At 61.2% G+C, this 56,434-nt stretch carries 49 protein-coding genes, 2 pseudogenes and 1 riboswitch (2 of these 52 cut by a window edge); of the genes and pseudogenes, 22 read left to right on the forward strand and 29 right to left on the reverse strand.

The window, feature by feature from the left end; genetic code table 11:
* Both ACPDZI_RS04550 and ACPDZI_RS04555 read left to right on the forward strand, forming a co-directional pair.
* A protein-coding gene (locus tag ACPDZI_RS04550) for a TonB-dependent hemoglobin/transferrin/lactoferrin family receptor (protein ID WP_438834092.1) crosses the window boundary here: on the forward strand, positions 1-504 show its 3' end. The gene continues 1,590 nt to the left of window position 1, outside the view; only the last 504 of its 2,094 coding nucleotides appear in the window; its start codon lies off the left edge, out of view; the stop codon is at positions 502-504.
* Positions 505-792: 288 nt separating this feature from the next.
* Complete coding sequence (locus ACPDZI_RS04555) at positions 793-1,932, forward strand: 3-phenylpropionate MFS transporter (RefSeq protein ID WP_438834093.1); 1,140 nt, start codon at positions 793-795, stop codon at positions 1,930-1,932.
* Positions 1,933-2,016: 84 nt separating this feature from the next.
* On the opposite strand, the gene ACPDZI_RS04560 is transcribed toward ACPDZI_RS04555, so the two are convergent.
* Both ACPDZI_RS04560 and ACPDZI_RS04565 read right to left on the reverse strand, forming a co-directional pair.
* Positions 2,017-2,226 carry a helix-turn-helix domain-containing protein gene (locus ACPDZI_RS04560; protein ID WP_011704909.1) on the reverse strand — a complete coding sequence of 70 codons (210 nt, stop codon included), beginning with the start codon at positions 2,224-2,226 and terminating at the stop codon, positions 2,017-2,019.
* Positions 2,227-2,233: 7 nt separating this feature from the next.
* Positions 2,234-2,845: a DUF2975 domain-containing protein gene (locus tag ACPDZI_RS04565; protein WP_323933373.1), complete on the reverse strand. Its 612-nt coding sequence runs from the start codon at positions 2,843-2,845 to the stop codon at positions 2,234-2,236.
* Between the two features lie 220 nt (positions 2,846-3,065).
* Between ACPDZI_RS04565 and ACPDZI_RS04570 the strand changes: the two are divergent.
* From ACPDZI_RS04570 to ACPDZI_RS04585, 4 genes and pseudogenes are all read left to right on the forward strand, one after another.
* Positions 3,066-6,566: pseudogene (locus ACPDZI_RS04570) on the forward strand (hybrid sensor histidine kinase/response regulator).
* Between the two features lie 174 nt (positions 6,567-6,740).
* Positions 6,741-6,828: riboswitch (cyclic di-GMP riboswitch) on the forward strand.
* Positions 6,829-6,938: 110 nt separating this feature from the next.
* Complete coding sequence (locus ACPDZI_RS04575; RefSeq protein ID WP_438834094.1) at positions 6,939-9,548, forward strand: glycosyl hydrolase family 18 protein; 2,610 nt, start codon at positions 6,939-6,941, stop codon at positions 9,546-9,548.
* Positions 9,549-9,619: 71 nt separating this feature from the next.
* Positions 9,620-11,998 (forward strand): M66 family metalloprotease, encoded by a 2,379-nt coding sequence (locus tag ACPDZI_RS04580; RefSeq protein ID WP_438834095.1) that lies wholly within the window; start codon positions 9,620-9,622, stop codon positions 11,996-11,998.
* Positions 11,999-12,081: 83 nt separating this feature from the next.
* Complete coding sequence (locus ACPDZI_RS04585; RefSeq protein ID WP_438834096.1) at positions 12,082-14,004, forward strand: glycoside hydrolase family 19 protein; 1,923 nt, start codon at positions 12,082-12,084, stop codon at positions 14,002-14,004.
* Positions 14,005-14,061: 57 nt separating this feature from the next.
* Here ACPDZI_RS04585 and ACPDZI_RS04590 read toward each other — a convergent pair whose 3' ends face one another.
* Both ACPDZI_RS04590 and crp read right to left on the reverse strand, forming a co-directional pair.
* Positions 14,062-14,862, reverse strand: a complete 801-nt coding sequence (locus ACPDZI_RS04590; protein WP_438834097.1) for a putative RNA methyltransferase — start codon at positions 14,860-14,862, stop codon at positions 14,062-14,064.
* Between the two features lie 126 nt (positions 14,863-14,988).
* A complete protein-coding gene (gene crp, locus ACPDZI_RS04595) occupies positions 14,989-15,627 on the reverse strand; it encodes a cAMP-activated global transcriptional regulator CRP (protein WP_011704916.1) in 639 nt (212 codons plus the stop codon).
* A gap of 311 nt (positions 15,628-15,938) precedes the next feature.
* Between crp and ACPDZI_RS04600 the strand changes: the two genes are divergently transcribed.
* Entirely contained in the window at positions 15,939-16,343 is a 405-nt protein-coding gene (locus ACPDZI_RS04600) for an OsmC family protein (RefSeq protein WP_016349708.1), read from the forward strand.
* Positions 16,344-16,392: 49 nt separating this feature from the next.
* Complete coding sequence (locus ACPDZI_RS04605) at positions 16,393-16,689, forward strand: MliC family protein (protein ID WP_011704918.1); 297 nt, start codon at positions 16,393-16,395, stop codon at positions 16,687-16,689.
* A gap of 57 nt (positions 16,690-16,746) precedes the next feature.
* Here the strand turns inward: ACPDZI_RS04605 and ACPDZI_RS04610 are convergent, their stop codons facing one another.
* From ACPDZI_RS04610 to arnB, 9 genes and pseudogenes are all read right to left on the reverse strand, one after another.
* The gene (locus ACPDZI_RS04610; protein ID WP_438834554.1) at positions 16,747-17,277 is read right to left on the reverse strand and encodes a DUF4136 domain-containing protein; all 531 of its coding nucleotides are present in this window, start codon (positions 17,275-17,277) and stop codon (positions 16,747-16,749) included.
* A 15-nt stretch (positions 17,278-17,292) separates the two neighbouring features.
* The gene (locus ACPDZI_RS04615) at positions 17,293-18,162 is read right to left on the reverse strand and encodes a phosphoribulokinase (protein WP_011704920.1); all 870 of its coding nucleotides are present in this window, start codon (positions 18,160-18,162) and stop codon (positions 17,293-17,295) included.
* A gap of 175 nt (positions 18,163-18,337) precedes the next feature.
* Positions 18,338-18,784, reverse strand: a complete 447-nt coding sequence (gene arnF / locus ACPDZI_RS04620; RefSeq protein ID WP_438834098.1) for a 4-amino-4-deoxy-L-arabinose-phosphoundecaprenol flippase subunit ArnF — start codon at positions 18,782-18,784, stop codon at positions 18,338-18,340.
* Positions 18,781-19,125 carry an EamA family transporter gene (locus ACPDZI_RS04625; RefSeq protein WP_323967629.1) on the reverse strand — a complete coding sequence of 115 codons (345 nt, stop codon included), beginning with the start codon at positions 19,123-19,125 and terminating at the stop codon, positions 18,781-18,783. The genes arnF and ACPDZI_RS04625 overlap by 4 nt, the downstream gene beginning before the upstream one ends.
* Positions 19,125-20,768, reverse strand: coding sequence for a lipid IV(A) 4-amino-4-deoxy-L-arabinosyltransferase (gene arnT, locus ACPDZI_RS04630; RefSeq protein WP_411637669.1), 1,644 nt, complete (start codon positions 20,766-20,768; stop codon positions 19,125-19,127). Before arnT ends, ACPDZI_RS04625 begins: the two co-directional genes overlap by 1 nt.
* Positions 20,769-20,837: 69 nt before the next feature.
* A pseudogene (arnD, locus tag ACPDZI_RS04635) lies at positions 20,838-21,738 on the reverse strand (4-deoxy-4-formamido-L-arabinose-phosphoundecaprenol deformylase).
* A complete protein-coding gene (arnA, locus tag ACPDZI_RS04640; RefSeq protein WP_438834099.1) occupies positions 21,731-23,722 on the reverse strand; it encodes a bifunctional UDP-4-amino-4-deoxy-L-arabinose formyltransferase/UDP-glucuronic acid oxidase ArnA in 1,992 nt (663 codons plus the stop codon). Before arnA ends, arnD begins: the two are co-directional and overlap by 8 nt.
* Entirely contained in the window at positions 23,719-24,699 is a 981-nt protein-coding gene (gene arnC / locus ACPDZI_RS04645) for an undecaprenyl-phosphate 4-deoxy-4-formamido-L-arabinose transferase (RefSeq protein ID WP_146062080.1), read from the reverse strand. Before arnC ends, arnA begins: the two co-directional genes overlap by 4 nt.
* A gap of 6 nt (positions 24,700-24,705) precedes the next feature.
* Complete coding sequence (gene arnB, locus ACPDZI_RS04650; RefSeq protein ID WP_263675441.1) at positions 24,706-25,842, reverse strand: UDP-4-amino-4-deoxy-L-arabinose aminotransferase; 1,137 nt, start codon at positions 25,840-25,842, stop codon at positions 24,706-24,708.
* A gap of 220 nt (positions 25,843-26,062) precedes the next feature.
* Between arnB and ACPDZI_RS04655 the strand changes: the two genes are divergently transcribed.
* Entirely contained in the window at positions 26,063-27,409 is a 1,347-nt protein-coding gene (locus ACPDZI_RS04655) for a UDP-glucose dehydrogenase family protein (protein WP_045790506.1), read from the forward strand.
* Positions 27,410-27,835: 426 nt separating this feature from the next.
* On the opposite strand, the gene ACPDZI_RS04660 is transcribed toward ACPDZI_RS04655, so the two are convergent.
* Positions 27,836-28,078: a YheU family protein gene (locus tag ACPDZI_RS04660; protein ID WP_024944378.1), complete on the reverse strand. Its 243-nt coding sequence runs from the start codon at positions 28,076-28,078 to the stop codon at positions 27,836-27,838.
* Between the two features lie 83 nt (positions 28,079-28,161).
* On the opposite strand from ACPDZI_RS04660, the gene ACPDZI_RS04665 reads away from it, so the two are divergent.
* Entirely contained in the window at positions 28,162-29,322 is a 1,161-nt protein-coding gene (locus tag ACPDZI_RS04665; protein WP_263675446.1) for a sensor domain-containing diguanylate cyclase, read from the forward strand.
* Here ACPDZI_RS04665 and ACPDZI_RS04670 read toward each other — a convergent pair.
* The 3 genes from ACPDZI_RS04670 to ACPDZI_RS04680 all read right to left on the reverse strand — a co-directional run bounded on the left by ACPDZI_RS04670 (position 29,304) and on the right by ACPDZI_RS04680 (position 32,122).
* Positions 29,304-30,287, reverse strand: coding sequence for a hydrolase (locus ACPDZI_RS04670; RefSeq protein WP_438834100.1), 984 nt, complete (start codon positions 30,285-30,287; stop codon positions 29,304-29,306). The two genes, ACPDZI_RS04665 and ACPDZI_RS04670, sit on opposite strands and share 19 nt — an antisense overlap.
* Positions 30,288-30,354: 67 nt before the next feature.
* On the reverse strand, positions 30,355-31,254 hold the full coding sequence (locus tag ACPDZI_RS04675) for a chemotaxis protein (protein ID WP_113994663.1): 900 nt from the start codon (positions 31,252-31,254) through the stop codon (positions 30,355-30,357).
* 181 nt (positions 31,255-31,435) lie between these two features.
* Positions 31,436-32,122, reverse strand: a complete 687-nt coding sequence (locus ACPDZI_RS04680; RefSeq protein ID WP_438378231.1) for a hypothetical protein — start codon at positions 32,120-32,122, stop codon at positions 31,436-31,438.
* Between the two features lie 39 nt (positions 32,123-32,161).
* Here ACPDZI_RS04680 and ACPDZI_RS04685 point away from each other — a divergent pair, with 39 nt between their 5' ends.
* On the forward strand, positions 32,162-32,368 hold the full coding sequence (locus ACPDZI_RS04685) for a YheV family putative zinc ribbon protein (RefSeq protein WP_011704934.1): 207 nt from the start codon (positions 32,162-32,164) through the stop codon (positions 32,366-32,368).
* Positions 32,369-32,513: 145 nt separating this feature from the next.
* A complete protein-coding gene (locus ACPDZI_RS04690; protein ID WP_011704935.1) occupies positions 32,514-33,152 on the forward strand; it encodes an FKBP-type peptidyl-prolyl cis-trans isomerase in 639 nt (212 codons plus the stop codon).
* Between the two features lie 64 nt (positions 33,153-33,216).
* Here the strand turns inward: ACPDZI_RS04690 and ACPDZI_RS04695 are convergent, their stop codons facing one another.
* Both ACPDZI_RS04695 and ACPDZI_RS04700 read right to left on the reverse strand, forming a co-directional pair.
* The gene (locus ACPDZI_RS04695) at positions 33,217-33,432 is read right to left on the reverse strand and encodes a SlyX family protein (RefSeq protein WP_029301671.1); all 216 of its coding nucleotides are present in this window, start codon (positions 33,430-33,432) and stop codon (positions 33,217-33,219) included.
* 14 nt (positions 33,433-33,446) lie between these two features.
* Entirely contained in the window at positions 33,447-34,415 is a 969-nt protein-coding gene (locus ACPDZI_RS04700; RefSeq protein WP_438834101.1) for a WD40 repeat domain-containing protein, read from the reverse strand.
* A gap of 119 nt (positions 34,416-34,534) precedes the next feature.
* Here ACPDZI_RS04700 and fkpA point away from each other — a divergent pair, with 119 nt between their 5' ends.
* Both fkpA and ACPDZI_RS04710 read left to right on the forward strand, forming a co-directional pair.
* Positions 34,535-35,341, forward strand: a complete 807-nt coding sequence (gene fkpA, locus ACPDZI_RS04705; protein ID WP_011704938.1) for an FKBP-type peptidyl-prolyl cis-trans isomerase — start codon at positions 34,535-34,537, stop codon at positions 35,339-35,341.
* Positions 35,342-35,492: 151 nt separating this feature from the next.
* Positions 35,493-36,899 (forward strand): sigma-54-dependent transcriptional regulator, encoded by a 1,407-nt coding sequence (locus tag ACPDZI_RS04710; protein ID WP_076362264.1) that lies wholly within the window; start codon positions 35,493-35,495, stop codon positions 36,897-36,899.
* 87 nt (positions 36,900-36,986) lie between these two features.
* Here ACPDZI_RS04710 and ACPDZI_RS04715 read toward each other — a convergent pair whose 3' ends face one another.
* The 6 genes from ACPDZI_RS04715 to ACPDZI_RS04740 form a co-directional block, all read right to left on the reverse strand.
* Positions 36,987-37,856, reverse strand: coding sequence for a tetratricopeptide repeat protein (locus tag ACPDZI_RS04715; RefSeq protein WP_438834102.1), 870 nt, complete (start codon positions 37,854-37,856; stop codon positions 36,987-36,989).
* 113 nt (positions 37,857-37,969) lie between these two features.
* Positions 37,970-38,305, reverse strand: coding sequence for a hypothetical protein (locus ACPDZI_RS04720; protein WP_005303968.1), 336 nt, complete (start codon positions 38,303-38,305; stop codon positions 37,970-37,972).
* Between the two features lie 126 nt (positions 38,306-38,431).
* Positions 38,432-38,773 (reverse strand): DUF2956 domain-containing protein, encoded by a 342-nt coding sequence (locus ACPDZI_RS04725; protein WP_146062087.1) that lies wholly within the window; start codon positions 38,771-38,773, stop codon positions 38,432-38,434.
* Positions 38,774-38,859: 86 nt separating this feature from the next.
* Positions 38,860-40,698, reverse strand: a complete 1,839-nt coding sequence (locus tag ACPDZI_RS04730; RefSeq protein WP_146062088.1) for a bifunctional metallophosphatase/5'-nucleotidase — start codon at positions 40,696-40,698, stop codon at positions 38,860-38,862.
* A 232-nt stretch (positions 40,699-40,930) separates the two neighbouring features.
* Positions 40,931-42,472, reverse strand: a complete 1,542-nt coding sequence (locus ACPDZI_RS04735) for an EAL domain-containing protein (protein WP_102989328.1) — start codon at positions 42,470-42,472, stop codon at positions 40,931-40,933.
* Positions 42,473-42,650: 178 nt separating this feature from the next.
* Positions 42,651-43,505: a Tim44 domain-containing protein gene (locus ACPDZI_RS04740; protein ID WP_011704944.1), complete on the reverse strand. Its 855-nt coding sequence runs from the start codon at positions 43,503-43,505 to the stop codon at positions 42,651-42,653.
* A 432-nt stretch (positions 43,506-43,937) separates the two neighbouring features.
* On the opposite strand from ACPDZI_RS04740, the gene dnaB reads away from it, so the two are divergent.
* Together dnaB and alr are read left to right on the forward strand one after the other, a co-directional pair.
* The gene (gene dnaB / locus ACPDZI_RS04745) at positions 43,938-45,332 is read left to right on the forward strand and encodes a replicative DNA helicase (protein WP_049047755.1); all 1,395 of its coding nucleotides are present in this window, start codon (positions 43,938-43,940) and stop codon (positions 45,330-45,332) included.
* 150 nt (positions 45,333-45,482) lie between these two features.
* Positions 45,483-46,556, forward strand: coding sequence for an alanine racemase (gene alr, locus ACPDZI_RS04750; protein ID WP_073349091.1), 1,074 nt, complete (start codon positions 45,483-45,485; stop codon positions 46,554-46,556).
* Between the two features lie 83 nt (positions 46,557-46,639).
* Here the strand turns inward: alr and ACPDZI_RS04755 are convergent, their stop codons facing one another.
* The 3 genes from ACPDZI_RS04755 to ACPDZI_RS04765 all read right to left on the reverse strand — a co-directional run bounded on the left by ACPDZI_RS04755 (position 46,640) and on the right by ACPDZI_RS04765 (position 49,221).
* Complete coding sequence (locus tag ACPDZI_RS04755; protein ID WP_005334896.1) at positions 46,640-46,888, reverse strand: YfhL family 4Fe-4S dicluster ferredoxin; 249 nt, start codon at positions 46,886-46,888, stop codon at positions 46,640-46,642.
* A gap of 1 nt (position 46,889) precedes the next feature.
* Positions 46,890-48,251, reverse strand: a complete 1,362-nt coding sequence (gene yegQ / locus ACPDZI_RS04760; protein WP_017408769.1) for a prephenate-dependent tRNA uridine(34) hydroxylase TrhP — start codon at positions 48,249-48,251, stop codon at positions 46,890-46,892.
* 232 nt (positions 48,252-48,483) lie between these two features.
* Positions 48,484-49,221: an EAL domain-containing protein gene (locus tag ACPDZI_RS04765; protein ID WP_146062091.1), complete on the reverse strand. Its 738-nt coding sequence runs from the start codon at positions 49,219-49,221 to the stop codon at positions 48,484-48,486.
* A 251-nt stretch (positions 49,222-49,472) separates the two neighbouring features.
* Here ACPDZI_RS04765 and ACPDZI_RS04770 point away from each other — a divergent pair, with 251 nt between their 5' ends.
* From ACPDZI_RS04770 to ACPDZI_RS04790, 5 genes are all read left to right on the forward strand, one after another.
* Positions 49,473-50,195 carry a hypothetical protein gene (locus ACPDZI_RS04770; protein ID WP_438834103.1) on the forward strand — a complete coding sequence of 241 codons (723 nt, stop codon included), beginning with the start codon at positions 49,473-49,475 and terminating at the stop codon, positions 50,193-50,195.
* A 29-nt stretch (positions 50,196-50,224) separates the two neighbouring features.
* The gene (locus ACPDZI_RS04775; protein WP_146062093.1) at positions 50,225-50,716 is read left to right on the forward strand and encodes a CS1 type fimbrial major subunit; all 492 of its coding nucleotides are present in this window, start codon (positions 50,225-50,227) and stop codon (positions 50,714-50,716) included.
* Positions 50,717-50,783: 67 nt separating this feature from the next.
* Positions 50,784-52,952: a TcfC E-set like domain-containing protein gene (locus ACPDZI_RS04780; RefSeq protein WP_438834104.1), complete on the forward strand. Its 2,169-nt coding sequence runs from the start codon at positions 50,784-50,786 to the stop codon at positions 52,950-52,952.
* Positions 52,949-53,236 (forward strand): CS1-pili formation C-terminal domain-containing protein, encoded by a 288-nt coding sequence (locus ACPDZI_RS04785; protein WP_438834105.1) that lies wholly within the window; start codon positions 52,949-52,951, stop codon positions 53,234-53,236. Before ACPDZI_RS04780 ends, ACPDZI_RS04785 begins: the two co-directional genes overlap by 4 nt.
* A gap of 34 nt (positions 53,237-53,270) precedes the next feature.
* Complete coding sequence (locus ACPDZI_RS04790; protein ID WP_438834106.1) at positions 53,271-54,383, forward strand: hypothetical protein; 1,113 nt, start codon at positions 53,271-53,273, stop codon at positions 54,381-54,383.
* Between the two features lie 4 nt (positions 54,384-54,387).
* Here the strand turns inward: ACPDZI_RS04790 and ACPDZI_RS04795 are convergent, their stop codons facing one another.
* Positions 54,388-55,026, reverse strand: coding sequence for a response regulator (locus tag ACPDZI_RS04795; protein ID WP_187268585.1), 639 nt, complete (start codon positions 55,024-55,026; stop codon positions 54,388-54,390).
* A 138-nt stretch (positions 55,027-55,164) separates the two neighbouring features.
* Between ACPDZI_RS04795 and ACPDZI_RS04800 the strand changes: the two genes are divergently transcribed.
* Positions 55,165-56,434: the start of a transporter substrate-binding domain-containing protein gene (locus tag ACPDZI_RS04800; protein WP_438834107.1), read on the forward strand. It continues 2,147 nt past the right edge of the window; 1,270 of the gene's 3,417 nt are visible here — the first part of the coding sequence; its start codon is at positions 55,165-55,167; its stop codon lies off the right edge, out of view.

Genomic DNA, 56,434 nt, shown 5'->3' on the forward strand with positions numbered 1-56,434 from the left:
GCCGGGGTCGGCACCGAGGGCCGCACCGCGCTGTATCAGTATCAGAACCTGGACAAGGCGACCACCAAGGGGGCCGAGGCCAAGGCGGACTACTGGCTGAACGGTCTGGTCAACGTCTGGGGCAACCTCTCCTACATCGAGGGCAAGGATGGCGACGGCAATTACATCAACAGCCTGAGCCCGCTCAAGGGGACCCTGGGTGTTCGACTGGAGCAGGCCAACTGGAACATCAACACCGCCCTGCGCTTTGCCGACGACATGAGCAAGGTGGGCAAGGATGCCAAGGGCAACGACAACATCAAGAGCGCGGGCTGGGGCGTAGTGGACATCTATGCCCAGTTCAAGCCGGTGCAGGATCTGCAGTTCAACGTGGGTGTCTTCAACTTGTTCGACAAGGAGTACGTCAACTACGAGAGCATCACCGGTCAGAGCGCCAGTGCCAGCACCAGCCGCCAGACCGAGCCGGGTCGCAACCTGAGTGCACGGGTCAAGTACGTGTTCTGATGAGTGCACACCACGACAAGGGGCCTGCGGGCCCCTTTTTCATGGCTGGAACCGGGCCCCCGATGGCGGACAAAAAGGCGGCCAAAAAGAAACCCGCCGAAGGCGGGTGGAAGGATTGCAACACTAACCAGGAGGAGGTGTTACTCAATAGACACCAGCCTTGCGCCAATAGTTCAATTCTATTGATGTTTTTCATTATTATCTGTGCGGCGTCCCACCCGGGATCGCAGGATCCCCACCGACAAATCGGTTATCATTTGTGCCCCCGTTTCTCAGTGTCGAGGATCTATGCCCGCCTTCTCTTGGTTAGCCCTGTTTTTTGGCGCTTTCTACTTCGTCTATGGTGCCTATCTGCCGTTCTGGTCGCTCTGGCTGGAGGGGATCGGGGTCAGCGCCGAGATGATCGGCCTGCTGCTCGGCGCGGGCATGGCGATCCGCTTTGCCGGCAATCTGATGGTGATGGGGCAGATCAAGGGGGCGGGGCACCTGCTGCCGGTCACCCGCCTGCTCTGCCTGCTCAGTCTGCTGGCCTTCCTCGGCTTCTACCTCAGCCACAACCTCTGGTGGCTGGTGGGGCTGACCCTGGTAGCGAACTTCATCTACCCGACCCTGATGCCGGTGGGGGAGGCGCTGGCCACCCGCATGGTGGTGCAGGCGCACCTCGACTACGGCAAGGTGCGCCTGTGCGGCTCGTTCGCCTTCATCGTCGCCTCGACCCTGGTGGGGGCGCTGGTGGGGAATTTTGGCAGCGACTGGATACTGCACACCATGGTGGCCGGGCTGCTGCTGATGCTGATGCTGAGCTGGCTGCCGCTGCACCCGGCGCCGCAGGACATTCAGGGCGAGCGGGCCAAGGCCTCCCTGCTCGATACCCTCAAGTCCCCCCAGGTGCGCCGTTTTCTGCTGATCTCGGCTCTGCTGCAGGGCAGCCACGCCGCCTATTACGGCTTCAGTGCCATGCACTGGAAGGCGGCGGGTTACAGCGGCACCACCATCGGTTATCTGTGGGCGCTGGGGGTGGTGGCGGAGATCGGCATGTTTGCCGCCGACAAGCGCTTCCTCAATCGCTTCGGCGCCCAGACCCTGTTTCTGGTGGGGGCGCTGGGCTGCGTGGTGCGCTGGATCCTGCTCGGTGCCTCCACCGAGCTGCTGGTGCTGGTGGCGGGGCAACTATTGCATGCGGTCACCTTCTGCATCAGCCACCTCGGCGCCGTGCGCTTCATGACCCGTCAGCTGCCGGCCGAACAGCTGATCCCGACCCAGGCGCTCTATGCGGCGCTGGGGCTCGGCATGACGGTGGCCGCCCTGATGACCCTGTGCGGCCTGCTGTTCGAACCGCTGGGGGGCGGCATCTTCTTCCTGATGGTGCTGGTGGTGCTGCCGGTGTTCGTGCTGCGCCTGCGGGAGGGTGAGCTGAAGGCCGGCTGAGTCGCCTTATCCGGTCAGCAACCACATTGATCAGCAACGAAAAAGGGGAGCTTCGGCTCCCCTTGTTGCATGGTGACGGCTGGCTCAGGACTCCTGCTCAAAGGCCAGCAGATCCCCGGGCTGGCAGCCCAGTTCGCGGCAGATTGCCTCCAGCGTGGAGAAGCGTACCGCCTTGGCATGGCCGTTTTTCAGGATGGAGAGGTTGGCCTCGGTGATGTTGACCCGCAGGGCCAGCTCGCGGGCGGTCATTTTGCGTTCGGCCAGCAGGGCATCGAGTCGGATGATGATGGGCATGGGTTCCTCACACCGTCAGTTGTTGTTCATCGGCCAGCCGCTTGGCCTCGCGCATCACCAGCGCCAGCGCCGACACGATAAGCCCGGCCAGCAGCAACTGGAAGTCCGATGAACCTATGTTGATCTGGCCGTGCAGCTCGGGGCCCGGCAGGGTGAGCACTATGTCCAGCAGCGGGGTGGTGATGATTTTGGTGACGAAACTGACACAGAGCAGCAGGCCGATCAACTGGTAGCGGCGGATCTGGCTGAAGGTGAACAGCATGGCCTGCCGATAGCCGCGAAACAGCTGGAGCAACTGCCACAGCATCAGCATGAACACCAGATCCGGCAGCAGCATCACCAGGGTGCCCAGCAGACGGGTGCCCAGACTGAGGGGGTAGTCGGCAATCGAGGGGGCGGTGCTGGCCAGCGCCGGCTGTGCCATGGTCAGGGGGACATTGTTGAGGGTGGAACTCTCTTGCACCGCCAGTGCCTCGATCAGCTCCTGCTGCAGATAGTCGCTGCCGCCGAGCAGCTGGGACCAGACCCCCATGACCGTCATGATCGGGGTGGCCAGCAGGGCGAACAGCAGGATCCATTCGATCAGGTTGCTCATGCGTTCGAGCTTGTTGTGTTTCATTGCTTACCTCTTGGAGTGAAAGGGTGGGCCACGCGCAGCACCGAATTATTGTTTATCAATAAACACCGCCAGATGTTTATCGTTTTTCGATATTTATTCAACCATTTTTTATTGAGAAACGATAAACTCTCGCTGCAATTAAGAAGATGACATTTTTCGGGCGGCTCTCTAGACTGGCTGCTGCTGCGCTTGAATCTTCAACACGGACAAGAGGTTACAGATGCACCAGGGATGGTTGCTGATCGGATTGTCGCTCTCCTATCTGGGGCTGCTGTTTCTGATCGCCTACGTGGCGGACAAGAACAAACGTCGCCGTTTAAAGGGGCAACCCCTGCTCTACAGCCTGTCGCTGGCGGTCTACTGCACCTCCTGGACCTTCTTCGGCACGGTGGGCCAGGCCAGCGAATCGCCCTGGTCACCTGTGCCCATCTATCTGGGCCCCATGCTGGTTTTCCTGTTTGGCTGGCGCTTGCTGGCCCGCCTCATCCTGGTGGCCAAGCGCGAGCACATCACCTCCATCGCCGACTTCATCGCCGCCCGTTACGGCAAGTCCCAGCGCCTGGCCATGGTGATCGCGCTGATCGCCATCATGGGCATACTGCCGTACCTGGTGTTGCAACTGAAAGCCATCGTCACCGGGCTGGATCTGCTGATGGCCAACTCTGTGTCTGCCGGCCCCACCGGCAATACCGCCGGGCTGGCCCTCGGCGTGGCCCTGCTGCTGGCCCTGTTCAGCATCCTGTTTGGCACCCGCCACCTGGACGCCACCGAGCACCACCGTGGCATGGTGGTGGCCATCGCCTTCGAATCCGTGGTCAAGCTGCTTGCCTTCATGGCGGTGGGGGGCTTTGCGCTCTGGCTTATCCTCAGCAAGCCGAGCCAGGCCCGCACCCTGGTGGCCAGCGACTTTCTCGATGCGGTGGTGGCGGTGACGCCGGGCGGTCTGCTGGAGCTCGCCATCTACACCCTGGTCGCCATGTGCGCCGTCATCTGCCTGCCGCGCCAGTTTCACGTGACCGTGGTGGAGAACAACCAGGGCCAGGATCTGCACTGGGCGCGCTGGCTGTTTCCGCTCTACCTGTTCGTGATGGGGCTCTTCATCTGGCCGCTGGCGCTGGCGGGCAAGCAGTGGGTGGGGGCCGGCATGGCCTCGGACACCTATGTGATCAGCCTCCCCATGTCGCTCGGTTTTGACGGCATGGCGCTGCTGGCGTTTCTTGGCGGCACCTCGGCGGCCACCGGCATGGTGATCGTCTGCACCATCGCGCTGGCCATCATGGTCAGCAACGATCTGGTGCTGCCGGTGCTGCTGCGCCGCTTTTGGCAGCAGGGGCGCGATGAGCGGCTGGTTAGGCTGCTGCTGCAGGTGCGCCGCGGCGCCATCCTGCTGATCCTGCTGGCGGCCTGGGGGCTCTACCTCTGGCTCGGGGATCTCACCAGCCTGTCGCGCATCGGCTACCTGTCGTTCGGTGCCGTGGCGCAGTTTGCGCCGGCGCTGCTGCTCGGCCTCTACTGGCGGCACGGCAATCGCAAGGGGGTCTACCTTGGTCTCGCTCTCGGGGTCAGCCTCTGGTTCGCCACCCTGCTGGCGGAGAGCGGCCTGCTGGCCGGCTCGCCGCTGGCCGCCCTGCTGGCACCGCCGGACTGGCCGGCGTTTCGCGATCTCAGCCTAGGGGCCTGGTGCATCTTTCTGAGCCTGTTGCTCAACCTCATCGGCTATGTGGCGGGCTCCCTGCTGTCGCAGGCGGCGGTGAGCGAGCGGCTGCAGGCGGCCAACTTCGTTGGCAAGCCGAGCCGCGACACCACGGCGCTCTATCAGGCGCGGGTCTCGGTCAAGGAGCTGGAGATGCTGGCGGCCCGCTTCGTCGGCTCTAGCCGGGTCAAGCGCGCCTTCGGCCGTTTCGCCGGCGAGCGGGGCGGCACCCTGGCGCCCCAGATGCAGGCCTCCGCCGAGCTGATTGCCCACACCGAACGGCTGCTGGCCGGGGTGTTCGGCACCTCGTCCGCCCGCCTGGTGCTGGCCTCGGCCCTGCAGGGGCGCAACATGCAGCTCGAAGAGATCGCCACCATAGTGGACGAGGCCTCCGACGTGTTTCGCTTCAACCGTGGCCTGCTGCAGGGGGCCATCGAACACATGGGGCAGGGGATCTCGGTGGTGGATAGGGAGCTGAAACTGGTGGCCTGGAACCGGCGCTACATCGAGCTGTTCCACTATCCGCCCGGCCTCATCCAGGTGGGCCGCCCCATCGAGGAGATCATCCGCTACAACGCCGAACAGGGGCTGTGCGGCCCAGGCGATGTCGAGGCCCACGTGGCGCGGCGGGTGGCCTTCATGCAGCGCGGCAGCCAGCACATTTCGGCGCGGGAGCGCCCCGATGGCCGGGTGATCGAGATGCAGGGCAATCCCATGCCGGCGGGCGGCTTCGTGATGACCTTTACCGACATCACCCCGTTTCGCGACGCCGAGCGGGTGCTGCGCGAGGCCAACGAACACCTGGAGGCGCGGGTGGCCGAGCGCACCCACGAGCTCTCCGAGCTCAACCGCCAGCTGCTGCTGGTGAACCAGCAGGTGGAGCGGGCCAACCACTCCAAGAGCCGTTTCCTGGCGGCGGTGAGCCACGATCTGACCCAGCCGCTCAACGCCGCCAAGCTGTTTACCTCCTCCCTGTTGGAGATGCTGCCGCCGGCGAGACGAGCCGGCCCGCATCGCCCGCCACATCGACGACGCGCTGGGGGCGACCGAGGATCTCATCACCGATCTGCTCGACATCTCGCGGCTCGAAGCGGGCAAGTTCAAGGCCAAGAAACTGGATTTCGCCCTGCGCGACGTGTTCGACAACCTCAAGGCGGAGTTTGGCGTGCTGGCGCAGGCGGGGGGATCCAGTTCTCGGTGGTGGAGAGCGGTGTCGCGGTCTACAGCGACGTGCGCCTGCTGCGGCGGGTGCTGCAAAACTTCCTCACCAACGCCTTTCGCTACAACCCGGGCGGGCGGGTGCTGCTCGGCTGCCGCCGGCTCGGCGACAAGGTGCGCATCGAGGTGTGGGACAACGGCCCCGGCATTCCGGCCGACAAGCAGGAGGCTATCTTCGACGAGTTCTCTCGCCTCGATCACTCCCGCACCGCGCGGGAGCAGGGGCTGGGGCTCGGCCTTGCCATCGCTCGCGGCATTGCCCTGGTGCTCGGCCACAACCTGACCCTGCGTAGCTGGCCGGGGGCGGGCTCGGTGTTTGCCATCACCCTCAACCTGGCGACCCGTCCTGTCGCAACGACGCAGGTGGCGGCCCCCACCCAGCGCGACAGCCAGCTGGAGGGGATCCGGGTACTCTGTATCGACAACGAGAGCGACATCCTGATCGCCATGCACTCCCTGCTGGGGCGCTGGGGCTGTGAGGTGGTCTGCGCCCAGAGCCTGGCCCAGGCGGAGGATCTCATCGCCGGCGGCTTCCTGCCGCAGCTGGTGCTCTCCGATTACCATCTGGACGACGGCAAGACCGGGCTGCAGGCGCTGCACATGCTGCGTCTCGCCCACGGCAACGACATCGGCGGCATCATCATCAGTGCGGATCGCAAGAGCGAGCTGCAGGCGCAGATCCGCGAACACGGCTACGGCTACATCAGCAAACCGGTCAAACCGCTCAAGCTGCGGGCGCTGATGAACAGCATCTTGCGGCCGGCCAAACTTGATGATGATCACGAAACCGGGAATTCGTCCGAATTTTAATCGACGGCCCCCAACCAGCAAGATCGGCACTTTCTGACACAAAAAAGTGCCTTTTCTTCTCGTTTGAGGCTCATTTTCGATAAGAAGTGGTTTATTAATAACCGCTCGGGGGTTTGCCCTCCCTCCTTTGACTCCCTTATAGTCAGGTCGCGATTATTTTTGTCGCAAATCAAGTTGTGCAAAAGGCAAACCGGATGAAAGTCCGGGACGCAAAGCTTCCGGTCTAAGGGTCAGCAGTACCTAAGATAGCGGGGCCACCACAGGTTGTTTCGTCCATGGGCCAAGCCATGGTGCGATGTTGTCTGCGTTACCTGTCAGGTTGCGTTGCCTTTTTCGTTATCTATTCCAAGAACGAAATAAGGATATTCAACTATGTTAAGTCCAAAACCCTCCGTACTGGCGTTGTTGGTCGGGGGTCTGTGTGCCTCCTCCGCCTTCGCTGCCGCCCCCGGCAAACCCATCATCGGCTGGGGCGAAACCAAGTTCGCTATCGTCGAAGTGGATCAAGCCGCCACCTCCTACAACAAGCTGGTCAAGGTGCACGCCGATGGCGCGCCGGTCAGCGTGAGCTGGAACCTCTGGTCCGGTGATGTCGGCCAGACCGCCAAGGTACTGCTCGACGGCAAGGAGGTGTGGTCCGGCGCCGCGTCCGCCTCCGGCACCGCCAACTTCAAGGTCACCAAGGGGGGCCGCTACCAGATGCAGGTGGCGCTGTGCAACGCCGACGGATGCACCCTCTCCGACAAGAAAGAGATCCTGGTGGCCGACACCGACGGCAGCCACCTGCTGCCGCTCAAGGCGCCGCTCAAGGAGAACAACAAGCCTTACGTCAACAAGACCGGCAAGGTGATGGGGGCCTACTACGTGGAGTGGGGAGTCTATGGTCGCAAGTTCACCGTAGACAAGATCCCGGCCCAGAACCTGACCCACATCCTCTACGGCTTCACCCCGATCTGCGGTGGCAACGGCATCAACGACAGCCTGAAAGAGATCTCCGGCAGCTTCGAGGCGCTGCAGCGCTCCTGTGCCGGGCGCGAGGACTTCAAGGTCTCCATCCACGATCCCTGGGCCGCCATCCAGATGGGGCAGGGGAATCTCACCGCCTATGACGAACCCTACAAGGGCAACTTCGGCAACCTGATGGCGCTCAAGAAGGCCTATCCGGACCTGAAGATCCTCCCCTCCATCGGTGGCTGGACCCTCTCCGACCCCTTCTTCTTCTTCGGTGACAAGACCAAGCGCGACACCTTCGTCGCCTCGGTGAAGGAGTATCTGCAGACCTGGAAATTCTTCGACGGGGTGGACATCGACTGGGAATTCCCGGGGGGCCTGGGGGCCAACCCCAACCTCGGCAGCCCCTCCGACGGCGAAACCTATGTGCTCTTGATGAAGGAGCTGCGCGCCATGCTCGACGAGCTGAGTGCAGAGACCGGTCGCACCTATGAGCTCACCTCCGCCATCAGCGCCGGCGGTGACAAGATTGCCAAGGTAGACTATCGCGCCGCCCAGCAATACATGAATCACATCTTCCTGATGAGCTACGACTTCAACGGCGCCTGGACCAACACCGGGCTGGGTCACCAGACCGCGCTCTACGAGTCGAGCTGGGATCCCAACACCAAGTACACCACCGACAAGGGGGTCAAGGCGCTGCTGGGTCAGGGCGTCGAGCCGGGCAAGGTGGTGGTGGGTGCCGCCATGTATGGTCGCGGCTGGACCGGCGTCAGCGGGTATCAGGGCAACAACCCCTTCACCGGCACCGCCACCGGCCCGATTGCGGGGACCGAAGCGGAAGGGATCTGGGAGAAGGGGGTCATCGACTACCGTGGCATCGCCAAGGGCAAGATGGCCGGCGACTGGCAGTACAGCTATGACGAAGTGGCCGAGGCACCGTCCGTGTTCAAGGCTTCCACCGGCGAGCTCATCACCTTCGATGACGAGCGCTCGGTCAAGGCCAAGGGGCAGTACGTGCTGGCCAACCAGCTCGGCGGCCTGTTCGCCTGGGAAATCGACGCCGACAACGGCGACATTCTCAACGCCATGCACGAGGGGCTGGGCCACGGCGATAGCACACCGCCGGTCAACAAGCCGCCGGTGGCCAACGCCGGCACCGATCTCGCGGTGACCGGGCCGGCCCAGCTGGTGCTGGACGGTTCCTCCTCCCGCGATCCGGAAGGGGCGGTGCTGAGCTACAGCTGGGCCCAGATCTCCGGTCCCAAGGCGACCCTGAGCGATGCCACCCAGGCCAAGGCCAAGGTGAGCGTCGATGCGGTGAGCCAGGACGTCAATCTGGTGTTCGAGCTGACCGTGACCGATGACCACAACCTCAGCGCCAAGGATCAGGTGGTGGTGACCAACAAGGCGCCGCAACCCAACCTGCCGCCGGTCGTCACGGTGCAGGACAAGGTCTCGGTGCAGGCCGGCAAGCAGGTGAGCATCACCGCCAGCGCCACCGACCCCAACGGCGACACCCTGAGCTATCAGTGGAGCGTGCCGGCCGGGCTCACCGCCAGCGGTCAGAACAGCAAGACCCTGGTAGTGACGGGCCCCAGCGTCACCGTGGAGACCGGTTATGACCTCACCGTCACCGTGACCGACGGCGCACTGGATGCCCAGGGCAAGACTCGCCTCACCGTGACCCCGGTCAGTGGTGGCGGCGACTGCAACGCCACCGATCCGGATGCCGCCAACTGGCCGGCCTGGAAGGCCTCGACCACCTACAACGGTGGCGAGAAGGTGAGCCACAACCAGCTGGTGTGGCAGGCCAAGTACTGGACCCAGGGCAATGAACCGAGCCGCACCGCCGATCAGTGGAAGCTGATAAGCCAGGTGCAGCTGGGCTGGGATGCCAGCGTCGCCTACAACGCCGGTGACGTGACCAGCCACAACGGTCGCCAGTGGAAGGCCCAGTACTGGACCCGCGGCAACGAGCCCGGCAAGCACGACGTCTGGCAGGACATCGGCGCCGCCAGCTGCAAATAACCTCACTGTAAAATCCATCGGGGCATGCCAGGCATGCCCCTTTTTTCCCCATAACAGCAAAGAGCACCGCCATGACCACATGCACCACACGTCTTGCCTGCCTGATCGGCGCAGCCCTGGCAAGCGGCCCGCTGCTGGCCGCCGTACAGCCACCCACTCCGCTGGTCTTTGACGCCACCCGGCCGCAGAACGATCTGCAGGGATCGCTGCTGGCCGGTGTCCAGTTTGCCCAGAGCCAGATCCTGCCCGCCCACCCGCGGGAGGGGGACAACCAGCCCCGCCTCACCGCCCTGCGCAAAAGCCTGCTGCTGGTGCGCCCGCTGCAGGCCGGTAACCAGACGCCGCTGGCGCTCGAGGCCCGCGACGGCGCCGGCAAGCTGCTCGGCAGTCTCACGCTGGATCCGCCCTCCCGTCTGCCCAAGACCGCCTACTACCTGGAAGGAACGCCGGAGGAGGGGGTCGACTTCACCCCGGGCCCCGGCACCAGTACCGTCATCAACAGCAGCAGCGAGCTGGCCAGGTTGAGCGACCCGAGCGGCGCCTTCCTGCTCGGCAAGTTGCAGCCTCATGCCCTGGTCACCATCCAGACCGCCGACGGCCGCTGGGTGCGCGACATCCACCTGCCGCGCGACGCAAGTCTGGAGGGCAAGATGGTGCGCCTCGCCTCCAATGCCGGCTACAACTCCACCGTCTATTTCAGCGGCCGTCAGGTGACCCTCTCCCGTGGCCAGAGCCAGCAGTTCAAGTTCGTGCGCGGCCAGTGGATCCGCGATGGCGAGCTGGAAAACAACGGCATCACCTATGCCAGCGATGCCTGGAGCGCCGTGCTGCCGGCCGAGTGGATCATGCCCGGCCTCACCCTGCGCCTGAGCCAGGGAGATCTGAGCGGCGAGCTGACCGACCTCAAGGTGGGGGCGCCGGGGGAGCTGCTGATTCACACCATCGACATCGGCATGCTGACCACACCGCGCGACCAGTTCGCCTTTGCCAAAGATAAAGAAGCCCAGCGGGAGTACTTCCAGACCATTCCCGCCAGTCGGCTCATCGTCAGTCAGTATGCGCCGCTGTCGCTGCCGGAGGTGATGCTGCCGGATGGCACCCTGCTCACCGACTTTGATCCGAGCGAGGGGGGCTGGCACGGTGGCACCATGCGCCAGCGTATCGGCAAGGAGCTCATCTCCCTTGGCATCGACAATGCCAACTACGGCATCAACAGCACCGCCGGGGAGGGGGAGAACAGCCATCCCTACGTGGTGGCCCAGCTGGCGGCCCACAACAGCCGCGGCAAGTACGCCAACGGGGTGCAGGTGCATGGCGGCTCCGGCGGGGGCGGCATCGTCACCCTGGACGCCTCCCTTGGCAACGAGTTCAGCCACGAGGTGGGCCACAACTACGGTCTTGGCCACTATGTGGGCGGCTTTGCCGGCTCGGTGCACCGCAGCGCCGATCAGATCAATGCCACCTGGGGCTGGGATGGCGACAAGAATCGCTTCATCCCCAACTTCTTTGCGAGCCGCAGCGGCCAGAGCGCCTGCCTCGACGGTCAGTGCCAGGCGCCGTTTGACGGCCGCAAGTTCGGTTTCGACGCCATGGCCGGCGGCGAGCCGCTCTCCGGCTTCAACCGCTTCACTCTCTACACCCCCAACTCGGCCGCCATCATCCAGCGCTTCCTCGAGAGCAAGGCAGTGTTCGATGCAGCGTCCCCCACCGGCTTCAGCAAGTGGAATGAAAGCCAGGCCAGAATGGAGTCCTACCGCCACCGGGTCGACCTCGCCGAGCAGATCACCGCGCCGGTGAGCGATCTGGGGGAGGTCAAGCTGGCCGCCCTGCTGGCCGAGTACGATCTGGTCAAGGTGGCCATGTGGGATGGCAACTGGACCCGCAACATCCAGCTGCCGGCCGCCTCGGCGGTGAATCGCGGCCGCATCGTCAGCATCGACCACAACGCCGGCTACAACAGCACCCTCTTCATCAACGGCCAGCAGATCACCGTCTCGCGCGGCTTCAAGAAGAGCTACCGCTCCGACGGCAGCCGCTGGAACGAGGGCGCGCCGACGGATCTGGCGGTAGATCGCAAGCCGGCCGCCTTCGGCGTGCCGGTGACCACCCTGGTCGGTTACTACGACCCGCAGGGGCTGCTGCCGAGCTACCTCTATCCGGCCCTGCACGGCGCCTACGGCTTTGCCTATGGCGATGACGGCGAGCGGCTCGGCAACAGTGACTGCCAGCTGCAGGTGGAGACCCGCGACGGCCTGCTGCGCTTCAAGCTGGCCAATCACCGGCTGAGCGCCAGCGTGATGAACAAGTTCCACGTCAACGTGCCGACTGCGAGCGAGCCGCGCAGCGCCAGCGTGCTGTGCCGCAACCAGTCACAGGCCGAGGCCCAGCTTGCTCCGGCCCCGGCCGGGCTTGGCTACACGGTCAACGGCATGCCGCTGGCGGCGCGCTGAGTGTTTTTCTCCTTTCTCCTCGCGCAATGCGAGGTGCCACTGGCGGGGGCCAAGCCCCGCCTTTCATCAAGCAAGAGGTAAATATGATGACAAGAAAGTCCTCTGTGGCCACCCTGCTGGCCGGGCTCTGTCTGAGCGGTCAGCTGTGGGCCGCCAGCGCCTATGACATCAATCAGGGCTATGGCGGCGGCAGCCAGGTCAGTTTCAACGGTCAGATCTACGAGGCCAAGTGGTATGCCAATCCGGGCCAGAGCCCAGGCGTGCAGGTCGCCAACGAGTGGGATTCTCCGTGGGCCCTGCTGGGGGCGGGCGAGGTGACGCCACCGGGTGACGGGGAGGGCATTGCCCCGCCCGCGCAGGGAGGCAGCGGCGCCGCTGACGGCAGCACCGTCTACCTGAGCCAGAGTGAGCTGGATGCCAAGGAGCATGCGCTCACCGACTTCCCGGCCATGATGGCGGTCAAGGCTTCCATCGCCACCCGCGACAACGCCGTGGTCGAGGCGGTGGCCCCCGGCCTGCCGCTCAACCCTGCCAACGTCAAGCTGGTGGAAGGGCTGCTCAGCGAGTCGCAGTTCAACTTCCTGTTCCCGCTGCGGGCGCCGGAGTACACCTATCGCGGTTTCCTGCAGGCGGTGGCCAAGTTCCCGGCCTTCTGCGGCGACTACAGCGACGGGCGCAACGCCGAGGCCATCTGCCGCAAGTCGCTGGCCACCATGTTTGCCCACTTCGCCCAGGAGACCGGCGGCCACGAGAGCTGGCGCCCCGAGCCCGAGTGGCGCCAGGGGCTGGTGTGGGTGCGGGAGATGGGCTGGACCGAGCAGATGCGCGGCGGCTACAACGCCGAGTGCCGGCCGGATGTGTGGCAGGGTCAGCAGTGGCCGTGCGGCAAGTTCGACAACGGCGAGTTCAAGAGCTACTTCGGTCGTGGCGCCAAGCAGCTGTCGTACAACTACAACTACGGCCCCTTCTCCGAGGCAATGTTCGGCACTGTGCGCACCCTGCTGGACAACCCGGAGAAAGTGGCAGACACCTGGCTCAACCTGGCCAGCGCCGTGTTCTTCTTCGTCTATCCGCAGCCGCCCAAGCCCTCCATGCTGCACGTGATCGACGGCACCTGGCAGCCCAACGCCCACGACCGGCAGAACGGCCTGGTGCCGGGCTTCGGGGTGACCACCCAGATCATCAACGGCGGGGTGGAGTGCGGCGGTGCAGCCGAGCATGCCCAGTCCCAGAACCGGATCACCTACTACCAGGCCCAGGCCCAGTATCTGGGGGTGCCGGTGCCCGCCGACGAGGTGCTCGGTTGCAAGAATATGAAGGTCTTTGACGAGGCCGGCGCCGGCGCCCTGCCCATCTACTGGGAGAACGACTGGAGCTATGTGCCGGGCAACCCCAACGGTGGCAAGAGCTACGCCTGCAAGCTGGTGGGCTACCAGACCCGTTTCAGCGCCTTCAAGGAGCGTGACTACAGCCGCTGCGTGCAGCACTTCTTCCCCGAGGTGGTGATCGAGGACAACGGTGGTGGCACCAACCTGCCGCCGGTGGCCAGCATCAGCGGCCCGAGCGAGGCGCTGGGCGGCGCCACCGTGCTGCTCTCCGGCCAGGGCTCGAGCGATCCGGAAGGCAAGCCCCTCAGCTACGCCTGGACCCTGCCTGCCGGGGCCAGCGCCTCGGATCTGACGCAGTCCACCCTGAGCGCCATCCTGCCGCCGACCCCGACCAGCGACACCCGCTACGGCTTCGTGCTAAAGGTGACCGACGACAAGGGGCTGAGCCGCAGCGCCACCCACGAGATCCTGATCAAGGGCAGCGGCGGTACCACGCCGCCGGATGGCAACCCGCCCTACAAGGAGGGCACTGCTTACAAGGCCGGTGACAAGGTGAGCAACCTGGGCGGCAACTACCAGTGCAAGCCCCATCCCTACACCGGCTGGTGTGCCGGCGCAGCCTGGGCCTATGAGCCCGGCAAGGGCACGGCCTGGAGCGATGCCTGGATCAAGCTGTAACGGCATATCCGCGCAATAAAAAAGGCCCGTCAGGGCCTTTTTTCATGGGGTGAGCGCTCACAGCGGCTTTTGCCACAGGCTCAGCAGCAGATCCTGCTCCAGCTCGTCCGGCCCTTGATGGCTGAAGGCGTGGCGCTGCTCACCGCTGGCGCGCCAGCCGAGGCGGCTGGTCTCCAGGATGAAGCTGCGCAGCCCCTGGTCCATCTGCATGCTGAACTGGCAGCGCAGCTGACTCATGGGGTTGAGGCCGGCCAGGCTCGGCCAGCTCAGCGGGTGCTCCATGCTGACCGGGTTGAGGCTGACCCTCAGCTGCCACTGGTGGCGGGGGCCCGGCTGCAGGTAGAGCAGGTAGCCGCCCGGTGCCAGCCAGCTGACCAGCTGTTCGGTCTTGACCTTGAGATCGTTGACCAGCAGCAGCTGGGCCGTGCCCGGCAGGATCGGCGCGCGGGCCGGATCGGCGATGATGAACTGAGCGTCCGGCTGCGCCTTGTTGGCGGCAAAGATGGTGTTCTTGGCGATGTCGACGCCGGCAAATTGCCAGCCCGGCAGGCGCTCGGCCAGGGTCCGGCAGTAGTAACCCTCGCCACAGCCCAGGTGGATCAGCTCGCGCGGTTCGAGGGGGGCAAGCAGGCTGGCCATCGCCTCGACCAGCGGCAGCTGGTGGCCCTGCTCGAGGAAGTGGCGTTTGGCGCGCATCAGGGCGCGGCTGTCGCTGTCCTTGGGGTTCTTCTTGCCGGGGATGAGATCCAGATAGCCTTCCGGCGCGGGATCAAAGTGGTGCTTGTTGGCGCAGTAGACCCCGCGGGAGGCTTCATGAAGTTGCAGCGGGCTGCGACAGATAGGGCATTGCAGGTGCATAGGATTTCTCTTGGCGAAGGCCATGACGGCAGGGGCGTTCGGGATTATAGGGGAGACGATCAGAAAAGGCTGCCGTGGCAGCCTTTTTTATCCGGCGACCCAGTGCGGGGCCGCCAGTAGCGAGGATCAGCGAGTGCCAAACACCACTATGGTCTTGCCGTGGGCGGAGATCAGCTCCTGCTCTTCGAGCATCTTGAGGATCCGGCCGACGGTTTCACGGGAGCAGCCGACGATCTGGCCTATCTCCTGACGGGTGATCTTGATCTGCATGCCATCCGGGTGGGTCATGGCATCCGGCTGCTTGGCCAGGTTCAGCAGGGTCTGGGCGATCCGGCCGGTCACGTCCAGGAAGGCGAGGTTGCCGACTTTCTGGCTGGTGTGCTGCAGGCGGGCCGCCATCTGGCCGGAGAGGCGCATCAGGATTTCCGGGTTGACCTGGATCAGCTGGCGGAACTTCTTGTAGGAGATCTCGGCCACTTCACAGGAACCTTTGGCACGCACCCAGGCGGAACGCTCCGGGTTTTCGCTCTCCTCGAACATCCCCATCTCGCCCAGGAAGTCGCCCTGGTTCAGATAGGAGAGGATCATCTCCTTGCCTTCATCGTCCTTGATCAAGACGGCCACAGTGCCCTTGACGATGTAGTAGAGGGTTTCCGCTTTCTCACCCGCGTGGATCAGGGTGCTCTTGGCGGGATACTTATGAATGTGGCAGTGCGACAAGAACCATTCCAGGGTGGGATCGCTTTGCGGTTTGCCAATGACCATGAGAATTCCTCTGTAGTGTCTTTTTATGGACTCGTGCGTCCGGGCAAGCTGCCAACCTTGCCATTCCTTGTATTAGTCGCAGTAGGATAAGAGCCTTTGTCTGTGCTGACAAGGCTTTGAGGGCTTTTGCCAGCTCCCCTTGCAACCCCTGCTGCGTTCCGTTCGCCATTGTAGGGAAGATGGGGGCATCAGATGTTGATTTTGATCTAGTTAGTCAGGAAGTTCGTGAAAATGGTGGATATGTGCCGCTGTCGCGTCGTCTGCGGTATGCTATGTCAGTCAGATCTGTCGTCATCAAGAGGAAATGTGAAATGAAAGCCAAGGTCAGCTGGGTGGAAGGCATGCAGTTTGTGGGTGAGAGTGAGTCCGGTCACAAGGTGATCCTGGACGGAGCCAACCCCGGCGAAGGTGCCAGCCCGATGGAGATGATCCTGCTGGCGGTGGGCGGTTGCAGCTCGATCGACGTGGTCTCCATCCTGGAGAAGGCGCGTCAATCCGTGACCGCCTGCCATGTGGAGCTGGCCGGTGAGCGGGCTGACTCGGTGCCGCGGGTATTCGAGAAGATCCACCTCCACTTCGTGGTGACCGGCAAGGGGCTGGCCGAAAAGCAGGTGGCCCGCGCGGTGGATCTGTCGATGGAAAAATATTGTTCAGTTTCCCTGATGTTGGAAAAAGCGGTAGAAATTACCCATAGTTATCAAATTCTTGAAGCCTGATAGCAGTGGCAAAGCCGATCGAATAACACCATGACATAAGGAAAGTGCAATGAAAAAGATGATAGCGTTACTCCCCCTGCTGGGGCTGGCGGCCTGCAGCATGCCGCAACCGACCCAGTACCAGTACAGCCAGTATCAGTGCGGTGAGGAGCTGCTGGCCGTGACCTATGATGCCCAGGCCGACATGGTGCAGTTCCCCTATGCCGGGGTCTATCACAAGCTGGGCCGGGTCGAGGCGGAGTCCGGTGCCAAGTATTCTGACGGAGTGACCACCTTCTGGAATCAGGAGAAGCAGGCCATCCTCAGCCAGAAAGGGGTAACCCTGCTGACTTGCCAGCGCAAGTGATCGTCATGGTGTGATGACAACGGCCTGCTCAATGCAGGCCGTTTTGCATATTGGGGGTCAGTGCGGCAGGGCGTTGAGCATCTTGGCGGCCAGTTGCTGGCTCAGCTGCTGACGCTCCCCTTCGGCGATGGCCACGTCGCTGGCCAGGGAGATGGCGCTGCTCCACACCGCCTGCTGGGTGCGCCGGTCGAGCAGCACGATGGCCAGGGTACCCTTGCGGGCATCGGCCTTGGCCTGCAGCCCCGGCGTCATGCCGAGGCGGGCGAAGATCTCGCCATCGCTCAGATCCTGGCTGCCAGCCACCCCGATGGCGACCCACACATCGGCCTCGTCGAGGGGCACGCTCTGCCACCCCTTGCGCGCCAGCTCCTGATTGACCGTCTGTTGCACCGGCTCCAGCCACCCCTCGGCGCTGTCGCCGGCATACTGGAACTGCTCGGCCAGCGCATAGCGCGGCGTCGCCCCGAAAGGCCAGCTGGTCGCCGGACGCACCACCATGGTGCCCGCTTCCAGGGTCGGCGCGGCCGGGCCGCTGCTGCAGCCACCCAGCAGGGCGGCCAATCCCACAGAGATAAACGCTAACCGCATCATCAGCTCCTTGGCTCAGGTGATCTTGCCGGTTTCAATCAGTTGCTGGATCAACGGGCGCAGGATCAGCTCCATCGCGAAGCCCATCTTGCCGCCCGGCACTACGATGGTGTTCATCCGTGACATGAAGGATCCGTCGATCATCGACAGCAGGTAGGGGAAATCCACCTGCTTGATGCCGCGAAACCGTATCACCAGCATACTCTCGTCCAGACTCGGGATCACCTTGGCACTGAAGGGGTTGGAGGTATCCACGGTCGGCACCCGCTGGAAGTTGATGTGGGTGCGGGAGAACTGGGGGGTGATGAAGTTGATGTAGTCGTCCATGGAGCGAACGATGGAGTCGGTGACCGCCTCGCGGGAATGGCCGCGTTCCGAGGTGTCGCGAATGAGCTTCTGGATCCACTCCAGGTTGACGATGGGCACCACCCCGATGAGGAAGTCCACGTGGCGGGCCACGTTGTGCTCATCGGTGACCACGCCGCCGTGCAGCCCCTCATAGAACAGCAGGTCGGTGTCGCTCGGCAGGTTCTGCCAGGGGGTGAAGGTGCCCGGCATCTGGTTGAAGGGCACCGCCTCGTCGAAGCTGTGCAGGTAGCGGCGATACTGGCCGCTGCCGTTCTGGCCGTACTCCTGAAAGAAGCTCTCCAGCAGGCCGAAGTCGTTGGCCTCGGGGCCGAAATAGCTGATGTGGCGCCCCTGTTCGCGCGCCTTGCGGATCGCCACGTCCATTTCCGGGCGGGTGTAGCGATGAAAACTGTCCCCTTCCACCACGGCCGCCTGATAACCGAGCTGATGAAACATGGAGCGAAAGGCGTTGGTAGAGGTGGAGGTGCCGGCCCCGGACGAACCGGTAACCGCAATGATGGGATGCTTTGCCGACATAGAATTCTCTCTTCCTTGGGAGTTCCGTTATAAAGGCATGTTCCGAGTGCGGTCAAGTGTGCGACCTGACAGTACAACCGCGCAACTGCTTCGCGGGCGTGCCAGCGTGCCTGCACCGGCGGCAGATGCAAAAAAAGGCTGCCGTGGCAGCCCTTGCGATAAACAAAGAGAAAAACTAGCCGGCCTGCTTGTTGCCGGCCGCAGGTTTGATCCCCACCAGCACGGCCCCCAGCAGGATGAACAGCACCCCGAGCGCCTTGCCGGGCTCCAGCGGCTCGGCGAAGAGGGGGATGTTGACCGCCAGCAGGTAGACCAGCGCATAGCTGGTGCTGAGCAGGGGGTAGGCTATGTTGAGCGGGGTGGAGTGCAGCGCCGCCAGCCAGCAGAGCAGCGACAGGGCGTAGCAGCCGACCCCGGCCAGGATCACCAGCAGCGGCAGCGGGTGAGCCAGCATCACGGCAAGATCCATCTGCCAGGTCGGCAGCTGGATCACCCCCCACTTCATGCCAAGCTGGGCCGCCGTCACCAGCAAGATGCTGCTGAGCACGTAGAGATACCCCTTCAGCGCCGATCTTGCAGGGCTGGCCGGTAGTTGGCCCGCCTGCGGATGGTCATCGCTCATAGCAAGCCCCCCAGCAGCAGGGCGCCCACTATGATGGCCCCCACCCCCAGCCAGTTGTGGTAGCTGATCTGCTCGTGAAAGAACAGCCTGGAACCCACCAGCACCAGCACCAGATTGATGCTGAGCATGGGGTAGGCCATGCCGAGCGGCAGCCGCTGCAGCAGGTAGATCCAGAGCAGCATGCCGCAGCCGAGTGCCGCCACGCTGGCGATGAGCCAGGGTGAGCGCAGCTTTTGCCAGTGGTTGCAGGGCCGGTGCTGCCAGCTGACGACCGCCTGCTTTTGCAGCATCTGGCCGCTGCAGGTCAGCAGGCACACCAGCAACAGCAGCAGGATGTCCATCACTGGGCTCCGTGGTAGATGAGCAGGGTCAGCCGGTGGCTGACGATGGTCTCGTCGGCGGGGGGCACGGGCCCGGTGTTGCCGTCGCGATCGGTTTTCATCAGCAGGGCTACCTGACCATTCTTGCGCGCCTGTTCCAGCCAGGCCGGGAAGTCGGCGCGGGCCACGTAGCGCCCCGCCGCATCCGGGTAGCCGAGGCCGTAATGTACCTCGCCCTTGCTGTCGAACAGATTGATCTCGCTGCGTTGGGTTTCCCAGGCGAGGGAGGAGGCCAGTCCGACGTCGTTGGCCAGCAGAGTGCCCGACTTCATCAGCACTGCCTGATTGGCCTCGATGAAGCGCTCCGGCAGCTTGGAGTCGATTAGCGATTGCGGCAGCGCCCAGGGCAGGCCGACAGCCAGCACCATGGGGCAGAGCGCGCTCAGGGTCCAGCGGCGACTGACCTCTTTCAACTGGAGGAAGCCGAGCAGACTCCAGCCGGCGAAGATGACCATGGCCACCGCCAGCGCACCCTGATCCTCCTCGCCATAGACGGCGTGGCTGGGGGCAAACGCCAGCACGGCTAGCACCACCAGGCAGATGAGGCCGAACAGGCCGTTCAGCCAGGCATTGACCTTGAAGGCCCGCTCTTTCCCCTCCTTGAGCAGGTCGACGGCGCTGGCGGCCATCAGCATGGCCAGCGGGGCGAAGCAGGGCAGGATGTAGGTGAGCAGCTTGCCCTTGGCAATGCTGAAGAACAGCAGGGGCAGGATCACCCAGGCCAGCAGGTAGAGGGTTTCCGGGCTCATCTTGCGCTCCTGCCAGCCCTTGCGCAGGGCGCCTGGCAGCAGGCCGAGCCAGGGCAGGGTGCCGAGCAGCCCCATGGGCAGGTAGTACCAGAACGGCGCCTTGTGCTGGGCGTTGTCGGCGGCGAAGCGCTGGATGTGTTCAATCCAGAAGAAGTAGTGCCAGTAGTCCGGTTCGCGCAGGTGCACGGCGATGGCCCAGGGGGCGGCCAGCAGGACCGCACTCAGGATGGCCAGCGGCCCGAAGCGCACCAGTTCGAGCAGGCGGCGCTGATAGATGACGTAGGGCACGATGACCACGACGGGCACCGCCAGGGCGATGAAGCCCTTGGTGAGAAAACCCATGCCGCAGGCGAGGCCGAACAGCAGATAACCACCGACCCGGCTGCCAAGGGAGCCCTCCTTGCGGATGATGTAGAAGCTGACCATGGCGGCGTTGAGCCAGAGGGTCACCATGGCGTCCAGCACGCTGTAGGTGCCGATGCCGTAGACGATCAGCAGCGACAGATAGATGAGCCCGGTCAGGAAGGCCTTGCGCCGGCATTGCCACAACTGCAGGGCAAACCAGCAGATCAGCAGGGCGCTGAGGCCGGTGGCCGCAGCCGAGGCGAAGCGCACGGCGAAGTTGGTGTCACCGAACAGCTGCTGGCTGATGCTGTTGAACCAGTAGCCGGCGATGGGTTTCTCGAAGTAGCGCAAGCCCAGGAAGTGGGGGACGACCCAGTCTCCGGTGCTCACCATCTCCCGGCTGATCTCGGCGTAGCGGTTCTCGTCCGGGCTCCAGAGCGGCCGCTGGTCGAGCGGCAGCAGGTAAAAGAAGAGAAAGAACAGGGGCAGGGCCCACTTGGTCAACGTCATGACATCCTCTGTTGCATGGTGTGATTAGCGCGATGGTTAGTCCTGCCACCCGAGGTGGCGTCATTCATCTCAGGCCTCGGCCTTGCAGCCGAGCCAGCCTTCCCGTCCGGGCAGGGTGCCGCGTACCAGCCGGCCGGTCGGCAGCGTGCTCGGGTCGGATGGTAACAGATCCCCAAGCGGCACGAAGCGGATGCCGCGCGCCCTGGCTTCGCCGAGCAGGGCATCGAACTGATCCGCCATCACGATCCCTTCCACTTCGGCGTGGATGGTGTAGACGTGGGGGCTCTGGGCCGGCGGGGTCGCCAGCTGATCCAGCAGGAAACGGTTGAAACCGTCGACCGTCACCTGATGGCCCACCACTTCGTCGAAGGTGGGCAGGTTGACCGGGATCTGCGGGGTGCCGGGGCTGCCATCCAGCAACAGGGGTCGGAACAGGCCGCTGCCGCGACAGTCGCTGTTGTAGCGAAAGCCGAACTGCTCCTTGGCCTGGGTGGTGAGCGGGTCGGCGCGCCAGCCGGCGGCAGCGGAGCAATCGACTTCGCGCCCCAGGATCTGGTTGAGCGCATCCACCCCGAGCCGGGTCTGACGAGTGAGTTCGGCTTCGTCCCAGCGGGCCGGTGTTGGCTTGCCAGCCGTGGTGATCCCAGGCGTGTAGCCCCACCTCGTGACGGGCGCTGTCGGTGTCGCGCATCAGGGAGCCGAGCTGCTTGCCGATGGACTTGCCGGGCCAGGCGGTGCCGGCCAGCAGGATGTCCAGCCCATAGAGGGATGCTGCGTTGGAGCGCAGCATCTTGAGCAGAAAGCGGGGTTTTAGCAGGCGCCACAAGTGGCGCCCCATGTTGTCCGGTCCGACCGAGAAGAAGAAGCTCCCCTTGACCTGATGCTTGTCGAGCAGTTGCAGCAGGCGGGGCACCCCGTCACGGGTCCCCCTGAAGGTATCGACGTCGATCCGCAGACCTACCTCAGTCATGCTCGACTCCCGTGGTGACCGCCCCTTGCAGGAAGAAGTCCAGGGTGTTGCCGATGGTCTCTTCCATCTCGATGGTCGGTTCCCAGTCCAGCAGGCGGCGGGCATTGGCGATGCTCGGCCGACGGTGGGAGACATCCTGATAGCCGTCACCGTAGAAAGATTTGCTCTCCACCAGTTTGAAGCCGGCAAACGGTGGGAACTGGTCGCGCAGCGGGTGAGCCTCGAACTTGGCGAGCAGGATCTCGGCCATCTGCTGGATGCTGGCCTCGTTGTCCGGGTTGCCGATGTTGATGATCTGGCCGTCGCAGCGGTTCTCCTTGTTCTCGATGATGCGGAACAGGGCCTCGATGCCGTCCTTGATGTCGGTGAAGCAGCGCTTCTGGGCGCCGCCGTCTACCAGCTGGATCGGGGTACCGTCCACCAGGTTGAGGATCAGCTGGGTGATGGCGCGGGAGCTGCCGATGCGGGCGGAGTCCAGGCTGTCCAGACGCGGCCCCATCCAGTTGAAGGGACGGAACAGTGTAAAGTTGAGCCCCTCTTTCTTGCCGTAGGCCCAGATGACCCGATCCAGCAACTGCTTGGAGACCGAGTAGATCCAGCGCTGCTTGTTGATGGGGCCGACGATGAGGCGGGAGCTGTCTTCATCGAAGCTGTGATCGTCGCACATCCCGTACACCTCGGAGGTGGAGGGGAAGATGATGCGCTTGTGGTACTTCACGCAGTAGCGGACGATCTTGAGGTTCTCCTCGAAGTCGAGCTCGAACACGCGCAGCGGGTTGCGGGTGTACTCGATGGGGGTGGCGATGGCCACCAGCGGCAGGATCACGTCGCACTTCTTGATGTGATACTCGATCCACTCGGTATGGATGCTGATGTCCCCCTCCACGAAGTGGAAATTGGGGTGACCGATGAAGCGGTCCACCGCGCTGGAGCCGATGTCGAGGCCATACACCTCGTAGCCGCCATCCTGGAGCAGGCGCTCGGTCAGGTGGTTGCCGATGAAGCCGTTGACGCCGAGGATCAGCACCCGGGTCAGCCGCGCCTTGCGCAGGGCATTGCTCGCCTTGGCGCCGATCTTCATCCCTTCGACCAGCCCCAGTTCGCGGGCCAGCTGGGCGCCGCGCACATAGAGCCCGCCTTCGGCCTGACCGGCCACGATCTCCAGCACCCCTTCACCGCAGGCGATGCGCAGCGGCTCCTGGCTCAGGATTGTGCCCGGCTGCTTGTCGCTCTGCTGGGTCAGCCAGTGGCTCTTCCACACCGTCAGCTTGCGGTCACCGGCGAAGCTGAAGGCGCCCGGGTAGGGTTGGGTGACGGCGCGCACCAGGTTGTGCAGTTCGCGGGCCGGGCGGTGCCAGTGCAGTTCGCCATCGGCCGGGGTGCGGCGGCCATAGTAACTGGCCTTGCTCTCATCCTGCGGGGTGAGGCGGATGTCGCCGGCGCGCAGTTTGGGCAGCTCCTGCTCCAGCAGTTTCCGGGCGGCGAGGCGCACCTTGCCGTGCAGGGTCAGCGCGGTGTCGTCGTCGGCAATGGTGACCGCCTGTTGGGCGACAATGGCGCCGGCGTCGGGCTTGGCTGTCATCTGATGCAGGGTGATGCCGGTCTCGGTCTCGCCGTTGACCAGACACCAGTTGATGGGCGCGCGGCCGCGGTAGGCGGGCAGCAGGGAGCCGTGCAGGTTGAAGGCGCCGACGGTCGGGATGTCGAGGATTGCCTGCTTGAGCATGTTGCGGTAGTAGAAGGAGAAGAGGGCCTGGGGCGCCAGCTCGCGAATGCGCTCAATCCAGAGCGGGTGGTTCACGTCCTCGGGGGAGTAGACCGGCAGGTTGTGCTCTGCGCAGAGCTGGGCGACCGAGCCGAAGAAGCGGTTCTCGCCCGGATCGTCGGCGTGGGTGAAGACGGCCTGGATCTCGTAGCCTGCCTCGAGCAGGGCCTCGATGCCGGTGCAACCGATATCGTGATAAGCAAAGACGACGACTTTCATTGTTCAGCTTCCTGTTGCGAAGGGGTGGTGGCGCTGCGCACGATCTGGTGGATGAAGTAGCGGGGACGGGCGCGCACGTCGGTGTACATGCGGCCTATGTATTCTCCCAGCAGCCCCATGCCCAGCAGCTGCACGCCGACAAAGGTGAAGAGAATGGCAAAGAGGGTGAAGACGCCATCGGCGGCCCAGTCGGCGCCCAGAATGAGGCGCATCAGGATCAGCAGGATGGAGAAGGTAAAGCCGATGCCCGCCACCACGCTGCCGACGATGCTGAGCAGACGCAGCGGGGTGGTGGTCATGCAGGTGACCAGGTCATACATCAGGTTGATGAGGTGCATCAGCCCGTATTTGGACTCGCCGTGGGCCCGCTCGGCGTGGCCCACTTCCAGCTCGATGGTGCGGCGAGCGAAGCTGTTGGCCAGGATGGGGATGAAGGTGCTGCGCTCCTGGCAGCAGAGCATGGCGTCGATGATGTGACGGCGGTAGGCGCGCAGCATGCAGCCGTAGTCGCTCATGTGTACACCGGTGGCTTTTTGCACCGACTTGTTGATGAGCTTGGAGGCGGTTTTGCGAAACCAGGAGTCCTGCCGGTTGCGGCGCATGGTGCCCACCACGTCGTAGCCCTGCATGGCGGCCTCCACCAGGCGGGGGATCTCCTCCGGCGGGTTCTGCAGGTCCGCATCCAGGGTGATCACCAGATCCCCCTTGGCGGTTTCGAAGCCGGCCATGATGGCGGCGTGCTGGCCGTAGTTGCGGTTGAGCAGCACCCCGACCAGCTTGCTGCCCTTAACGGCGGCGGCGTCTCTGATGAGCTCGGTGGAGCCGTCGTGGCTGCCGTCATCGATCAGGATCACCTCGTAATCCTGTGACAGCTGATCGCAGGCGGCGGTGACCCGGCTCAGCAGCGCGGGCAGGCTGGCCTCCTCGTTGTAGACGGGGATGACCACCGAAACCAGCTTGATGTCAGTGTTGTTCACGTTGCATTACTCCAATATGTCGATAAGGGCCGCGACCACTCGGTCGACGTCGGCCAGCGTCATGTCCGGGAAGAGTGGCAGGGTGCACAGGCGTGACGAGTTCCACTCGGTATGAGGCAGGCTGAGGGTCGGGTAGCGTTCGCGGTAGTATTTCTGGGTATGGGCTGCCCGAAAGTGCAGACCGGTACCGATGCCGCGCTCCTGCAGTGCCTGCATCAGCTGATCCCGGTCGAGCCCGCAGCGATCCGGGTCGACTCGCACCATGAACAGGTGCCAGGCGTGCAGATGGGGGTAGTCGGGGACGGCGAGCGGCGCCAGCGGCAGGCCGGCCAGTCGCTCCTGATAGCGGGCCACCAGTTCGGCCCGCTTGGCGTTGAGCTCGGGCAGGCGCGCCAGCTGCACCAGGGCGATGGCGGCGTTGATGTCGGCCAGGTTGTATTTGAAGCCCGGGGTGATCACCTCCGCCTGCGGCTTGCGGCCCAGGCTCATGCGATCAAAGGCATCCACCCCCAGGCCGTGGAATTTGAGCATCCGTACCTTGTCCGCCAGCGCCTTGTCGTCGGTCACCAGCATGCCCCCTTCGGCGCAGGTCAGGTTCTTGATGGCGTGGAAGGAGAAGATGGCAGTGCCGCTGGCGCCGATCCAGCGCTCCCGGTAGCGGGTGCCGACCGCGTGGGCGGCATCCTCGATGACCGGTATGCCGTGTTGGCCGGCCAGTGCCAGGATCGGATCCAGGTCGACCGGGGCGCCGGCGTAGTGGACCGGGATGATGGCTTTGGTCCTGGCGGTGATGAGCGGCGCGATCAGCTCGGCGCTGGTCATCAGGGTATCCGGGTCCACGTCGACGAAGACTGGCTCGGCCCCCAGCAGGGTGATGATGTTGATGGTGGAGACCCAGGTCTGGGAGGGGGTGATCACCTCATCTCCCGGGCCTATGCCCAGCGCCAGCAGAGTGACGTGCATGCCGGCGGTGGCGGAGCAGAGTGCGACCGCGTGCTGGCAGCCGAATGTGTCGCAGAATTGCTGTTCCAGTTCATGATTCTTCGGGCCTGTGGTGATCCAGCCCGATTTCAATACGTCACAGACAGCACTTATCTCGGCATCACCGATGGCGGGCCTCGAAAATGGCAGAAAATCTTGCATAAGAGATCCAACGAAGAATATTAATCAGCGCCCATTAAATTGGGCTCCCCCAAACTGTTTTACTCAACATACGGATATAAAAGCGGGCCTGCAATGGTCCAGAAACAGCTGGTAACAATTAACTGGTGCGGTCATCTTAGGTAATGTGATAAATATTTATAACCCCCCAAACTCTTGTTTTTCCAAATTACATTTTCTCTGACATTTTGGTTGTATCAATATGAACATTACTGTATTTGGAAGTGGCTACGTGGGCCTGGTTCAGGCCACCGTACTGGCTGACGTCGGTCATCAGGTGATCTGTGTCGATGTCGATGAACAGAAGGTGGCAGCCCTGATGGATGGCCAGGTGCCCATCTATGAACCCGGTCTCGAATCCCTGCTGCAGCGCAACATCAAGAGCGGCTCCCTGGTGTTCACCACGGACGCCGTACTGGCCGTCAAGCACGGCGATGTGCAGTTTCTGGCAGTAGGCACGCCACCGGGGGAAGATGGTTCCGCCGATCTGAGCCACGTGCTGACGGTGGCCGAGACCATCGCCCAGTATCGCGATCGGCCCGTCATCATCGTCAACAAGTCGACCGTGCCGGTGGGCACCGCCGACAAGGTGACCGCCAGGGTCAACGCCATCCTGCAGCAGCGGGATCAGTCCTTTTCCTTCGACGTGGTCTCCAACCCCGAATTTCTGAAAGAGGGCTCCGCCATCCAGGATTGCCTGCGGCCGGATCGCATCGTGGTGGGCACCGCCAACGAGGCCTCACGCCAGCTGATGCGCGAGCTCTACGAGCCGTTCAACCGCAACCACGATCGCATCCTGTTCATGGATGTGCGCAGCGCCGAGCTGACCAAGTACGCTGCCAACTGCATGCTGGCCACCAAGATAAGCTTCATCAACGAGATGGCCGGGCTGGCCGAGCGGGTCGGCGCCGATATCGAGATGGTGCGCCAGGGGATAGGCTCGGATCAGCGCATCGGCTATCAGTTCATCTACCCGGGTTGCGGCTATGGCGGCTCCTGTTTTCCCAAGGATGTCAAAGCCTTGCTGGCCACGGCCCAGGAGCTGGAGTACGACACGCCGCTGATCCGGGCGGTGGAGCGAGTCAATGAATTGCAAAAATCGCGGCTGTTTCAGCTGTTGTCAGCGTTCTTCTGCGCCGAAGGGGAGAGCCTGGCCGGCAAGACCATCGCCCTGTGGGGGTTGGCGTTCAAGCCCAACACCGACGACATGCGGGAGGCGCCGAGCCGGGCCTTGATGGAGGCGTTGTGGCAGGCCGGGGCGACTGTGCAGGCCTACGATCCCGAGGCGATGCAGGAGGCCCAGCAGATCTATGGCAACTGTGACAAGCTGCGGTTGATGGGCACCAAGGAGGCGGCGCTGTTTGGTGCGGATGCCCTGGTGATCTGCACAGAGTGGAACCACTTCAAGGCCCCTAATTTTGCCGCCATCAAGCAGGCGTTGCGTTATCCGCTGATCGTCGATGGCCGCAACCTGTTTGATCCGGGCCGGATGAGAGATCATGGTTTTCATTACTACGCCATTGGGCGGGGTGAATCGGTAATGAAATAAAAAGACCATGCCACGCTGCCGCCATGTTTCAGTGCAATGGCTGTACGGTATCTTTCACGCTGAACAAGACTATTTTCGTCACTATTGTTGGTGAGCGTCGTTGTCATATTTATTTAATATTGTGAGCTGATTCACTTTATTGATTTTATATTACCGCTATGGCCAGGCTCTCTGCGTGGCCGCCACTATTAATTAAACCGGTATTGATATGGCCTATTTCCCCGCAGCATATTGCCGCGGGGCACCAATCAATGCATAACATCCGGCCCTATCACGCTGATCAAAATAAAAATGGCCCTCCGCAAGTTCGGAGGGCCATTTTTATTTTCTGAAAGGGACGCGCCAGCCCGGCGGGAACTGTCGGGTGCGTGCCGCCAACGTGTCGGCCCGGCTGGCAAGACCCAGATCGGGATGGCAATGGGCCGGCTATTCCGGTATATCGTCCATCTGAGCCCGGTCGAGTGTCGCCTTGGGCACTATGTTCACGCTTTCGTGCAGCTCGCTGTAAACGATCACGGCCAGCCCCTGCTGCAGCTGTGTCCTGACATCGGCGACCTTGTCGGCCAGACTGACATCATGTTCGCCGTACTCGGTTCCCTCTTGCAGCACGAAGTGTTCGAGCAGGTTGTTGAGGGTGTCTGCATCCAGCTCTTGCCAGGGGATAATCATGGTTTCATCTTCCGTTACCAGAGAGCGGGTATTGTCTATCTGTCGGCAGCAAGCGCAAGGGATTTATATGGCAGCAAGCAGGTATGAACATGCTATCTGACGAACAACGTCGTCTCTCCAGCCACCTCGATCACCATCTGTATGAGTCTCGCCGCCACGCCCTGAGCAAGGGTTTGCGCTGGTTCTGGGCCGTCAACCAGCTGGCGATCCTGTTCCTGCTGGCTCGCTTCTATGTCTATCAGGACGCCCATCTGGTGGTGGCCCGGGTACTGCCCTGGAGCTACGAGGTGCAGCTGGTGCTGATGACCCTAGCCTGCCTGTCGTTTCCGCTGTTCTGGCACTGGCTCTCCCGCCAGCCCCCCGTCATCTGGCAGCCCTGCCTGCGTGCCGGCGCCCTGCTGTGGGGGACTGGCTGGGCGCTGCTCGGCTACGCCATGGCCCTGGTGGAGCTGAGAGGCGGTTTCAGCCTGGCGTTCGATCTCATCAGCATGTTGCTGATGACGGCGCTGGTGGCGCTCTATTGCGAGGTGCGGCTGTTCTACTGCTTCAGCACCCCGCCGCTGCTGTTTCTGCTGCTGGAGGCGCTGCTGGTCAAGGTGCCGTTTCCGGCGGTGCACTGGATGGCGGTGGGCTGTCTCATCATCATGCTGGAGACGGGCAGGCGGATGCTCAACGGCTGGTTCGAACTGGCGGTGTCCCGTGAGCATGAGAATCTGACCCTGGCCCGCCAGCTCGATGCCATGGCCAAGCGGGACCCGTTGACCGGGCTGGCCAACCGGCGCCACTTCGACAACGTCGGTGAGCAGATCCTGCAGGAGGCGAGAGAGCAGCACGGGGAGTTTGCCATCTTGCTGCTGGATGTGGACTTCTTCAAACGCTTCAACGATCACTACGGCCATCTACAGGGGGACAACTGCCTGATCGCGGTGGCCGACTGCCTGCGCGAGGCCATTCGCCAGCCGGCCGACGTGGTTGCCCGCTATGGCGGGGAGGAGTTCGTGCTGTTGCTGCCCGGTGCCGATGCGCTGGCCGCCAGCGGCATCGCCAAACGCATTGCTGCCGCGCTGGCCGGGCGAGACATCCTTCATGCGCTGTCGGAGGTGTCGGATCGGGTCACAGTGAGTCAGGGCATCGCCCTGTGGCACGGGGGGCAGGATGGCATCGCCGACATGCTGGTGCGTGCCGATGAGGCGCTCTATCAGGTCAAGGAGGCTGGCCGCAACGGCTACCGGCTCGCCCCCTGAGTCTGCTCTCGCAGCCACTGGCTGATCCGCTCCTCCAGCCAGAACCGCGGCCGCCAGGGTGTACCGTGCAGAAAGCCCACGTGGCCGCCCTGGCGGCTCAGCTCGTAGCGCACCATGGGTGAGAGCTGCTCCGCCTGCGGGATCACCGCCTCGGTCATGAAGGGATCGTCGGCGGCGTGGATCACTAGGGTGGGGATGGGGATCTGCGCCAGCATCCCCAGGCCCGAGCAGCGCTGATAGTAGTGATCGGCACTGTCAAAACCGTGCAGTGGCGCCGTGACCTGCTCATCGAAGTCGCGCAGGGTGGCAATGGCGCGCACTTGCTGCGGCTGCCAGCGGGCACCGGCCGCCGCCTGCCGCTGGATCTTCTGCTGCAGGTTGTGGCGCATGGTGCGCAGCAGATAGCTCTGATAGACCCGCGAGAAGCCCTGATTGACCCGATCGGCACAGCTGTCCAGCCGTAGCGGCGCCGAGATCACCACCGCCGCCGTCAGCTCGCTCGGGCAGGCGCGCGCCAGCAGATTCACCAGCATGTTCCCCCCCAGCGAATAGCCGATGGCGATGAGCGGCTTGCCGGGAAAGAGGCGGCCCAGCTCGGCGATCAGCGCCTGGGCATCCTCGATGGCGCCGGAGTGATAGGCCTGCAGCAGCCGGTTCGGCTCGCCGCTGCAGCCGCGAAAGTGCATCAGCACCGCCTCGCTGCCCTGGCGTTGCAGGTGGGCGAACAGTCCCTTGGCATAGTGGGAGTGAATGCTCCCCTCCAGCCCGTGAAACAGCACGATGAGCGGCCGCTCATCCCGGCTGATCTCGCCGCTCCAGGCGAGATCGACGAAGTCGCCGTCCGCCAGCTCGAAGCGCTCCGCCACGAAGCGGGCCGGTTGCCGGCGCAGCCACTTGGGCAAAATGGTTTGCAGATGGGGGTTGCGCGCCCACCAGGGGGCGTGGAAGTGGCTTTCGATCAGCATGCTGGGTCCGCGGGGTGACAGGGACAGAAAAGGCAACGGCGAGAAGCCGGGCTTCTCGCCGTCGGGATCAGGCCGGCAGGCTGTCGTGGTGCTCGGCACCGCGCAGCATGGCCTGGATCAGTTCGTTGGCTTCAAACTTGGTCAGCGCCTCGTGAGCGCCCACCTGATGGGCCCGCTCCACGCTTATCTCGCTGGAGAGCGAGGTGTGCAGGATGATGTAGGCGCCCGCCAGTTTGGCGTCGCTCTGCACCTCGAAGGCCAGCTCATAGCCGTCGAGCCCCGGCATCTCGATGTCGCTCACCAGGATGTCGATGGGGGTCTTCTGGCTGGCGCGGGTCTGCATCAGGGTCAGCGCATCCTTGCCGTTGGTGCACACCTCATAGGGGATGTTGATGTAGTCCAGCGCCGCCATCAGCTGGCGACGGGCGACCGAGGAGTCATCCACCAGCAGGATCCGCATCGGCTTGATCCGCTCCCGCTGCACGTCGGTCAGTACCGGGTAGAGGTGGCTGGGGTCGTCCGGATAGACCCGGGAGAGGATCAGCTCCACGTCCAGCAGCTGGATCAGCTGGTCATTGACCCGGGTCACGCCGGTGACGAACACGTTGTGGCCGAGGGTGGCGGGCGGCGGCTCAATGTCACGCCAGTTGCACTCGGTGATCTTGTCAATGCCGCGCACCAGAAAGCCCACCAGGGTACGGCGGCAGTCGGTGATGATGATGAAGCAATGCGGCATCTCTTCCTGGCTGATCGGGCGATAACCCACCGCCATGGCCATGTCGATCACCGGGATGGTGGTGCCACGCATGCTGGCGGCGCCGAGCACGGTCGGGTGCGAGTGCGGCATGGCCGTCAGCTGGGTGTAGGGCACTATCTCTTTCACCTTGAGGGTGCCGATGGCGAAGGATTGCTTGGCCGAGAGATGAAACAGCAACATGCCTTGGGATTGGTTGGCCTTGCTTTTCATGGCAGATGTCCTGTGAGTCAAAACGGTATCAGTCAATTCAGGCCCCTAGCATAAAGGATTATAGAAGAAATGGCCTTGTGGTTATTAACGACCATTGGCCGCAAAACTGGACTCATTTCATCCATTTATTACCGCAATCCGCATCTGTGCGCACTGCCTGGGGCCCTCATGGGCGGGGCGTTCAGCGCGCCTGCAACGCCTCCAGCGGGGTGCCGAGCCACTGCTGGCAGGCATGGGCGAGCGCGGCTTCATCCCCATAACCCAACTTGTTCACCACCTGGGCGCGTTGGCTGCCGCTCTTGAGCAGCCGTACCGCCTGCAGCAGCTGCCACTGAGCGCGCAGTGCGTCGCCCGCCAGTGCCGGGTCGCTGAGGCCATGCTGCGCCAGACATTGCTGCCATGCCGCATCGCTGCGTTCCTGACCGTTTGCCAGCGCCTGCCAGGCGGCCTGCAGGGCATGGTCTGGCTGGGAGGCAATGGGACAGGCCGGCAGCTCGTCGAGAATTACCTGCAAGCGGTGACCGTAGGCACCTTGCCAGTCGTGGGGGCGCTGCCACTGGGCCAGGCCGTCGAGCAGCGCCGCCAGCAGTGGGGTGGGCTGCAGCCAACCCGCCCGCTCTGGCTGCTCCACGCGTACCGAGCAGGTCAGCAGATCATGCTGGCAGCCCGCCAGCGGAGTGAATGCGGCCAGGGCATCGGCACAGAGCCAGAAGTGGCTTCCCGTCGGCATCAGCCACTCATGGGTGCCGAGTCGCAGCAGCGCCGCGCCCCGGATGATCCGCAGCAGCTGGCCCACCGGCACGCGCTTGCGGGCACCGACTTGCAGATGCGAAGTGGAAAAATGCTGATATTCGATGGCGTGATGCATGTAAAAACCCTGATATGATGCTGCCTGGAGGTAACAAAAATGGAAACCAGACGTAAAAAACGCTTCATTGCCGGTGCGGTCTGCCCGGCGTGCGGCAAAATGGACACCATGATGCTGTATATGGAGCATGGAGTCGAGAAGGTGACCTGTGTCGAGTGCGGGGATACCCAGGTACAGACTCAGGCCGAGGTGGACAAAGTGACCCGGGAGACGGAACAGGTAATCGGCGTGTTTCGTCCCGAGTGAGTGCCAGCCTCAAGGTGATGGCACGCCGGTCAGGCTGGTGGCTGTTGATGACTTTTTCATCACGCTGAGGCCGGACCGACCATATGCTTGTCTGCCTTTTTGAGGTATTCTGGGCCCGTTTTTTTCTATCCGCAGGATCCCTGACATGAAAGTAGCTCCCCTGAGCGTGGTTACGCTGGAATACACGGTCACCGACGAACACGGTGAAGTCATCGACACCACTGTCGGTAAAGAGCCTCTGGTGTATCTGCATGGTACCCGTTATCTGGTCTCCGGCCTCGAAGCCGAGCTGGAAGGTCGCAGCGTGGGCGAGGCGTTCGACGTCACCCTGACGCCGGAGCAGGCCTATGGTCAGTACGACGAGAACCTGGTGCAGGAAGTGCCCGGCGAGCTGTTCGACGGCATGGAAGTGTCTGAAGGGGATACTTTTGTGGCCGAGACCGACGATGGCCACCGTCCGGTGACCGTGATCGAAGTGTCCGAAGAGTTCGTCAAGGTGGATGGCAACCATCCGCTGGCTGGCGTGACCCTGGGCTTCAAGGTTGAGATCAAGGACGTGCGCGCCGCCACTGCCGAAGAGCTGGCCCACGGCCACGTTCACGGTGCCGGTGGTTGCGGTCACGATCATGGCCACGACCATGATCACGACCACGGTCATGAGCACGGCGGTTGCTGCGGTGGTGGCCATCACGGCCACGATCACGGTCATGACCACGGCGACGACCACGGTCACGGCGGCTGCTGCGGTGGCGGCGGTTGCGGTGGCAAGGGCCATCAGCACTGATCACGGCATTGCCGATGATAAAAAAACCCGCGCTAGGCGCGGGTTTTTTTATGGCTGGCACTCATCAGTAGTGCGGTGGCGGCGTCTCTTCGGCCATGCTGGCAATCTGGCTCGGCTGCACACTCTGCAGCTTGTCCACCAGCAGCTGGATCTGATGCTTGAGTCGATCCAGCTCGCGGCCCTGGGTGGTGACCTCGTCGTTGAGCTGCTCCACCGTGTATTCGGCGAAGGCGAGGCGGCTTTCCAGGGTTTCGAGGCGATCGTTTAATTTCTGACTCATGGGCCTTTTGGTCCTTACTTGATAGTCCAGATTTCGGCCAGGCCGCTGGAGCTGGCGCTGACAAGGTGGCTATTGTCGCGCAAAGCCACGCCGTAGACCACTGCGCTCGGCGGTTTCACCCTGGGATGGGGCGAGACGCGCCAGCTCTGCAGCAGGCTGCCGTCGCTCACCTGCCACAGGGAGAGCTGGCGGGAGGGGGCGCCAGTGATGAGCCACTTGCCGTCGTTGGCAAAACGCGCCGCGGTGTAGACCTCGAAGCGGTGATCGAACTGCAACCGGCTCAGCTCCTTGCCGGTTGTCAGATCCCAGATGCTGGCCTGGCGGCTGTCGGCGGTGAAGGCGAGCCGTCCGCTCGGGTCGAGCCGGGCCAGCACCACCCGGCCGGCGTGGTTGAAGCGCCACACCACCTGGCCCGTGCGTGTATCCCACAGGTAGGCGCTGTAGTCGTTGCCGCCGGTGAGGGCGTAACGGCCGTTGGGGGAGAGATCCACCGTGTTGACCTGTTCGGTGTGGCCGAGAAACTGCAGCCGGCGGCCGGTGCGGGTATCCACCACTTCCGCCTTGCCATCTTCCCGGCCGACCAGCACCTGGCGACCGTCGGCCGACAGGGCGATGTCCCTCAGCCTGGATTCAGGAAGCGAATAGTAGCCTTGCGACTGGCCATCCTGCAGGCGCCAGATCCCGAAACTGTCGGGGGTGGCCGTCACGGCGTGGCTGTCGTCCGCCGAGAAACGGGTGATGATGATGAAGTTGTCCGGATTGTCGGACTGGCGCCAGCGCCAGCGCTCCTTGCCCTGTTCCAGGTCCCACACCACAGTGCCCTGGCTCAGGCTGGAGACGATGGCCTGCTTGCCGTCGCGGGCCAGATCGGCGCTCAGCAGCCCCTGGTTGGCGAGGGTCAGTTGTCGGTCCGGCGATGAGCTCTGTTCGCAGCCTGTCAGTATCAGGCAAATCGCGACGAGATAAATGGCACTTTTTATCATTTTTCCTGTCTCATGCTTTCGTTACCTGCGATCACGGCGTTAGTATAAGGCGCTTATCACGATAAACCTCTCATTTCACGAAGGAACCGAGAGCGGTATTTAGAGTTTTGGAGAAACTGATGAACAATTTTCTGAAGGTGTCCCTGTTGGCCGCGGCAGTTGCCGTGAGTCTGACTGCTTGCCAAAAAGACGAGAAGACTGCTGCGAATACCGCAGAGGTCAAGGCAGAAGCCAGCAAGCCGGCAGAGGCCCCCAAGGCTGAAGCCAAGAGCTTTGAAGAGCAATCCGGCTATGCAATTGGCCTCTCCATGGGTCGTTATATCGCCAATACCCTGGAACGTCAGCAGGAACTCGGCATCAAGCTGGACAACAGTGTCATCCTCAAGGGTGTGACCGACGGTCTGGGCAAAGAAGCCAAGATGACCGACGAGGAGATCCAGAAGGTTCTGCAGCAGTACGACGCCAAGATCAACGAGCTGACCAAGGCCAAGGCTGACAAGGATGCCGTGGAAAACCAGAAGAAGGGTGAAGAGTACCTGGCTGCCAACGCCAAGAAAGAGGGCGTGAAGAGCACCGAATCCGGCCTGCAATACCAGGTCGAGAAGATGGGTACCGGCGCCAAGCCGAAGGCCACCGACATCGTCAAGGTCCACTACACCGGTACCCTGACCGATGGCACCAAGTTCGACAGCTCCGTCGATCGCGGCGAGCCGGCCACCTTCCCGCTCAACCAGGTGATCCCGGGCTGGACCGAAGGCGTGCAGCTGATGCCGGTCGGTTCCAAGTTCAAGTTCTTCCTGCCGTCCAAGCTGGCCTATGGCGAACACGGTGCGGGTTCCATCCCGGCCAATGCCGTGCTGGTATTCGACGTTGAGCTGCTGGCTATCGAGAAGCCGGCTGCCGATGGCGACAACGCCAAGAAGTAAGCGGAAAACGTTGAAAAAACGGCTCCTTAGGGAGCCGTTTTTACTTGTAACTCCGCCCGAATGGCGGGATAAAAGAGAGTATCGCCAACTGTGCTAACATGGCGAACGACACCCGAAATAGACAACAAAATCAATTGCAAGGATGGCTCCCGTGGCTGAAAGCAAACCTCGAGTCCTGTTGGTGGAAGATACCCGCAGTCTGGCGGTGGTCTATGAACAGTATCTGGCCCAGGATGGCTACGAGGTGCTGCGGGCCGATTGCGGCCAGCAGGCATTGGCGCAGCTGCTGAGCAGCCCGCCGCCGGTGGTGCTGCTGGATCTCGAGTTGCCCGACATGTCCGGCATGGACATCCTGCAGCAGATCACCGAACAGCAGCTACCTTGCTCGGTGGTGGTGATCACCGCCCACGGCTCGGTGGACGTAGCGGTGGAGGCGATGCGGCTCGGCGCTTTCGATTTCCTGACCAAGCCGTTCGACGGCAAGCGGCTGTGCGCCACCGCGCGTAATGCCCTCAAGCACCAGCAGCTCAGCTCGCTGGTGGCCCAGTACCGTGAAAACTTCGAGCGCAGCTCGTTTGCCGGCTTCATCGGTGCCTCCATGCCGATGCAGGCGGTCTATCGCATCATCGAGAGCGCGGCGCCGAGCAAGGCGACCGTGTTCATCACCGGCGAGAGCGGCACCGGCAAGGAGGTGTGCGCCGAGGCCATTCACCAGTGCAGCCCCCGTCGCGAGCAGCCCTTCATCGCCCTCAACTGCGCCGCCATTCCCCACGACCTGATGGAGAGCGAGATCTTCGGTCACGTGAAGGGTTCGTTCACCGGTGCGCAGGGGGATCGCAAGGGGGCGGCCAGCCTGGCGGACGGCGGCACCCTGTTCCTCGACGAGATCTGCGAGATGGATCTGGACCTGCAGAGCAAGCTGCTGCGTTTCATCCAGACCGGTACTCTGCAGCGGGTCGGCAGCGGCAAGCTGGAGACGGTCGACGTGCGCTTCGTCTGCGCCACCAACCGCGATCCCCTGCTGGAGGTGAAGGCGGGGCGTTTTCGCGAGGATCTCTACTACCGGTTGCACGTCATCCCCCTCAGCCTGCCGCCGCTGCGCGAGCGGGGCGAGGACATACTGCTGCTGGCGCGAACCCTGCTGCAGAGCTATGCCAAGGAAGAGAACAAGCGCTTCAAGGATTTCGATGCCGAGGCGGCGCGGGTGCTGCTCGATTACCCCTGGCCCGGCAACGTGCGCGAGCTACAGAACGTGGTGCGCAACATAGTGGTGCTCAATGATCGCGAGCTGGTGAGCCCCGACATCTTGCCGCCCCCGCTCAACGGCAGCCGTGCCAGCCTGCTGGCGGCGATCCCCGCTGCGGCCGCGACCGGCAGTGCTGCCGTGGTGGCAACCAATGCCCCGATCCGCCCGCTCTGGCTGGTGGAAAAAGAGACCATAGAGCAGGCCATCGCCAGCTGTGACGGCAACATCCCCAAGGCGGCGGCGCTGCTGGAGATAAGCCCTTCCACCATCTATCGCAAGAAACAGGGCTGGGAAGAGGCGAGTCTGGCGTGAGGCCGGCGTCGGGAGAGTGTCACCTTCCCGGGGATAAATATGCGGGGCGGCCAATGGCCGCCCCGCTGCGTTTGTGGCGGTCGCTCGCTAGAGCTTGGCCAAGAGCTTGAGGCGGGCCAGCCGCTCTGCCTCGTTGGCCTTGAGCCAGCGATCCTGCGAGAGCAGGAACCAGGCGCGGGAGAAGTATTCGGCCGCTGCCGGATCATCCAGTACCAGCGCATTTTCCCCCAGCTCCTCGAACAGATAGCCATCCTCCGCCGCCCCGGCGGCCGCCATATCGCCTTTTAGCTGCATCAGGTCGGCCAGCGCCTGTTCGTGCTGCCCCTGGGCCCGCAGCAGACGGGCCAGACTCCAGCGGGCGATAAAGGCCTTGGCCTGGTTGTTGTGCTGCTCGTGCCAGGCCAGGCATTTTTGCTGGAAGCTTCTGGCCTCATCGAAACGACCCAGCTCGAACAGGGTCCAGCCCTGGTTGTTGTAAAGGGTGGCGAGCCAGCCACGCACCTTTTGATCGGTGCTTCGCTCGGCCAGCTCCATCGCCAGCTGATGCCAGCGGCTCTGTTCTTCCAGCGGGGCGGCGATGGCGATCATGTGGGCGGCATCGATGGCGAGATAGAGCTCCTTGTGCTTGAGCCCCAGCTGCCAGGCCTGCTCAAACAGCGTCTTGGCACTGGCCTTGTCGCCGGCGGAGTTGAAGGTGCGGCCGCGCTCCAGCAGGGCGCGCAGGCGGGCTCGCGGGGTGGTGTCGGTGAGGCGGGGTTCTATCTCGTCGAGCAGCTGGTGCGCCTGTGCAAACTGGCGTTGCAGTGAATGGGTACGGGCTATCTGGGTGAGCAGTTCCAGCTCGTACTGCAGATCGGCGGCGGCGCGCGCCTCGGGCAACAGGGCATGAAAACGCAGGGCGCTGGCGGCGGGATCCCGATAATCCCACTGCGCCATGAAATCGGGCGGATTGTCCATTTGGCCTCCTTGCTGGCTATCCTCCTCCCAAGATGCCTGCAGGCCATTGTTTGTACAAGGGGCCCCCGTCACAGAGTGCCCCTTGAGTCATGTTCGCATCAGTGGCGAGCCGGTCAGTAGACCATGGCCAGGCTCATCAACATCAGGCCGAGGGCGGCGAAGGCTCCCTCCTTGATGGCGAGGCGCGGCACCAGCGCCTTGGGCAGGGCCGGGAACAGGCTGAGGGCGAAGCCGAGCCCCGGCATCAGCCAGTGAAAGGCCGGGTTGCGCAGGCTCGGGTCTGCCGCACCATTGATGATGATGAGCAGAATGAAGAGGGTGAAGGCCGGCAGAATAAACCAGCGGGCGCTGCCGGCCGCAACGGCGCGCAGAGGCGAGATGCGATAGAGCAGCAGGGTCACGATAAACAGCACCAGGGGTGCCAGCAGGTAGAGTGGAGCCGGGTTCATAACGGGTATCCTGAAAAAAGGCGTGTGCAGCAGTGGCGGGATTTAATCAGCCCGGGGCGGGGATGACCAGCCACAAGGGCCCGGGCTGTGAAGCAGATCCCGGGCAAAGGTTTGTCAGCCTGGGCTTCAGCGCAGCCAGAACCAGGCGGCAAAGCCCAGCCAGCTGACGGCCAGCAGCAGCCAGGGCAGGGGATGCTGGCGGGAAACCTCGACCAGCTCGACGGTCTCCTCCTGCTCCTCATCCTGCGGCGCTGCGTGAGACTGTTTGGCCTTGGCCTGCAGTTTTTTCTGACGGCTGGCCTCGCGGGCCCGCATCTTCATCTGTTTCTTGTATTCGTCTATGCCTTTCTGGATCCCCTGCGCGATCAGCTGGGTCTGCTCCTTGGTCTGCCCTGGCTTCTGGTTGGCACGGGCAATTTTCATCGCCTCCTGCTGGGTCTCGGGGGAAATCTTGTCGTACTTCGCCATCAAAGGGTCTCCTCGGCATCGATTGGCGGGGAGTATGCCATAAAAACGGCGCCCTCAGGCGCCGTTGCAACAGCTTGTGAGCCGGATCAGGGCTTGTAGTAGTTCACGGTCGCGTAGGGCAGCGGGTTGAGGGTGCCCTGGGACTCGGCGTACTCCATGAACATCTCGTTCTCACCGACGCCGGAGTCGACATAGTCACCCTTGTTGGGCAGCTCTTCACGCTTGAGCAGACCGTTGTAGCCATCCTTGCCGGAAGCGATGTAGGTGTTGGCACCGACCCGGTAAACCTTCTCGTCATCCAGCGGCTGCCACTGACCGTTGGCGTCCAGCAGTTCCAGCTTGGTGATGCGGGAGCCCTTGGCCAGCTTGCCGTCGTAGGTGTAGCTCAGGTGGCCGACGTAGGGGAAGGCACCGCTGGAGGCTGCGATCCCGGTCTCCAGACCGATGGAGTAGTCAACGGCGTACTCCAGGGTGGCTCGAACGTCCTTGCCCTTGAGGTTGAAGGCGGCGATCTTGTTGCCAAACGGCAGCAGGGTACCCATCACGTAACCGACCGAGAGCGGGCCCGCGTTCACGTCGGCGCGCACGCCACCGGCGTTCTGGATGGTGAAGTCGACCTTGGTGTTGAGCTTGTTGAGCTTCCAGTAGAGCGACTCGGCCACCAGGGGATCGATGAGGCCGGCGCCGTCCGGAGTGGTCGGCACGCGCACGTGGGTCAGTTTGGTCGGCACATCGGCGATGATCTTGGCTTCGAGCTCGGCCACGGCCGGCTTGTACTCGGTGTCGATCACATCGCGCATGGCGGTATTTTCCGGCACGATTTCGATGACCGGGGACTTGTTGATGAAGTCGACCACGTTGGTCTGCTCGGTGCCGCTGAGCGGCACTTTCTTCTTGGCCACTTCCTTGGTGAAGTCGTCGCCGGTCATCAGGGTGTTGCGGCCCTCACACTTGGTGAGCTGGCCTTCCTTGCTGAGGGAGACGTTGACCAGGCCGTAGCCCTTGGCCCATTCACCGGCCTGCACGATACAGGTCTTGCCGCCGTCCGGGTTGCTGACGATCTGGGCATAGGTGTTGTCGTCGGCCGGGTTCTGGTTGTGGGCGGTGTAGCCGATGCTGTTGAGCTCGGTGATGTCGCCGAGGAAGGTCTGGGAGTGACCGCCGACGATCAGGTCGATGCCGTTGACGGCCTTGGCGACCGCCTGGTCATTTTGCAGGCCGATATGGGTGACCATGATGATCTTGTTGGCACCCTTGGATTTGAGGGTGTCGACCATTTTCTGGGCGGTCTCAATCATCGGCAGGAATTTGGTGTCGGTATCCGGCGAGGAGATATCATGCATATTTTCCAGCACCAGCCCGAAAATACCCACGCTCTCGCCATTGACTTCCTTAATGACATATTCGTGAATATTTTCACTGTCCTTCAGGGTGGCGCTGCTGGATTTCACCATATTGGAAGCCAATACCGGGAAATTCACCCGTGAGACAAAGTCTTTAATAGCCTGGTTGCCCAGATCGAATTCGTGGTTGCCGAGCACCATGGCGTCGATACCCATGTCGGAGAGCAGCCGGGACTCCTCTTCACCCTTGAACTGGGTGAAATAGAGGGTGCCCTGGAAGGCGTCGCCACCGTTGAGCACCATGAAGTTGCGGCCCTCGTTGGCGGCCTGGCTGCGCAGCTCGTCCAGCTTGAACTTCAGGCGCGGATAGCCGCCCAGCTTGGCGTTGAACTTGAACAGCTCCTGGCCGGTGGGTTGGATCGCCAGCGCATTTTCGGTCGGGTCGAGGTGGGCGTGGGTATCATTGATGTGGGCAATGGTCAGATCCAGCGGAATATGTTCCTTGCTGCTGTTTTCTGAATTGCAGGCGGTCAGCCCGAACAGGGTAATAGAGACGGTGACGGCCAGTAGCGTCTTCTTCATCGGTAATATTCCTCTTGTTGTTATAGTCCTGTATATCGTTCCTGCATGACAGGAGTGTGGCGATTCTAGGCAAAAAGTAATAATTGGAAATAAACAGAGCTGATTCCTTTGAGCTACTGCACATTAATAAAGCAAATAAACGTTTGCTCTATTTGGCGGAGCAGGGGAAGGCGCGGCGGGGATTTTCCGCCAGCATGGGTGTCAATGCAACCCCATTGGTGTCAGAGGAACTTCAAGGCGCAGGCGTGGGGCTCAGCTGCTGCAGAAATTGCTGTGGCGTGAGCGGGCGGCCATACAGGTAGCCCTGCAGGTAATCAACGTGCCGCTCGACCAGAAAGTCGGCCTGCTCCTGGGTCTCGACCCCTTCGGCGATGGTTTGCAGCCCCAGCCGGGTCGCTAGGCTGATGGTGCTGTCAAGAATATGACGGGAGAGGGCGTTGGTGCCGATCATGGCGACGAAGCTCTGATCGATCTTGAGATAGTCCACGTGAAACTGCTGCAGATAGGTGAGGCTGGAGTGGCCGGTACCAAAGTCGTCCAGCCCGATCCTGACCCCCATCTGCCGCAACTCCTCAAACAGCCGCTCGGTAAGGTGGTTGGGGGTGATGAGTTCGCGCTCGGTCAGCTCCAGCACCAGGGTGATCGGGTTGGCGGTGAAGGCGGCGAGAAAGCTGCGGCAGTCATCCAGCAGGCTCAACTGCTGGCAGTGGCGGGCACAGATGTTGAAGCTGAAGTGGAAGCGGGGCGGCAGCGCCGCCGCGTGTGGGGCAAACTGCAGCCGCACCTGCTGCATCAGGGTCTGGGTCATCAGGATGATGAGGCCGCTCTCCTCCGCCAGCGGAATGAAGAGATCCGGCCGGATCAGTCCCTGGCGGTGGTGCTGCCAGCGCATCAACACCTCGCAGCCATGGAGCTGGCCGTTCTGGCTGACGACGATGGGCTGCAGATAGGGCACGAACTCCTGCTTGATGATGGCGCGCCTGAGCTCCTGGGTCGGGGTCGAGATATGGCTCCACCAGCGGTAGGTGGCAAGGCCGGCCAGTCCCCCGAGGGCCAGGATCAGCAGCACCATGCTGCCCTGTTTTTGCAGGGTCATGGCCAGCACGGCACTCAGCGGGAACCCCTGGTTGAGGCTGTAGCCGAACGTGGTCGAGTCGAGCCGGTAGTTGAAGCCCCGCAGCCTGGGCGGTTGGCCATCGTGCACCTTGCCCTGCAGGTCGAGCCACTGCTTGCCTATTTGTACCCAGCTGTGGGGTCCGGCGAGGTGCCACTGCAACGGTTTGCTCAGATGATAGGGGTTGATGGCGACCACCACCGCATGATCCCCTTCGCTCAGGTGATAGAACAGCAGCGACGGTTTACGTCCGAGCTGGGTGACGGCTTCCAGTCTGAGCAGCTCGTGCTGGCTGTTCTGCAGCCGGTCTTTGAGATCGATCTCGTCGAAGATGGAGGAGCAGTAGAGGCGACCGTTGCGGGAGAGGTTGACCGAGCGCACATAGGGGGAGGTGGCGACCAGCACCCGCAGCTCGCGGGCCACCTCGCGGCAGGGACGGCTGGCCAGCGGCAGCGCCGCCCTGGCTGCCAGGGTTGAGTGGTGCAGCGCGCTGTCGATCTGGGTCATGGCGCGTTCGGCAGCGGTCTGGGCCTGCTGGCGAGTCATCGACCAGGTCTGCCAGTAGAGGGTGACGAGAGAGATGAGGATCAGGGTGGCGCAGCACAGCAGGCTGGCCAGGAGACGAGGCATGTTGCTGCGACGCAGAAAGGGAAGAGCCATGGGCCACGCCTCGATGAAGAGTCAATTGAACAAAAAAAGGTCGGTCATACTACACAATCACACCTCAATCTCATAGCCACTACAAGGGGTGGCATGAGTGGGCGCAGGGGGCGGGAAATGCCAAAAAGCAAAGACGGCCCGCAGGCCGCCTTTTTCTATCATCGCAGGAAAAGCGTATTTACAGCTGCTCGATGCCGACGATATGCCAGGGAGCATTGTCCTTGGCGAGGTTGCGCTCGAGGTGCCACACCTCTTTGATGTCCTCCTCGACCTGCTCCTGGCGATCCATGTAGCGGCCACTGAAGCGCACGCTGACCTGAGCCCAGTCGCTGCCGTAGTCGGCGCGCACCAGCTGGGTGTCCACATACATCACTTCGGTATGCTGTTCACCGGTGAGCTCGGCGCGCTCGGCCTTGAGCTGTTCAAACAGCTCAGGACTCACGTACTCGCGTACCTTTTCCAGATCGTTTTTGTTCCAGGCCTCCTGCAGGGTGCGGTAGTGATCGCGAGCCCCGGCCAGGAAACCGTTCATGTCAAAACCTGGCGGCAGGCGGAACGGCACGTCGCTGTCGGCAAAACCGGTGGCCTGCGGGGCGCTGTGGTTCTGCTCGAACTGCTGGGGCGCCGCACTCTGGGGCGGCTGATAGCCGGCATAGGCCGTCTGCTGCTGTGGCGCCGCCATCTTGCCCTTGCGCAGGGTGCGGATTAGGAACACGGCCCCCAGTGCCAGCAGGGCGATCAGCAGGAAGTCCATCCCTTGCAGACCTTCGAAGGCGCCGCTGCCCAGCAGGTAGGCGAACAGACCGCCGGCCAGCAGGCCGCCGAGCAGGCCGCCCATCATGCCGCCCTTCTTAGGTGCTTGGGCGCCCACGGTGGGATTCTTGGTGTCGACGGGTTTGGCGGCCGGTTGGGCCGGAGCCGTTTTATAGCTCTTGCCAAAGGATTTGCCGCCGCCAAATTTCTTGGCCTCGGCAATGGGTGCCCCCAGGCCAATGGCCAGGATCACGGCAAACAGGGTCAGCATCTTTTTCATTTTGACTCTTTTCACTCTCATCAGTGGGTGGGGCATGCTCTGCTTTGGCAAGCTCAGCGAGGCGCATGGCAGGCTGCCTGTCCCTCGTTGTATTGCAGCTTGCGACTATGATTAACATGATTGGCATGAATTATTCATGAACAGATTGCCCCGATCGGGGGCGTTGCGAGGAGACAGGCCATGAAAAGTCGACGACCGAGCCGCAAGGAGCGCAAACTGCGCAACAAGGCGAGAGCCAAACCGCAGGATCAGACCCTGGTCTGGCCCTTCATGATTGTATGAATGCGAGACGGATTTCATCGACAGGCGGCGTCAACAACCATCAGGAGGGCGGTTGTGGCTGACAGAAGTGAATAGCGTGCATTTGCACTCGCGATGACGGGGTTTCTTTTGTAAAATTCCCGTCCCCTTCCCGCTGCGGTTTTTATGTGTATGGCAGAGCAAGTGACGGCGAAAAAAGACGCCAAGACACAACAGCTGAAAGTACCTCCCCACTCTTTTGAGGCCGAACAGTCTGTACTGGGCGGCCTGATGCTGGACAACGAGGCCTGGGATCGGGTCGCCGAGCGGGTGATCGACAAGGATTTCTACAGCCGCCCGCATAGGCTGATCTTCCAGGCCATGACCCGCCTCTCCAATGCGGGCAACCCCATCGATCTCATCACCTTGCAGGAGGAGCTGGAGCGCTCCGAACAGCTGGAAGAGGCCGGTGGCTTCGCCTATCTGGTGGAGATCGCCAAGAACACCCCGAGTGCCGCCAACATCAGTGCCTACGCCGAGATCGTGCGTGAGCGGGCGGTCGTGCGGGAGATGATCTCGGTCGCCAACGAGATAGTCGAAGCGGGCTACGAGCCGCAGGGGCGCACCTCCAATGATCTGCTGGACCTGGCCGAGAGCAAGGTATTCCAGATCGCCGAGCAGCGCACCAGTGCCAACGAGGGCCCTCAGCCCTTGAAGCTCATTCTCGAACAGACCGTCGACAAGATTGAAGAGCTGTTCAAGACGCCCCACAACGGGGTGACCGGGGTGGCGAGTGGTTACGGTGATCTCGACAAGATGACCGCCGGCCTGCAGCGCTCGGATCTGGTGATCGTCGCGGCCCGTCCCTCCATGGGTAAGACGACGTTTGCCATGAACCTGTGCGAGCACGCGGCCCTCACCGCCGACAAGCCGGTGCTGATCTTCTCCCTGGAGATGCCCTCCGAGCAGATCATCATGCGTATGCTCGCCTCGGTGGGGCGCATCGACCAGACCAAGGTGCGGACCGGTCAGCTCGACGACGAGGATTGGGCGCGGCTCTCCTCCACCATGGGGCTGCTGCTGGAGAAGGGGAAGATGTACATCGATGACTCCTCCGGCCTGACCCCGACCGAAGTGCGTTCGCGCGCTCGCCGGGTGGCACGGGACAACGGCGGCATCAGCATGATCATGGTGGACTACCTGCAACTGATGCGGGTGCCGGCGCTGTCTGACAACCGTACTCTGGAAATCGGTGAAATCTCCCGTTCCCTCAAGGCGCTGGCGAAAGAGCTGCAGTGCCCGGTGGTGGCGCTCTCCCAGCTGAACCGAAGCCTGGAACAGCGGGCCGACAAGCGCCCGGTCAACTCGGATCTGCGGGAATCGGGCTCCATCGAGCAGGATGCGGACTTGATCATGTTCATCTACCGCGACGAGGTCTACCACGACGACAGCCCGGACAAGGGGATCGCCGAGATCATCATCGGCAAGCAGCGTAACGGTCCCATAGGACGAGTGCGCCTCACCTTCCAGGGTCAGTTCTCGCGTTTTGACAACTACGCGGGCCCGGCGTTTGATGATGACTACTAAGTAAGCCGGGAGCCTGCTCCCGGTATCCAGAAACAGTTTTCCCGGTTCGACAATTCTGCCGGTCCGGCCTTAGACGATGACAATTAAGGGCTGACACCCCCCGGTGCCTGGCGCGTTCGCGCGTTATCATGCCCTCGTAAGGGAAAACAGATGAAAGCGGCTATCGCCCAAATCAATACCGCGGCCCTGCGCCACAACCTAGCCGTGGTGAAACGCCACGCCCCCCAATGCAAGATTATTGCCGTGGTCAAGGCCAACGCCTATGGCCATGGGCTGCTGCCGGTCGCCCGCACCCTGGTGGATGCGGACGCCTACGCGGTGGCCCGCATCGAAGAGGCGCTGATGCTGCGCTCCTGCGCCGTGGTCAAGCCCATCGTACTGCTGGAAGGCTTCTTCAGCGCGGCCGACCTGCCGGTGCTGGCGGCCAACAACCTGCAGACCGCTGTGCACACCTGGGAGCAGCTCGAGGCGCTGGAACAGGCTGATCTGCCTGCCCCAGTGGTGGCCTGGCTCAAGCTCGACACCGGCATGCACCGCCTCGGCGTGCGGGCCGACGAGATGCCTGCCTTTATCGAGCGGCTCGCCAGGTGCAAGAACGTGGTTCAACCGTTCAACATCATGACCCACTTCAGCCGCTCCGATGAGCTGGAGCAGCCCACCACCCGCGAGCAGATCGACTTGTTCAGCAAGTTGACCGCGCCGCTTCTGGGCGAGCGGGCCATGGCCAACTCGGCGGGCATCCTGGCCTGGCCGGATTCCCACTGCGACTGGGTGCGCCCCGGCGTCATCCTCTACGGCGTCTCCCCTTTCCCCAATACGGTGGCGGCCGATTACGACCTGCAGCCGGTGATGACCCTCAAGACACAACTGATTGCAGTGCGGGATCACAAGGCGGGCGAGCCGGTGGGCTATGGGGCCAACTGGGTGTCGGATCGCGATACCCGGCTCGGGGTGATTGCCATCGGCTATGGCGACGGTTATCCGCGCATGGCCCCCAACGGCACGCCGGTGCTGGTCAACGGCCGCATCGTGCCGCTGGTGGGGCGGGTCTCCATGGACATGACTACGGTGGATCTCGGCCCCGGCGCCACCGACAAGGCCGGCGACGAGGCGGTGCTGTGGGGTGAAGGGCTACCGGTAGAGCGGGTGGCCGACCAGATCGGTACCATCCCCTACGAGCTCATCACCAAGCTTACCTCCCGTGTCTTTATGGAATACGTCTAGGTGCCGTGAGCGCCAAACGTCAAAAAGCCCCGCATGCGGGGCTTTTTTTATGTGTCGTCAGCGACCTGGGGATTACCGATGTTTTACTGCCTGTGCATCCGCACAAACTTCTCCATCAGTTGATCTTCGGTCTCCACGTGAGCGGGATCCCAGATGATGCAGTCGATGGGGCAGACGCTGATGCAGGTCGGCTTCTCGTAGTGACCGACGCACTCGGTGCAGCGACTGGGGTCGATCTCGTAGATCTCCTCGCCCAGGCTAATGGCCTGGTTCGGACACTCGGGATCGCACATGTCACAGTTGATGCACTTGTCGGTGATGAGCAGTGCCATCTCAGGCGGCCGAGTGTGGCTGACGGGTATCCTGGCGCTCACCGAGGTTGCGCAGCAGGATGCCGTAGTCAACGTCCACTTCCTTCGGCACCGGTACATAGACCACGTGGCCGTTGCCCGGTGCGGTGTCGATGAGCTCGCCCTTGCGGTTCTGCATCTGCTCCAGATTGAAGCTGAGGTTGCCCTGCGGGGTCATCAGCTCCAGGCTGTTGCCCACCAGGAACTTGTTCTTCACCTCGACTTCCACCATGTCACCGTTGCGACCGGTGATCTCGCCAACGAACTGCTGGGTGTCGGAGACGGAGTAACCGTAGTCGTAGTTCTGGTATTCGCTGTGGTTGTGACGGCGCAGGAAGCCCTCGGTATAGCCGCGGTGGGCCAGGTTTTCGAGGGTGCCCATCAGGCTGCGGTCAAACGGCCGGCCGGCGACCGCATCGTCGATGGCCTTGCGATAGACCTGGGCGGTGCGGGCGCAGTAGTAGAAGGACTTGGTGCGGCCTTCGATTTTCAGCGAGTGCACGCCCATTTTGGTCAGTCGTTCGACGTGCTCGACCGCGCGCAAGTCCTTGGAGTTCATGATGTAGGTGCCGTGTTCGTCTTCGAACGCGCTCATGTACTCGCCCGGGCGGTTGGACTCTTCCAGCAGCACCAGCGCATCGGTCGGTTTGCCAAGGCCCAGGGTGTTGTCCGGGCGGATGGCGATGGGCTCCTGACGGTGGACGATCTGACCCACGTCATCTTCCTTGCCTTCGTGCACCTTGTACTCCCAGCGGCAGGAGTTGGTGCAGGTGCCCTGGTTGGGGTCACGCTTGTTGATGTAGCCAGAGAGCAGGCAGCGGCCGGAGTAGGCCATGCACAGCGCCCCGTGGACGAACACTTCCAGCTCCATCTCCGGCACCTGCATGCGGATCTCCTCGATCTCGTCCAGCGACAGTTCGCGGGAGAGGATGACCCGGGTCAGGCCCATCTGATGCCAGAACTTCACCGTGGCCCAGTTGACCGCATTGGCCTGCACCGACAGGTGAATAGGCATGTCCGGGAAGGCTTCGCGCATCATCATGATGAGACCGGGGTCGGACATGATCAGCGCATCCGGCTTCATTTCCACCACCGGACGCATGTCGCGGATGAAGGTCTTGAGTTTGGAGTTGTGGGGCTGGATGTTGGCCACCACGTAGAACTGTTTGCCGAGGGCATGGGCTTCGTTGATACCGAGCTGCAGATTCTCGTGATCGAATTCGTTGTTGCGCACCCGCAGGCTGTAACGGGGCTGACCGGCATAGACGGCATCGGCGCCATAGGCGTAGGCGTAACGCATGTTCTTGAGGGAACCTGCGGGGGAGAGCAATTCTGGTTTAAACATGGCGGACTCTTCGTATCTGATTGCAAATCAGGACGGCGCCACCTGATGGCGCCGTATGGGTTGAGCTACGCCGGGAGTGGATACTCGCTCGGCGCGACCCGATAACGGCATATCCGTGCTGCAGCAGCATGCACCGGATAAACGGGGTGCGAGATTGTACTCGCCCTCACCGTATCATGCAATTTGGCAGGGGAATGTCCCCGGCGCGAGTCGGCGGCCAAAAATGGGCGGTTCAGGCCCAGCGAGAGAGGGGGGAGGGCATGGCGTAGGCGTAGCCTTGCTGATAGTCACAACCGAGGCGGTTGGCTGTCTCGATGTGCTGCAGGGTTTCGACCCCTTCGCACACCACCTTCATGCCGAGCCGCTGCAGGTATTCCACCAGACCGGTCAGCATGCGCAGGGCGTGGGGCGTCTTGCTGGCTTGCAGCAGCAGGGATCGATCCAGTTTGATGATCTCATAGGGCAGCGCCAGCATGCGCTGGAAGTTGCACTCCAGGGTGCCAAAGTCATCGCAGGCGATATGGGCACCGTGGCTGCGCAGTACCTCGATCAGCGCCCTGTGCTGTCGCTGCAGCGGGGCCTGTTCCAGCACCTCGAACCAGATCTCGATCCCCAGTTTGCGCGCCTGGATCAACACCAGCAGCAACAGGTTCTGATAGGTCGGGCTACACAAGGCCGGATTGAGGTTGATGGAGAGCAGATAGGGGCCGGCCTGCGCCAGGGTCGGCAGATCCCGCATGATGGCCCTGAGCATGACGATATCCAGATGCAGGGATTGATCCTCACTGAGGGAGGCAAAGTCGATGCCCTGATAGCTCTGCTGGGCCGGCTCCCAGCGTCTGGCCAGTACCTCATAACCCTTGACCTGATGATCCCGACCGATGATCGGCTGATAAAACGGCACAGCAAGCTCGGCGGCCGCGATGCTTGCCATGTCACTTATTGGGTACTCTTCTTGAAATGCAAACATGGCACTCACCTGTTGACGGATATGGCTGCGGATAATACAGCAGAAGAGGCCGGCAAAGCCTGTAGGAATCGTCTGATAATCGAGTCAAATCAATAATGTCAATATAGGACTTTTCTGATTAACGCTGTTTCATTCGCGTCATAAACTGGCTGGGTAAATATATGGCGGGATGACAATTGAAGAGCCTCAATATTTCATTTTGTTGATGGCCTGCTCATACCTGTCGGTATAAGAAAATATCTGGAACAGTAATGGGAAAAATATATTTTATCTTTTTTTTGCTGCTCAGCGGCAGCGCTGTTGCATCGGCAGAGATCAGTATCGGCACTCTTTATGACTATATGCCTGGACAGCAGAGTACCTATTTGAAACGAGTTCGCAACCAAGGGGATTCGACGGCGTTCGTGAAGGTTGCCATTCACGAGATTACCTATGATAGCACCGGCCAGCCACGGGAGTCGCCGGAGCTAAGCGAAGGGAGCCGGGCGCTTGTAGCAAGCCCCTCCAGGCTCATTATTCCTGCCAATGGAGTGCAGGCTACACGACTGCTGTTTATGGGCGAGCGCGACAGAGAACGCTATTTTCGTATTCGATTTATTCCTGTTCTGCCCAAAGCGGAGGATGGATTCGAACTGGATGCAGGTTCACAGCCAGCCAGTGAGATGCAGGTATCGGCGGGCGTAAATATATTGACCGGGTTTGGTTCTATTCTGTTTGTCATGCCAAAGGAGAGTCGCTTCGATACCCGCGTAATAAAAGATGATGCCATGACCACCATCATAAATAAGGGCAATGCCACCATAGTGATGGATTTTTTTGAAGAGTGTAATGCACGGAAAACACACTGTTCGACCCCGAGCAAAATTCATTTGCTGCCCAATATGAAAAAGCAGTTGATGAAGAAAAGAAATCACCTTTATCGGTTTGCACTGATAGAGGGTGACAAGAGCAGAAACATGGTGATTGGTCACTGATGTTTCCATATCCGAGAGAGGAGAGAGTAATGAAAGTATGGATAGCTGCGCCCCTGGCCATGCTGGTGTCAGCCAATCTGATGGCGGCAGAGCGGGTTGAACATCAGGTCACTGTGACCGCCCAGATCCCGACCGAGGCGTTCTATGTACAGCCGACCGGTGGTGACAACTGGATAAGCACGCCGCAGAAGCTGGCCTACAACCCTTACACCAAGAAGCTGGACAAGCTGAGCAAGCAGATGGATGCAAAGAGCACCATTGGCGCCATCACCGGTTATTTGACCAACCCGGCGGTCATGGCCAGTGGCAATGACAATATTTCGCTGAACATCAAGATTGGTGGCGTAGCGTTGTCGACGACCTCGGTCGAAGTGATGGGGGCTGACGATGCCAGAACCGGCAAGCAGCTCGAGCTGGAAGTCATCCCTGCTGATGCGCCCGTCAATGGCTACAAACCCGGCAATTATCAGGGGGTAGTCAACATGATTTTTGAATCAGAAGCTCCCAAGGGCGGCGCATAAGTCGTCCTGTTCAGGCTCCCTGTCGCAGGGAGCCTTTTTGTCTGCGTCTTGAAAAGTGAGATGGGTCGTGTCGCCGTATTTCTTGTTCCTGTCCGCCCTGATGGTTGTGGGATCTCTGGTCTGGGCCAACTGTGCTCGCGCCACGCAGCCTCTCGATCTTTTGCAGCAAGCGGAAAGCTTGCCTGATGACTTTGCCGATCACTTCTTCGGTGTCCCGTTGGCGGTACGTGTTCTGGTCGATGGACAGCTGCTGGGAGAGGGGGAGGTAGTGCTGGGCAAAGATACCAGTGTGCAACTGCTGACCCTGACGGACAGTCACGAATCGGAGTTGAGTGAACGGGATCGTCAGCAATGGAGCCAGATTTTGGCCAGTCCTCATCAACTGGGGCCTTGTCAGCAAAAGTGCAATAACGGTGTTCTGGCGCTGGAATATAGCCTTGAAAACTCCCAGCTATCCATTTTGACCGCCAATGTGGAGAAAGGACGCCTGTCGTCCCGTTACCATTCTCTGCCGGATGAGGGAAGTTACGGGGCCTTGCTGCGCCACCGGTTGAACATCAGCCAAGGGGAAGGCGAACAGCGCAGTGGTCGCTACAACCTGACGGCCCAGGGTAGCCTGGGCCAATGGACCCCTTTGCTGGAAGGAGAGCTGAGCCAGTCCGGTAATGGTGAGGGCACGCTGCACTATGTGCAGCAATTTTATGCCGAACATGAGGGGGCTGGCCGTTTCTATCGGCTGGGTTATTTCTCGCCTTATGCACAAGGATTGGTTCGTCAGCCGCCATTGTTTGGTGGGCGTACCCCTACCGTGCTGGGGGTCATGCTGGGGGATTCCGATACCTTATTGATCGAGCAAGGCCAGGCGAGCGCAACGCCCATCCATGTTACCCCGAGCCGGCCTGGCATGGTCGAGATCTACCGGGACGGGTTGCTGATCAACTCGCAACAGGTGAGTGCGGGACTGCAGGCGCTGGATACCAAGGTGTTGCCTGAGGGCATCTACGAAGTGGAACTGAGAGTGCTGGAAGACGGCCAGATTACCGAACGGCGGCGTGAGATGATCTACAAACCGATGAACTGGCAAAACCCCGATGAGGCATGGCGTTTCAACCTGTTTGCTGGTCAGCAGACCCGCTTGCTCAGCAACTGGGATGAAGTGGAGACCCACAGCCCGAGCGGCGGGGTCATGGTCAATCATCTGTTGGCCCCGTCAGTCATCATAGGAGCATCCAGCCAGTATATCGATGAGCGCTGGCAGCACGGCTTGTCGGCTGACTGGGGGCTGGATGAGCAGTGGCGTTTGATTGGCAATCTAATGACTACCCAAGAGATAGGGCATGGCTTCGATATGCAACTGCTCTATCACTATGGTTCCGGCAGTTTGGTGCTGGGCCACCAGCAGCAGCGTCATGTTGGGCAGGGAGAGGCTATCAACATGACCCAAAGCAACCTGTCACTGCAGCAGCGTCTCAACGACAACCACTCTGCCAACCTCTATTTGTCGCATCAACCTGACTACGGGACGGGCGCAGATCTGGGGTGGCGTTATAACGGCGAGATGTTCGATCAGACCGTGAGCTGGGGGCTGACGGTGTTCGATAGACCGGGCAGTGTCAGCACGGCTCATGCCCGTGATCGGGGCGGCATGCTCTCTTTGAGCATGAGCCTGGGAGGCGATCGCAGTCTGCTGGCCATCGGCCTCGGTAGCCGGACGTCCCGCTCCGGTGGGCAGGAACGCAATGGTTCACTCAGTTATCAGCAGTTGCTGGAATGGGGGGCACTGAGAAGCGTTGGGGGCAGTTTGACGACTGATAGCTACGGGGTTGGCTCGGCTGGATATGCCCATTTTGAGGGGACGCGGCTGAGCGGTGACGCCCACTTGCAATCCTCTTCCTATAACCATGCCGTCAGTGGTGGGCTCAATCTGGATAGCACCATGGCACTGGGTGACGACGGGAGTCTGGCAATGACCGGGCAACCGCAAGGGTATGAAGCAGGGATAATCGTTGATGTGGAGTCCGATATGCCTGAGCTGGCGTTACAGGCGGATGATGAACAGGGGCGGCACACGCAGCTTAAACCGGGTCGCAATCTGGTCCCCGTTACCGCCTACCGCAACAGTGCGGTACAACTGGATCTGACCGGCCATGATGCGCCTTCCATGAGCATTCGACCCAACGTGTTGCCCTATCACCTCAACAAGGGGGGGTGGCCTATCACAAAGTCAGGGTCATGAAGACAGTCACCGTCATCGGTCGCTTGTTGGATGAGCAGGGTGCGCCTTTGAGAGGCGCCATGGTGGTCAACCACGCGGGTCGCACCGTGACTGAAGCGGACGGCTTTTTTGCGGTAGAAATGAGCGCCCGCAATCCCGTGTTACGGATGGAAATGGATGGCTCACAGAGATGTGAAATAACCATCGATGCAGAACCTGTCCTGTTGCAACGAGATATCATGCTGCTCGGTGATTTGCCGTGCCAGAAGAGTGATACCACTTTGAGTTCATTACGTTATGAATAAAATACTGTTAGCAATATGTTTGTGGATGCCATTCATGACGGCACATGCTGTCGTAGTGAAGATCAATGCTGAATATTCGCAATCCATAAGTAGACCTGGTGAGAATGAGTTTCGGATAACAGATCCTTGTACTTCGTTACCTTTGCCATTTTTTTGTGATGACAATGTATCCCGCGTGGTAGCGATTGATGCTGATATAGATAAGCCAATCTTCAATGGGCTTTCATGGCGAGTATGGGAGCGTTTTTTTCATCATGCTTTTCCCAAAGAAAAAACGATACAATTAGTTAATGAGGCAGGTAGTGTCTTAAATATGAGCTTTATGTTTACACATACTGGCTATACCCTTCATGACTTTAACGTTGATATAGGTGATGCCTACCAGGTAGACTCATCATCACAATGTCGTTTAGTAGGTTCAAATATCAGTCAAGGTATCAAGACAGTTTTTTATTCAATAAATGAAAATGCTCAAAAAAGTGGCGGCAGTTGTTATTCAAAGCTATACCCACATTTTATTTTTCCAACAACAGGTTATATAAAAAAGATTTACTTTGGATATAGGTTGGTGCCAACTAACATCGGGGCCATTGCCAATGGCAGGTATCAAGGAAATTTAACTTTGACGGTCGGTAGTGCTAAGGATATGGACTATACTGACTCAATATATCGGAGTCCCTCAGTGATCGATATTGAGCTCTCCCTTGTTGTGAGAAATCAGATGAAAGTTCAATTTCCTGCTGCGGCGAGCCGCGTCACATTGTCGCCCCCAAAAGGCTGGCATGATACCAAGTCAGAAAAAGGACTCCTTGCAAGCCTGCCGGTAAGGATCTCGAGTGATTCACCATTTTGGATTGGTCTCATCTGTCAATATAAAAGTGCAAGTAATGAGCAATGTGAAATTCGAAATGAGCAGGGGCAGCATGCTGTACCTTTGACTATTTTCAGGCAAACCAATTCTGGTCGTTTCGTGTTAAGTCCATCCAGCAAGACCTTTTTCAAAGAGAGTGATGGCAGTATCTATGACTCATTTGTTTTTGAGGTCAATCGACAAAATACCAATGAAATGTTGAAGAGACCTGGGGCTAAATACAAAGGTATGGTGACTCTGGTTATTGATGCCAAGATGCCCGTTGGTGCTGGGTGACGGATCATAGCAATCCACTCTTCTTTGCATAAAAGAACAGTTCACTGTCACTTTTTATACCCAGACGCAGCATGGCATTTTTCTTTTGAGTACTAATCGTCTTGATGCTGCGATTAAGATACTGTGCAACCTGGGTTACAGACATACCGCTGGATAATAGGCGCACCACCTCGCTTTCTTTAGGGGTGAGCTGCGCCTGCGGGCTGTTATGGATTAGCCCGCCTTCAGCCAGAAGTTGTTTGACTGAACTGCCAATATATTCTTGGCCAGCCAATACATGATTAATTGCATCAGAAAGTTCACTTAGGACGGACTTTTTAAGCAGAACGCCACGAATACCCGCATGGAGCAACGACTGTAACACACCAGCATTTTGTACTTGAGTAAGCACAATAATTGGCAAGCTGGGGTGGTCTCTGATTAATTGCTGAATCATGACCAGACCATCGCAGCGCGAATCACCAGGCATGCTGAAGTCAGTGATCAAAAGATCACAGGTATGTTGCCGTAATGTTTTTAATAATTCAGTTACTTGATGAGCTTCAGCAACAATTTCGCAACCAGGTTGGCTCTCTGCAATTAGGCTACGAATACCAGCTATAATCAGTGGATGGTCATCGGCCAGAATGATCTTGAAAGACATGGATGAGCCCCATATAAAACGGCGAATAATATTTACACTATCAAACATTTCACTTCTATACTACTTTGCACGCCGCATTTTTTCGAGCTTGGATATGATGTCACTTCTTTCTGGATTGGCACGATAAGGTGTTCTAACGTGACTATATCTCGATGCATAATCGTCATATTGCTATTTAATTTTTGCATATTCACAAAGACAACGTTAGCGCACAATAAAAACACATTACCAACAGTAAAAGTCGGGTTATTGCTGGGTGGGTGGGGGCCATTTCAGCAGTGGGATGGATATAATGCCAGCGGATTCAGTGTCGAGCTGATAACCATATTGGCCAAGAACCTTGATTACCATATTGAGTGGAAAGCATATCCTGATTGGAACCAATTATATGCGGCAAGTTGTGCGGGGCAGGTTGATATTCTGCTGGATGCCTTTCGCGCGGATGAACGCAAATGTGTGACATACAGTCGCCCTTATTACTCTTCTCCAACTGTGGTGGTGGTCAGGCACGATTCTCCTTTTTTTAGAGACGTCAGTGGGTTAAGTAAATCTCGAATGGCCATAGAGGCCGGGTTTCTTACTGAAAAGTTGGTGAGATCCCACTACCCGGATGTCTCTCGTCTGCTGTTCCAGGATACCGATTCGGCCCTGCAGGCTGTTTTGGATAAGCGAGCCGATGCCTATATCGGCAATCTACACGTCACCAATCAATTCATTGCTCAGCATCCCGAGCTGGCTGTGGTCGCCCAGGCCCCCTTGCTGATGGAGAGCCTGCACCTTGGTATCAGCAAACATAAATCCAGACTGGGGATTCGGTTTGATACCGCGATTCAGGCGCTGACGGTAGAGGAGCGCAGTGCTCTGGAGCAAAGCTGGCTGGGTGACAGCAGTTTGAGTTTTCAGGGGCATAGCGGCTTCTTGCTCAGGCCCGATGAACGAGAGTGGCTCTCTCGTCTGCCGCCGCTCAGGTTGGGTTTTATCCCGGGATGGATGCCATTTTCCTATACCGACAACGGGGGCAAGCTGACGGGCTTGATCGTTGACTATCTGGATGTATTCAAAGAGAAGCTTGGTTTGGCTTACCAATATCGCGCCGATCAGAGTTGGCCCCAACTATTGCAGGCTCTGCTACATCAAGAGGCTGATCTGGCGATTATTCCTGTCCGGATAAGCCAGCGTGTAACGGGCTGGCAGGTAAGCCAGCCAATCGCCTCCTTTCCGGTGATCATCGCCATGTATCGTGGCAGCACTACGCTTGGTGGTTTTGCCGATCTTGCCGGCAAGCATGTGCTGTTGACCGACAGCATGCTGATTGCGGGTGTGCGAGAGCGTATTCCGGATATTCGTATCACCATAGTTGAAAGCCCGGAAGAGGGGTTGGCCATGTTGGCGGCTGGCAAGGGGGATG

It is taken from the genome of Aeromonas oralensis, from assembly GCF_049665575.1.
In the GTDB taxonomy this organism is placed as follows: Bacteria; Pseudomonadota; Gammaproteobacteria; order Enterobacterales; family Aeromonadaceae; genus Aeromonas; species Aeromonas hydrophila.

What these genes read in the sequence shown, in the direction of transcription:
- ACPDZI_RS04555 (WP_438834093.1), top strand. Translation starts at nt 793, where the DNA reads ATGCCCGCCTTCTCTTGGTTAGCCCTGTTTTTTGGCGCTTTCTACTTC.
- ACPDZI_RS04560 (WP_011704909.1), bottom strand. Translation starts at nt 2,226, where the DNA reads ATGCCCATCATCATCCGACTCGATGCCCTGCTGGCCGAACGCAAAATG.
- ACPDZI_RS04565 (WP_323933373.1), bottom strand. Translation starts at nt 2,845, where the DNA reads ATGAAACACAACAAGCTCGAACGCATGAGCAACCTGATCGAATGGATC.
- ACPDZI_RS04575 (WP_438834094.1), top strand. Translation starts at nt 6,939, where the DNA reads ATGTTAAGTCCAAAACCCTCCGTACTGGCGTTGTTGGTCGGGGGTCTG.
- ACPDZI_RS04580 (WP_438834095.1), top strand. Translation starts at nt 9,620, where the DNA reads ATGACCACATGCACCACACGTCTTGCCTGCCTGATCGGCGCAGCCCTG.
- ACPDZI_RS04585 (WP_438834096.1), top strand. Translation starts at nt 12,082, where the DNA reads ATGATGACAAGAAAGTCCTCTGTGGCCACCCTGCTGGCCGGGCTCTGT.
- ACPDZI_RS04590 (WP_438834097.1), bottom strand. Translation starts at nt 14,862, where the DNA reads ATGCACCTGCAATGCCCTATCTGTCGCAGCCCGCTGCAACTTCATGAA.
- crp (WP_011704916.1), bottom strand. Translation starts at nt 15,627, where the DNA reads ATGGTCATTGGCAAACCGCAAAGCGATCCCACCCTGGAATGGTTCTTG.
- ACPDZI_RS04600 (WP_016349708.1), top strand. Translation starts at nt 15,939, where the DNA reads ATGAAAGCCAAGGTCAGCTGGGTGGAAGGCATGCAGTTTGTGGGTGAG.
- ACPDZI_RS04605 (WP_011704918.1), top strand. Translation starts at nt 16,393, where the DNA reads ATGAAAAAGATGATAGCGTTACTCCCCCTGCTGGGGCTGGCGGCCTGC.
- ACPDZI_RS04610 (WP_438834554.1), bottom strand. Translation starts at nt 17,277, where the DNA reads ATGCGGTTAGCGTTTATCTCTGTGGGATTGGCCGCCCTGCTGGGTGGC.
- ACPDZI_RS04615 (WP_011704920.1), bottom strand. Translation starts at nt 18,162, where the DNA reads ATGTCGGCAAAGCATCCCATCATTGCGGTTACCGGTTCGTCCGGGGCC.
- arnF (WP_438834098.1), bottom strand. Translation starts at nt 18,784, where the DNA reads ATGAGCGATGACCATCCGCAGGCGGGCCAACTACCGGCCAGCCCTGCA.
- ACPDZI_RS04625 (WP_323967629.1), bottom strand. Translation starts at nt 19,125, where the DNA reads ATGGACATCCTGCTGCTGTTGCTGGTGTGCCTGCTGACCTGCAGCGGC.
- arnT (WP_411637669.1), bottom strand. Translation starts at nt 20,768, where the DNA reads ATGACGTTGACCAAGTGGGCCCTGCCCCTGTTCTTTCTCTTCTTTTAC.
- arnA (WP_438834099.1), bottom strand. Translation starts at nt 23,722, where the DNA reads ATGAAAGTCGTCGTCTTTGCTTATCACGATATCGGTTGCACCGGCATC.
- arnB (WP_263675441.1), bottom strand. Translation starts at nt 25,842, where the DNA reads ATGCAAGATTTTCTGCCATTTTCGAGGCCCGCCATCGGTGATGCCGAG.
- ACPDZI_RS04655 (WP_045790506.1), top strand. Translation starts at nt 26,063, where the DNA reads ATGAACATTACTGTATTTGGAAGTGGCTACGTGGGCCTGGTTCAGGCC.
- ACPDZI_RS04660 (WP_024944378.1), bottom strand. Translation starts at nt 28,078, where the DNA reads ATGATTATCCCCTGGCAAGAGCTGGATGCAGACACCCTCAACAACCTG.
- ACPDZI_RS04665 (WP_263675446.1), top strand. Translation starts at nt 28,162, where the DNA reads ATGAACATGCTATCTGACGAACAACGTCGTCTCTCCAGCCACCTCGAT.
- ACPDZI_RS04670 (WP_438834100.1), bottom strand. Translation starts at nt 30,287, where the DNA reads ATGCTGATCGAAAGCCACTTCCACGCCCCCTGGTGGGCGCGCAACCCC.
- ACPDZI_RS04675 (WP_113994663.1), bottom strand. Translation starts at nt 31,254, where the DNA reads ATGAAAAGCAAGGCCAACCAATCCCAAGGCATGTTGCTGTTTCATCTC.
- ACPDZI_RS04680 (WP_438378231.1), bottom strand. Translation starts at nt 32,122, where the DNA reads ATGCATCACGCCATCGAATATCAGCATTTTTCCACTTCGCATCTGCAA.
- ACPDZI_RS04685 (WP_011704934.1), top strand. Translation starts at nt 32,162, where the DNA reads ATGGAAACCAGACGTAAAAAACGCTTCATTGCCGGTGCGGTCTGCCCG.
- ACPDZI_RS04690 (WP_011704935.1), top strand. Translation starts at nt 32,514, where the DNA reads ATGAAAGTAGCTCCCCTGAGCGTGGTTACGCTGGAATACACGGTCACC.
- ACPDZI_RS04695 (WP_029301671.1), bottom strand. Translation starts at nt 33,432, where the DNA reads ATGAGTCAGAAATTAAACGATCGCCTCGAAACCCTGGAAAGCCGCCTC.
- ACPDZI_RS04700 (WP_438834101.1), bottom strand. Translation starts at nt 34,415, where the DNA reads ATGATAAAAAGTGCCATTTATCTCGTCGCGATTTGCCTGATACTGACA.
- fkpA (WP_011704938.1), top strand. Translation starts at nt 34,535, where the DNA reads ATGAACAATTTTCTGAAGGTGTCCCTGTTGGCCGCGGCAGTTGCCGTG.
- ACPDZI_RS04715 (WP_438834102.1), bottom strand. Translation starts at nt 37,856, where the DNA reads ATGGACAATCCGCCCGATTTCATGGCGCAGTGGGATTATCGGGATCCC.
- ACPDZI_RS04720 (WP_005303968.1), bottom strand. Translation starts at nt 38,305, where the DNA reads ATGAACCCGGCTCCACTCTACCTGCTGGCACCCCTGGTGCTGTTTATC.
- ACPDZI_RS04725 (WP_146062087.1), bottom strand. Translation starts at nt 38,773, where the DNA reads ATGGCGAAGTACGACAAGATTTCCCCCGAGACCCAGCAGGAGGCGATG.
- ACPDZI_RS04730 (WP_146062088.1), bottom strand. Translation starts at nt 40,698, where the DNA reads ATGAAGAAGACGCTACTGGCCGTCACCGTCTCTATTACCCTGTTCGGG.
- ACPDZI_RS04735 (WP_102989328.1), bottom strand. Translation starts at nt 42,472, where the DNA reads ATGGCTCTTCCCTTTCTGCGTCGCAGCAACATGCCTCGTCTCCTGGCC.
- ACPDZI_RS04740 (WP_011704944.1), bottom strand. Translation starts at nt 43,505, where the DNA reads ATGAAAAAGATGCTGACCCTGTTTGCCGTGATCCTGGCCATTGGCCTG.
- dnaB (WP_049047755.1), top strand. Translation starts at nt 43,938, where the DNA reads ATGGCAGAGCAAGTGACGGCGAAAAAAGACGCCAAGACACAACAGCTG.
- alr (WP_073349091.1), top strand. Translation starts at nt 45,483, where the DNA reads ATGAAAGCGGCTATCGCCCAAATCAATACCGCGGCCCTGCGCCACAAC.
- ACPDZI_RS04755 (WP_005334896.1), bottom strand. Translation starts at nt 46,888, where the DNA reads ATGGCACTGCTCATCACCGACAAGTGCATCAACTGTGACATGTGCGAT.
- yegQ (WP_017408769.1), bottom strand. Translation starts at nt 48,251, where the DNA reads ATGTTTAAACCAGAATTGCTCTCCCCCGCAGGTTCCCTCAAGAACATG.
- ACPDZI_RS04765 (WP_146062091.1), bottom strand. Translation starts at nt 49,221, where the DNA reads ATGTTTGCATTTCAAGAAGAGTACCCAATAAGTGACATGGCAAGCATC.
- ACPDZI_RS04770 (WP_438834103.1), top strand. Translation starts at nt 49,473, where the DNA reads ATGGGAAAAATATATTTTATCTTTTTTTTGCTGCTCAGCGGCAGCGCT.
- ACPDZI_RS04775 (WP_146062093.1), top strand. Translation starts at nt 50,225, where the DNA reads ATGAAAGTATGGATAGCTGCGCCCCTGGCCATGCTGGTGTCAGCCAAT.
- ACPDZI_RS04785 (WP_438834105.1), top strand. Translation starts at nt 52,949, where the DNA reads ATGAAGACAGTCACCGTCATCGGTCGCTTGTTGGATGAGCAGGGTGCG.
- ACPDZI_RS04790 (WP_438834106.1), top strand. Translation starts at nt 53,271, where the DNA reads ATGACGGCACATGCTGTCGTAGTGAAGATCAATGCTGAATATTCGCAA.
- ACPDZI_RS04795 (WP_187268585.1), bottom strand. Translation starts at nt 55,026, where the DNA reads ATGTCTTTCAAGATCATTCTGGCCGATGACCATCCACTGATTATAGCT.